The organism is Kitasatospora gansuensis, from assembly GCF_014203705.1.
GTDB classification, from domain to species: Bacteria; Actinomycetota; Actinomycetes; order Streptomycetales; family Streptomycetaceae; genus Kitasatospora; species Kitasatospora gansuensis.
Genome location: NZ_JACHJR010000001.1, coordinates 567276 through 623080 on the forward strand (window position 1 = coordinate 567276; position 55805 = coordinate 623080).

Genomic DNA, 55805 nt, shown 5'->3' on the forward strand with positions numbered 1-55805 from the left:
GGCGACCCCGTCGTCGCGCACTCGCTGCCCTGCCATCCGCGTGCCTCCCCGTCCGCTCCGGAGCCGCCCCGGCAGCGCACCCCAAAGCTACGTGTGCACACGGGAGTAATTGAAGGCACAATCATCCTTCGGCCGGGCTGTTGGTCCCGATGTTCTCCCTCGTTCACACGTCACGGCCGGAAACTGACCGCCGGAAACTGACCGGGCGTCAGGCCTGCAGCGAGGCCAGGGTGAGCACCGTGATGTCGGACGGGGCGCCGACCCGGACCGGCGGGCCCCAGGCCCCGGCGCCCCGGGTGACGTAGAGCTGGGTGTCGCCGTACCGCTCCAGACCGGCCACCGTCGGATTGGCCAGCTCGGCCAGGTAGTTGCCCGGCCAGAGCTGCCCGCCGTGGGTGTGCCCGGAGAGCTGGAGGTCGACGCCGTACCGGACGGCGTCGTGCACGGTCACCGGCTGGTGCGAGAGCAGCACCGCCGCCCGCAGCCGGTCCCGGTCGCCGAGCGCCTGCTCGAAGTCGGGCCCCTGGCCCTGCGCGGTGCCCGCGAGGTCGTTCACCCCGGCCAGGTCGAACCAGGGCAGCTCGATCCGGTCGTTCTCCAGCGGCCACACTCCCAGCGAGCGGACGAACTCCACCCACGGCTGGGCGCCGGAGAAGTACTCGTGGTTCCCGGTCACGAAGTACGCGCCGTCCCGGGCCCGCAGATCCGCCAACGGGACGGCGGCCGGGCCGAGTTCGGGCACGCTGCCGTCCACCAGGTCGCCGACGATGGCGATCAGGTCGGGCTGGGTGCCGTTGATGGTGTCGACGATCCGCCGGGTGTGCGAGCGGCCGAGGATCGGCCCGAGATGGATGTCGCTGACCACCGCGATCCGGTAACCGTGCGCTCGCCGGGGCAGCTTGGCCAGCGGGACGGTCACCCGCTTCAGACTCGGCCCGCGCAGCACCCCGTACGCACCGTTGCCCACCACCGCTACGGCCGCCCCGGCGGCGCCGATCGCCACCGTCCGGGCCACGAACAGCCGCCGTGACGGGTCGTCGGGAGCGCTCTGGGCCTCGGGGGCCTTGGCCGCGGTGACCCGCAGCCAGACCACCCGGACCAGCTCGCCCACCAGCACGGCCATGGTCAGGTACAGCAGCACCGCCAGCCACAGGTACCCCGGCCAGGCCAGCCACCGCTCGGCGGCCAACGGCAGCACCCGGCCGCCGACCACCGCGCCGACCGACAGCAGCGGCAGCAGCACCGCCAGCACCGTCCCGACCCGCCGGTACCACCCGCCGGGCGCGGAGACGTCGCGGACCAGCCGCCGCCAGAGATACCAGTGCACCAGCGCGAGCAGGGCGAGAACCGTCAGCAGGATCGGCACGATGATCACCGCCCCAGTATCGGAGACCCCTCGTCACACTTTCCCGCCGGGGTCCGTCGGTGCAGTAACGCGCCGAAGTAACGCGGACTCACCGACGGAAGGACACCACCATGCTGACGAACCTCATGTACGTGACGCTCCAGGTCACCGACCAGGATCGTGCGCTGAGCTTCTACGCGGACCAGCTCGGCCTGGAGAAGCGCATCGACCACCCGGGCCCGGACGGCCGCTTCCTCACCGTCGGCGTCCCCGGCAGTGCGGTCGAGATCATCCTCTGGCCGCAGGCCGCGGCCCCGGGCCGGCCCGCCGGGCAGCAGCCGAGCGGCACGCCCGGCCCGGTCTTCCTCGAGTCGGACGACCTGCGGGCGGACTTCAAGGTGCTGCGCGACCGGGGCGTCACCTTCGACCAGCCCGAACCGGAGGACTACCCCTTCGGCATCCGGATCGAAGCGATCGACCCGGACGGCAACCGGATCTCCCTGCGCCAGCGTGCGGCCTGGCAGAGCCGCAGCGACGGCTGACCGTCCGCAGTCCCCCCGCGAGACCGCCGCCCGCCGTCGCCGTCGCCGTCGCCGTCGCCTAACCGTCGCTGTCGCCGGCGCCACCTCCGCCGCCGCTGCCCCGGCCCAGGCCGCGGCGGCGGTCCCGCTGGGCGCGCCGCAGCAGCTCACCCACCCCGACGGTCACCCGCGCCACCATCCGCACCCAGCGGGGACCGCCGCGGTCGGCCCACACCACGCACCCGCACCCGCCGAGGGCCAGCACCACGACACCGAGCACCAGGAAAGTCATCGCCCCACCCTTGATTCGTTCGTACGAGACCCGCCGATCCTCGCAGAGCGCGGCCGTCTCCCCCTCATCCCCACCGGAACGAAGCGTTTTCCGGTGACCGGTCGGTCGCACTGCGCAGCCCGCCGCTCCGGTTCCTGTGAGCCCGCCCACAGCGGCCGCGGCACCTACTGCCGCCGATAGTTGATAAACGTGAGGTAAAGGCGCCCACCCCGCCCCGACGGCCCGCCCGGGTGTCGGACCGGGCCGGAACGGCGCTGGTCAGCACGCAAATGGCCGACGAGGGGTTTGGCCGGAGTGCGGGTGGGGTACTGCCTCCCGAAGCGTCCGGCCGAGGCCGGGCGCGCTGCCGTGTCTACTACCGGCAGTCGTATCAAGGCTCATTGCCACCGCCGGAGCCGTCTGCCAATGATGTCCAGGTCGTAAGGCAGCAACCGGTCCTGCAGAGCCGGCCCGCCCTCCCCCGCCAGCCCCGTCTCACCACGGGGCGTCCCGGCCGTCCGAGTCCACGGCACCCGGGCCTGTTCCCTCCGAACACGCTTCGCGGTACCCGTGTGCCCCGTCCCGGCCCCGCCCGACGGAAGAGGTTGTCCCTCCATGCAGTTCCAGCAGCTGAAGAACCGCCGCAACGCCATCATCACCGGTGTCACCACCCTGGCCGTGGCGGGTACCGCCACCCTCGCCCTGGCGCTGCCGCAGGACGCCCCCACCGCTCAGGCCGCTCCGCAGGCCGTGGCCGCCTCCGCCGCCGCCAGTGCCGCCGCCGAGGCGCAGCAGGCCGGCGAGGCGCAGGCCAAGGCCCTCGCCGACGCCGCGAAGGCCCAGGCGGACGCGGACGCCAAGGCTGCCGCCGACGCCGCCGCCAAGGCGCAGGCCGACGCGGACGCCAAGACCGCCGCCGACGCCCAGGCCGCCGCGAACGCGAAGGCCGCCGCCGACGCCAAGGCGAAGGCCGACGCGGACGCCGCTGCCACCAAGGCCAAGGCCGCCGCCGACGCGAAGGCCAAGGCGGACGCCAAGGCGAAGGCCGACGCCGAGGCCGCCTCCCGCAGCCAGCAGCGCCAGGCCCTGGCCGCGCCGACCGGCTCGCCGAAGGAGATCGCCGCGCAGCTCGTGCCGGCCGGTCAGCTCCAGTGCTTCAGCAACATCGTCGAGCACGAGAGCACCTGGAACGTCACCGCGACCAACCCCTCCTCGGGTGCGTACGGCCTGGTCCAGGCCCTGCCGGGCTCCAAGATGGCCTCGGCCGGCGCCGACTGGCAGACCAACGCCGCCACCCAGATCAAGTGGGGCCTGAACTACATGAACGAGCGCTACGGCAGCCCGTGCGGCGCCTGGAGCTTCTGGCAGTCCCACAACTGGTACTGAGCCAACCAGTAGCGAGCCTCGCCGAAGGGCGGTCACCCCAACCGGGTGTGACCGCCCTTCGGCGCGTTCCCGCAGGTGGTGTTCACGCAGGTGGTGGGCGTGCGGTGAAGGTATCGGGCACGATGCTCCGGTTCTGCCCACCGTTCTACCGGTCTGTCCGCTTTCGCGCCTTTGCCTGACCGTGTGCACGCCCTTAGCCTCCCGCCCATGCACAACCCGCTGATCTCCGTCGTACTCCCCGTCTACGACCGGCACCACCAGCTGACGGACTGTCTGGACTCGCTGCTCGCGCAGTCGCTCCCCGATGTCGAGGTGATCCTGGTCGTCGACCGCTCCCCGGAGTCCCCCGAGCGGGTCGCGGCGGCGTACGAGCTGCGCGACCCGCGCGTCCGGATGCTCCGGCTGAACGCCGCCGTCGGCATCGGCCGCAGCCGAAACGCGGGCGCGGCGCAGGCCACCGGCGAGTACCTGCTCTTCCTGGACAGCGACCACCTGCTCGACCCCGGCGCGCTGACCGCGATGGCCGACCGGCTGGCGGAGACCGGGCCGGTGGACGTACTGCTGTTCGGGCACAGCCGGGAGCACGGCGGCAAGGTCTGGCCCGGCGGCTCGGCGCAGCTGCTGGCGGGGGTCGGCGGCGGGGTGTTCGGCCCGCTCGACCACCCCGAACTGCTCGGCGCGCCGCCGCTGGTCTGGGACCGGCTGATCCGCCGCACCGGCACCCCGGCGTTCCCGGACGGCCGCTACGAGGAGGTCCCGGTGGTGCACCGGGCGATGCTGGCTGCTGAGCGGATCGCGGTGCTGGACCGCGACTGCGTCCGGATCCGCCGTCGGCACACCCTGCACCCCACCGGCTCGCCCGGCGCCAGCCACTTCGACCTGTTCGACCAGTACCGGAGCAGCTTCGAACTGCTGGACGCCCAGCGGGAGCTGGCGCCGCTCCGGCCGTACCTGTTCACCCGGATGGTGCGGCACCTGCTGTTCGTACTGGAACTGGCCGGGTGTGTGCCGCGCGCCGAGCGCCCCCAGTTCTTCCACCGCGCCGCCGAGTACTACCGCACCTTCCTGCCCGAGGGCTACCGCCGCCCGGACGGCCGGGAGGGCCTGAAGTTCTCGCTGCTGGCGAGCGGGGCTTACCCGGCGTTCGAGGTGGCCAAGCTGGGGCAGATCGCCCGCACCGCGGTGGCCGGACGGCGCTGACGGCCGGTCAGACCTGCGCGGTGCCGCCGCCCTCGGCCATCGCGGCGGCGATCACCTTGTTGCTCGCCTGCCAGTCCGCCGCCGACCGCGCCGGCAGCGTGTCGCCCCACAGCGGCATGTCGCTGCCGCGCAGCTGGAGCATCCCCTCCGGCCGGGCGAACAGCCACCAGTGCAGGTGCGCGGCGCCGTCGCCCCAGCGGCTGATGTGCACCCGAGCGATCCCGCCCAGCGCGAGCACCGCACGCTCCGCGCGCTGCAGCATCGGCCCCATCTCGGCGGCCCGCTCGGCGGGCAGGTCGGTCAGGTCGTGGTGCGCCCGCGACCAGAGCAGCACCGTGCCGGGCAGCCCGTTCGGCTCCTCCGTCGTGCTCAGCCGCCAGTGCTCGTCGGTCCACAGGTAGGTCTGGTCGGCCCGGCCGCAGATGTCGCAGCTCTCCGGCCCGTCCTCGCCGTGCCGCGGCGGCTCGGGCAGCACCGGCCGCTCCAGCGCACGCACCGTCATCTCCCCCGCGAACGGGAAGGTCTCCCACTCCACGCACTCCGGCAGCTTCAGCTCCTGACCGAACGGCAGTCCGGCAACGTACGGGCTCGGCTCGACGTGATCATCGCTCATGCCCCCAGAGGGTGCCATATGACATCGCGTCACCTCCCACCGGGGTGACCCCGGCACTGCGATGATCTCCCCATGCCGAGCAGCGAACTGGCCCGTGCCCTCCGCCGCGAACTCCGCGGCGACGTCCGCTTCGACACCGCCGAACGCGCCGTCTACGGCTACGACGCCTCCAACTACCGGCACCCGCCCCTCGGCGTGGTCAAGCCCGCCGACACCGACGACGTCCGCGCCGCCGTCCGGCTCTGCCGCGAGTATGGCGTCCCGCTGGTACCACGCGGCGCGGGCACCAGCATCGGCGGCCAGGCGATCGGCCCAGGCGCCGTGGTGCTGGACTTCCGACGGCACGTCAACCGGGTCCTCACGGTGGACCCGGACGCCCGCACCGCCACCGTCGAGCCCGGCGCCGTGCTCGACCACCTCCAGCGGGCCGCCGCCCCGTACGGGCTGCGCTTCGGGCCCGACCCCTCCACGCACAGCCGGTGCACGCTCGGCGGCATGATCGGCAACGACGCCTGCGGCTCGCACACGATCGCCTGGGGCCGCACCGCCGACAACCTGCGCGCGCTCGACCTGCTGCTCGCCGACGGCACCGAACTGACCGTCACCGGCCCGCGCTCCCCCGCCGAACGCGCCGCACTGCGCGAACTCCCCGGCCGCGAGGGCGAGTTGCACCGCGCCCTGCAGGACCTGACGGCCGCTCACCTGGGTACGCTCCGCCAGGGCATGCCCGACCTGCCCCGCCGCACCTCCGGCTACGACCTGGACGCGCTGCTGCCCGAGCGCGGCTACGACCTGGCCCGCGCGCTCACCGGCACCGAGGGCAGCTGCGCGGTCCTGCTCGGCGCCACCGTCCGGCTGGTCGAGGCCCCCGCCGCGACCGCCCTGGTGGTCGCGGGCTACCCCGACGAGACGGCCGCCGCCGACGCCGTCCCCGCCCTGCTGCCGCTGCGCCCGCTCACCGCCGAGGGGATGGCCGCCGACCTGATCGCCGCCCTGCTCGCGGCCGGCCGCCGGCCGCCCGCCCTCGACCGGCTGCCCGACGGCGCCTGCTGGCTCTTCCTGGAAACCGGCGGCGCCACCCCCGCCGAGGCTCTCGCCGCCGCCCGCGAACTGGCCGACGCCGTCCGCCGCGAGCCCCGCGCCACCGTCACCGTGGTCACCGACCCCGCCGAACAGCGCCAGCTCTGGGCCGTCCGCGAGGCGGGCGCGGGCATCGTCACCCGACTGCCCGGAGGTGGCGAGGCCTGGCCCGGCTGGGAGGACTCCGCCGTCCCGGTCGAACGCCTCGGCGACTACCTGCGCGAGCTCCGCGCCCTGCTCGGACGGCACCGGCTGCGCGGCATCCCGTACGGACACTTCGGCGAGGGCTGCATCCACCTGCGGCTGGACTTCCCGCTGACGGAGCCTCAACGGCTGCCGGAGTTCCGGGAGTTCATGAAGCAGGCGGCCGACCTGGTGGTGGCGCACGGCGGTTCGCTCTCCGGCGAGCACGGCGACGGGCAGGCCAGGGGCGAGCTGCTGAGCCGGATGTACCCGCCGGAGATCATCGACCTGTTCCGCCGGTTCAAACGGATCTGGGACCCGGCCGGCCTGCTCAACCCGGGCACCGTGGTCGACCCGCGCCCGCTCGACGCCGACCTGCGCTTCCCCGGCCGGGACCTGCTCCCGCTCGCCCTCCCGTACGAGCGCGACGGCGGCAGCCTGCTGACCGCCGTGCACCGCTGCGTCGGCGTCGGCAAGTGCGTCGACACCAGCAGCGGGGTGATGTGCCCGAGCTACCTGGTCACCGAGGAGGAGCGGCACTCCACCCGGGGCCGGGCCCGGCTGCTGGCCGAGATGCTCCGGGGCGAGCTGGTCACCGACGGCTGGCGCTCACCGGAGGTCCGCGAGGCCCTCGACCTCTGCCTGGGCTGCAAGGGCTGCGCGAGCGACTGCCCGGTACAGGTCGACATGGCGACGTACCGCAGCGAGTTCCTGCACCAGCACTACCGGCGGCGGCTGCGCCCCGCCTCGCACTACTCGATGGGCTGGCTGCCGCTCACCCTGCGGCTGGCCTTCCCCCGCCGCCTGCTCAACCGGCTGTTCCGCTCGCCCGCCGCCGCCCTCCTCAAGCGGATCGGCGGGATCGACCCCCGGCGCGAGCTGCCGCCGCTGGCCACCGAGACCTTCGAACGCTGGTTCCGCCACCGGACCGCCGCCCCCGGCGGCCGGGAGGTGCTGCTCTGGCCGGACACCTTCACCAACCACCTCGACCCGGCCCCGGCCCGCGCCGCCGTCGAACTCCTCGAACAGCTCGGCTACACCGTCCGGCTACCCGACGGCCCGGTCTGCTGCGGCCTCACCTGGCACTCCACCGGCCAACTCGACGTCGCCCGCAGGGTGTTGCTGCGCAGCCTGGCCGCCCTTCCCCCCGCCCTCCCGATCCTCGGCCTGGACCCGAGCTGCACCGCCACCCTGCGCGAGGAACTCCCCCGCCTGCTCGGCGAGGCAGCCGGCGACGTCCCCGGCCGGGTGCACACACTGGCCGAGTTCCTCGACCGCGAGGGCGTCGAACTCCCCCGGCTGGACGGCGTCCGGGCGATCACCCAGACCCACTGCCACCAGCACGCCGTCCTCGGCACCGCGGCCGACCGCCTGCTCGACCAGCGCACCGGCCTCGACAACCAGGTGCTCGCCCCCGGCTGCTGCGGCCTGGCCGGGAACTTCGGCTTCGAACGCGGCCACTTCGAGGTCTCCGCCGCCCTCGCCGAACGCGACCTGCTCCCCGCCATCCGGTCCGCCGACGAGACCACCGTCCTGCTCGCCGACGGCTTCAGCTGCCGCACCCAGATCAGCCAACTAGGCGGCGGCCGCAGGGCCGTCCACCTGGCCGAACTCCTCCGCGACGCACTGCGCGAGCAGCGCGGATGACAGCCGGGCCGGGCAAGCGGATCGTGGACCTGGGAGCTACCGTACGCCCCTGATCGGAGGCACCCAGGATGCCCACGCCCGCTGACCACGCCCCTGAAAAACCCTGGGCCGCCCGGCCGGGCGTCACCCGGGACGCGGTGAGTCCGGTGCTCGGGATCGACGTCCCCCCGGAAGTCCGCCGCCTGACCGTGCCGGTCCTGTCCGGGAACCGCAGCCCGGTGCTGGTCGAGGTCGACCTCACCCGCGACCCGGACACCGAGGTGACCCGCACCGCCCTGCTGAAGCTCTTCACGGTGACCTTCCCTCGACACCCGAAGCCGGTCCCGGTGGCCGCCAGCTATCTGCGCTGCCTGCTCAGCCCGGTCGACATCCAGCGCCTGCTGGACCTCGACCGCGCGGGCAAGGGCAAGCCGACCATCTTCCGGGTCTGGCCGGACTACACCCTGGACGCCCACATCGACCGCTCGGTCGCGACCATCAAGGCCGACGCGGTGTCCCGCGCCTATGCCGCCACCGGCCGCGGCATCGTGTGGGCGGTCCTGGACAGCGGCATCGACGAGCACCACCCGCACTTCGCGACCGGCACCCTGGAGGGCCGGGTCAAGCCACTGCACCGCGACTTCACCGACCTGGTCGCCCGGGACCAGTCGGCGGCACCGGCCGACTCACCGCTGACCGACCCCGTCGGACACGGTACCCACGTCGCGGGCATCATCGCCGGCGAGCTGCCCGACGACACGCAGCCGCTGATCGGCCGCACCGAGCGCCAGCCGGACGGTCTGCCCCATTGGACCACCCGCGAGCTGAACGAGGACCACACGCTGGCCGGAATCGCCCCGCGCGCACAGTTGGTCAGTCTCAAGGTGCTGGCCCTGGACGGCGAGAATCTGATCACCTCTTCCAGTGCCGTCATCAAGGCGCTCTACTACATCCGCGAGACGGTCAACACCGGCGGCCAGCTGCTGGTCATCCACGGCGCCAACCTGAGCTTCGGCTGCACCTGGGACGCCCGCGACTACGCCTGCGGCCAGAGCCCGCTCTGCCGGGAGGTCAACCTGCTCTCCGCAAGCGGGGTGGTGGTCGTGGTGAGCGCGGGCAACGACGGATTCAGCAACCGGACACCCAACGAGGGCGGCGCGGCGAACCGGGCCGTACTGGCCAGCATCAGTGACCCGGGCAACGCCGCCGACGCGATCACCGTCGGCTCCACCCACCGGGACCGCCCGCACGAGTACGGCGTCACCTACAGCTCCTCCAAGGGCCCGACCCTGGACGGCCGCCTCAAGCCCGACCTGCTGGCCCCCGGCGAGCGAATCGCCTCCTGCGCCACCGGCGAAATGCGAAAGGCAATGGCGCCCGTGTTCCCGGCGAAGGTCGATCCCAGCACCATTACGACCTACGTCGAGGAGAGCGGCACCTCGATGGCCGCCCCGCACGTCTCCGGCGCGATCGCCGCCTTCCTCTCCGTCCGGCAGGAGTTCGTCGGCCGCCCACGCGAGATCAAGGAGCTGTTCTGCGCCAACGCCACCTCCCTCGGCCGCGATCGCTATCTGGAGGGGCACGGCCTGCTCGACCTGATGCGTGTGATGTCCAACGTCTGACACTGAGGAGTGAGTTGACCATGGCTGACCCGATCGCGGGGCTCCCGTACTGGGAGGTCCGCTTCGACCAGGACGGGCATCTGCTGGACGACGGCGGCCTGGTGGCCGGTCTGCCCGGCACCGGAGTGCACGAGCTGTTCGTCTTCTCGCACGGCTGGAACAACTCGGACACCGGCGCGCGCAACCTCTACCACTACACCTTCGACGAACTCTCGCACCAGATCGACCAGTTCGCCCCCGCCTGGCAGGGCAAGGTCGGCGTGGTCGGCGTCTTCTGGCCCTCGCTGCTCTTCCCCGAGGACGCCCCCGACACGCCCTCCACCCCGTCCACCCCCGCCGAACTCGCCGCCGCTCTCGCCCCCGGCCTCGCCGCCCCGCAGCAGAACACGCTTGCCCGGATCACCGACCTGCTGGAGCAACAGCCGCAGGACCCCCAACAGTTGGCGAACTGTCACGAACTGCTGGCCGATCTGGTCACCTCCCCCGCGCTGGCCGACGAGGACAAGGGCCAGCAGACCGTACTGACCAAGCCCACCGAAGAGGTGTTCAGCACCCTGGCCGGACTCGCCAGCGAACAGGGCGACGCCCAGGGCCTCCCCAATCCGTTCAAGCTGCTCTGGCGCGGCGCCCGCGAGGCGCTCCGCACCGCCAGCTACTACGAGATGAAGAACCGGGCCGGCGTGATCGGCCGGAACGGCCTCGGCCCGCTGCTCGGCAAGGTCGCGGGCAACGGCCTGCGGGTGCACCTGATGGGCCACAGCTTCGGCGCCCGACTGGTCTCCTTCGCCCTCCCCGGTCTGCCCGAGGGCATCGGCAGCCCGGTCGCCTCCCTGTTCCTGATCCAGGGCGCCTTCTCACACTTCAGCTTCGCCGCCCCGATCCCGATCGACCACGGCCATCAGGGCTTCCTGGCACCGTACTTCGACCGGGTGGCCGGCCCGCTCCAGTCCACCTTCTCGCTCGGCGACCGCGCGGTCGGCTGGTGGTACCCGGCCGCCTCGATGCTCAGCAACGAGGACGACCAGGCCGCCTCCGACCTCACCTACCGCTGGGGCGGCATGGGCCACGACGGCTTCCAGCAGGACGGCGCCGAACAGTTCGACCTCCGCCCAGCAGGCACCGCGTACCCCCTGCAGGCCAGCCAGTTCTACCGGCTGCGCGGCGACGAGATCATCTCCAAGGACCAGTCCCCGTTCTCCGGCGCCCACAGCGACATCAAGCACCCCGAGGTGGTCTGGTCCGCCCTGGCCGGCGCCACCACCGGCGTACAACTCGCCGCCTGACCCGCCCCGCTTGCTGGCGCCCGGCCCAACTCGGGCGCCACAATGGCCCGGTGACTCTCACCCCCGCCGAGGCGGACAAGATCCTGGCCGACAACTTCGCCCCCTGGGTCCAGGCCCTCGGTCTCTCGGTGACCGAGACCGGCGACCGCCACGCCGTCCTCCGGCTCCCCTGGTCCGACCAGCTCGCCCGCGAAGGCGGCGCCCTCTCCGGCCAGGCCCTGATGGCCGCCGCCGACACCGCGAGCGTCATCGCCGTCTCCGCCGCCCTCGGCGCCTTCGGCCCGATGACCACCGTCCAGCAGTCCATCACCTTCCAACGCGCGGTCCTCGGCGCCGACGTCCTCATCGACGCCCGCCTCACCAAACTCGGCCGCCGCCTGGCCTTCCTCGACATCACCCTCACCACCGACGGCACCGAATCCCCCGCCGCCCACGCCACCACCGTCTACGCCTTCCCCGGCTGAACCCTGCCCTCCGGGCATCAGCCACCAGGGGCTCGGGGAACTGCGACGCCAACCTCGTAAAAGGTGATCCGTGCGTAGCTGGTCAGGAACTTTCGCCTTTTGCCCCGCACACCAGATCTCGTCGCCGTTCCCCGAGCCCCTGGACCGTAGCCCCGAAGCGCCTGCCGATCGTTCTACTCCGCGCAGATCGTCGTCACGAACTCCGCCACCCGCTCCTGCGGCAGCCCCCGCGCGATGTCCGCCTCACTGATCATCCCGACCAGCTTGTGGTCCGGGTGGTTGATCACCGGAAGCCGTCGCACCAGATGCTGCTCCATCACCCGCAGCACCTGCTCGACATCCTCGTCCGCCTCGACCACCATCGGCCTGCCCTGGGCGAGTTCACCCGCCGACACGGTGCTCGGGTCCAGGCCCTCGGCCACGCACTTGAGCACGATGTCGCGGTCGGTGAGGATCCCCAGCAGCTTCTGGTTCTCCCCGCAGATCGGCAGTGCGCCGACGTCGCGTTCCTTCATGATCCGGGCCGCGTCGGCCAGCGTCTGCTGCTCCGTGACGCACTCGGCTCCGGTGTGCATGATGTCACCCGCAGTGGTCATCGTCCCGCCTCCTACCCTCGGTTGCGCGCTATCCCCTTCACCCTGCACCGCCACCCGGGGACCCGCCACCCAGCAGCGGGTGGGCCAGCACCTCGTCCAGGTCCGGGAGTTCGAGCTGCTCGACCCCCCGTTCGACCCGAGGCGTCGGCTCCGCCGCAGCCGCCTCCACGTGCTGCTGCGTGGCACTGTCCAGGAACCGCAGCAGCTCCACCGGGAACGGCAGCACCAGGGTGGAGTTCTTCTCCGCCGCCACCTCCACCACGGTCTGCAGCAGCCGCAGTTGGAGCGCGGCCGGAGCCCGGCTCATGATGGTGGCCGCCTCCGCGAGCCGGGCGGACGCCTGGAACTCGCCGTCGGCGGTGATGATCCGGGCCCGCCGCTCCCGGTCCGCCTCGGCCTGCCGGGCCATCGAACGCTTCATCGAGTCGGGCAGTGCGACGTCCTTGATCTCCACCCGGTCGATCTGGATGCCCCAGCCCAGCGCCGGGCTGTCCAGCATGAGTTCGAGCCCCTGGTTGATCGGCTCCCGGTTGGCCAGCAGGTCGTCCAGCTCGCTCTTGCCGATGATCGAACGCAGTGAGGTCTGCGCCACCTGCGAGATGGCGAACTCGTAGTCCTGCACGTTCACCGTGGCCCGGACGGGGTCGACCACCTTGAAGTAGACGACCGCGTCGACCCGCACCGTCACGTTGTCCCGGGTGATGCCCTCCTGCGCGGGGATCGGCATCGTGATGATCTGGACGTTCACCTTCTTCATCCGGTCCATGACCGGCATCAGCAACGCCAGCCCCGGCTGCCGGATCTCCTCCCGCACCCGGCCGAACCGGAACACCACCCCGCGCTGGTACTGCTGCACCACCCGCACGCCGAGCCCGCCCAGCACCGCCGCCAGCAGGAACACCGCCAACACAGCGTCAAGAACGATCATCGCCGCCACCTCGGGAACCCTGACCGGACGGACCCGCAATCCACGCTACTCCGGCGCCACCATCCCGCCGCCCTCCCGCCACCGTCCCTAGGATCGACGCCATGCACCCCGCGCAGGCCCACCTCCTCCCCGACCTCGCCACCCTGGACCGGGAGGTCACCGAGTGCCGGGCCTGCCCGCGCCTGGTCGCCTGGCGCGAGGAGGCCGCCCGGGTCAAGCGCCGCGCGTACCGGGACTGGGACTACTGGGCCCGCCCGATCCCGGGCTTCGGCCCGCCGGACGCCGCGCTGCTGCTGGTCGGCCTGGCCCCCGCCGCGCACGGCGCCAACCGGACCGGGCGGATCTTCACCGGCGACCCGTCCGGCGACCTGCTGTACGCCACGCTGTACGAACTCGGGCTGGCCAGCCGGCCGACCTCGGTGGTGCACGGCGACGGCCTCGAACTGTACGGCGTCCGGATCACCGACCCGGTGCGCTGCGCGCCGCCCGACAACAAGCCGAGCACCGAGGAGCGGGACACCTGCCGCCCTTGGATCGCCCGGGAGTTGACGTTCCTTCGGCCCACCGTCCGCACCGTGGTGGCGCTTGGCGGCTTCGCCTGGCAGGCCGTCCTCCCCGCGCTGGCCGCGGCCGGCTGGGAGCTCCCCCGCCCCCGCCCGGCCTTCGGCCACGGCGCCCGGGTCACCCTCCCCGCCACCGACGGCGGCACCCCGCTCGAACTGTTCGGCTGCTACCACGTCAGCCCGCGCAACACCCACACCGGCCGCCTCACCACCCCGATACTCCGTGACCTGCTCGCCGAAGCGGCCCGCTCGGCCGGTCTTTAGGCCTCACCCCGCCCGCAGCAACTCCTCCAGCCGCTCCGGAGTGCAGCCGGCCGCCAACTGCCGCGCGTACAGCACCCCGTACTCGAACGGGTGCCCGGTCCGCGCCAGCTCCCGCAGCGCCTGCCGGGCGACCACCGCGTCCTGGTGCGCCCCCAGCACGTCCTGCACCGCCTTCATCCGCTCCACCAAGCCCACCGCCCCCGCCAGCCCCGCCGCCCCCGCCGTCTCGCCGAGGTAGCGCGCCCGCTTGGCGGCCTTCCTGGCCCGGTGCAGCGCCGCGTCCCGCTCCTCGCCGCCCAGACCCCGGGCCGCGCCGAGCCGGCGGGCCACCCGGTGCTCGGCCCGCCGCGCCAGCTTCCGGTAGGGCGGCAGCCCCGTACCGTCCGGCGGCCGGACCGACAGCTCGCCGAGCTCACCCAGCAGGGCCCGGTACCGGGGGCTGTCCAGCGCCGCCAGCACCTCGGGGCGGGCCGCTGCCGCCCGCCGCCGGGCCCACTCGTCCAGTTCGGCGGCGATCAGCTCGGGCCCGCACTCCGCGGGCAGCGTCCGCGCCTCGGCCACCAGCGCCGCCCCGAGCACCTCGGCGTCCCTGGCCGCCCCGAGCGCCAGCCCGAGCCTGCGCAGCTCGCCCGCCACCGGCTGGTCGGGGCCGCCGTACTCCCGCAGGGCGCTCCGCAGCCGTCGGCAGGCGACCCGCATCCGGTGCACCGCGTCCGGCGCGTCGGCCCGGACCAGTGGCTCCAGGCCGGCCAGTGCTGCGGTCTGCCCGGCGATCCGGGCGGCCAGCAGGTCACCGGTCGACGGCCGTCTCTTCGGCATCCCGTTCACCTCCGCACGGCTTCCAGGCTATGCCTGGCACCCCGACGCGGCCGGAAACGCCGACGCCGGGCCCGTCCGCAGGTGGGTACGGGCCCGGCTTCGAAAGGTCAGCCCAGCGACTTGCCGAAGCAGAGGCTCTCCGGGGAGTCCTTGTAGTAGCCGAACTTGGTGATCGGCAGGTACCCCTCGGAGCCGTACAGCGCGATCGCCTCCGGCTGCTCGGTGCCGGTCTCCAGGATCAGCCGGGTCAGCCCCGCCTCGGCGGCGGCCTGCTCCAGGTGCCGCAGTACGGTCCTGGCCAGGCCCCGGCCCCGGGCGCTCTCGGAGACGTACATCCGCTTCAGCTCGGCGTCACCGTCCCGGACGTCGTCCGGCCCGGCCTGCTTGACCCGCCAGCCGCCACAGGCCACCGGTACGTCGTCCAGGTAGCCGACCACGAACAGGCCGGCGGGCGGCTCGAAGTGATCCGGGTGCATCACCGTCAGATCGGCCTCGCCGTACCGCTGGACGTACTCCTGCTGGACCTCGGCCGCGAGCTTCTCCGCGTCGGGGTGACCGTAACCGGTGGTGCGTATCTCCATGGTCACCAAGCCTAAGGGCCCAGCTCAGACCTGTTCGAACCGGGCCACCAGGTCGTCCTTGCCGAACATCCGGGCCGTCTCGATCGCGGTCGGCGCACCGGCCCGCGGGTCGGCGGCGCCCTCCAGCAGGGCGGTGATCACCTCGGCCTCGCCCTTGAAGACGGCGCCGGCCAGTGGGGTCTGGCCCCGGTCGTTCACCCGGTCCGGGTCGGCGCCGCGGGCCAGCAGGACCCGGACCGTCTCGGCGTGGCCGTGGTACGCCGCCAGCATGACCAGGGTGTCGCCCCGGTCGTTGGCGAGGTCGGCCGGTGCCCCGGCGTCCAGGTAGGCCGTGAGCAGCGCGGCGTCGCCGGTGCGGGCCGCGTCGAAGAGCTTGCCGGCGAGTGCGATGACCTCGGCGTCCGGGGTCTGGGGTGCGGAGTCGGCCATGACTGGGCCCTCTCGGATCGGGTCGGTAGTGCCGTACCGCACCGTAGCGGACGACACGCGGTGGGGTGGGCCGAGCGGCCGTTCGGGCGAACTTTGCCGCTCGTACACGCCCCAGGCAGGCGGTTCGGTGAGATCCACCCGTTTGCCACGTTCCATCATCTATTACTTTTTGTCACGATTAGGGCACTTTCGGTTACGCCTTTTTCCTTTTTATGCGTCCCCGCCGTCCCCAGATCGAGGAGCAGTCGCGTGATTCTCTCCATCTCCGGCATCGTCCTGTTCGGCACCATCGCCTTCCTGTTCTTCCGGCGGGACGGCCTCAAGATCTCGCATGCGCTGGTGTGCGCGCTGCTCGGGTTCTACATCGCGGGGTCCTCGATCGCACCCAGCATCCAGGCGGGCGGCGCGAGCCTGGCCAGCCTGCTCGGCGGCCTGAAGTTCTGACGGCGGCTCAGTTTCCACCACGGCCCGGGTGCGGATCCCAACCGCCCCGGGCCGCACGCAACCCCCAACCCGTCCCGAGCTGCCCGGGGAGAAGTCCCGAATGTCCCTGACCCGCCATCTCAGCCGCGGCCGCGACCTGGCCCGGACCGCAGGCGACCACGCCTCCGACATGTTCGCCCCGCTCACCGTGATCGGCCGCGGCCTGCGGCACCACTCCGACTGGGTGAAGGCCCGCTGGGCCGCCACCCCGAAGGAGAAGCGCGGCCCGACCATCTTCCTGACCGCCGCCGGCGTCCTCGGCGTCTTCCTGCTCCCGCACGGCCCGCTGCTCGCCCTGGTCGCCCTGATGGCCAGCGCCGCCTGGGTCGGCCGCTCCCCCAAGGCCCCGCCCGCCGCGCCCGAACCGGACGCCGCCGACCTCAAGCTGACCGCGCTGTACGCCGCCCTGACGCCCTATCTGGCCGCGCCGGAGGAGCTCAGCCCGATGTACGGCCCGGACGGCCGCTACCAGGACGTGTTCAGCGGCTGGGAGTTCGACGATCAGGGCCGGCTGGCCGGTCTCGACCTCGGCTATCCGGCGTACTTCACCGACACCGAGCCCGCCGCCCGGGCCCGGGTCGAGCAGGTGATCCAGGGCAAGGCGGGCCGGTCCAGGGAGTACCGCTTCGACTGGGACGAGGAGTCCAACCGGCTCCGGGTCACCGCGCTCGCGCCGCTGGCCACCGACATCGCCGCCCAGCCCTTCGTCACCACGCCCGGCGAGATCGTGCTCGGCTTCACCGACGACCACGGCAGCCGCCGCACCATCCCGGTCACCCAGGACGGCGGCACCGTCCAGCAGCCGCCGGTGGTCTGGCGCACCGGCGCCCGCTCCTCCGAGCCGCACCTGCTGGCGCTCGGCTCGGCGGGTTCCGGCACCTCCACCCTGATCCGCTCGATCGCCCTGCAGGCGCTGCGGCACGGCGACCTGATGGTGATCGACGGGGCCGGTACGGGCGAGCACGCCTGCCTGGTCAACCGGCCCGGCGTGCACACCGTGGAGACCAGCCTGCACGGCGCGCTGGCCGCGCTGGAGTGGGCCGCCCAGGAGACCGAACGGCGGCTCACCGCACTGAACGCCGCCCGCCACCACGGCGTCGCCGCTCCCGAGGACGTCACCCGCCCGCTCTGGCTGCTGCTCGACCACCCCACCGAGCTGACCGAGCTGGCGCACGCCGAGGGCCGCCCGGATCCGCAGGAGCTGCTGGAGCTGCCGCTGCGGCACGGCCGGGCGGCACGCGTGACGGTGGTGGTCGCCGACGACCTGACCGCCTACGACCGGATCTCGCCGACCGTCCGGGCCACCACCCGGGCCCGGGTGGTGCTCGGCCCGACCTCCCCGGGCACCGCCGAAGCCGTCCTGGCCGCACCCCTGGACATCACCCCGGCCACCCAGACCCCGCCCGGCCGCGGCTACGCCCGGATCGGCGCGAGCGCCCCGGTCCGCCTCCAGGTGCCGGTCACCGTGGACCCGCTGGACGACGAGGCACCGGCCGCCCACCGGGAGGCGGTGATCACCCTGCTGCCGCACCGGGACACCAGGACCGAGGCGTCGGCCGTCGACCTCAAGGCCGACTCCGGGGTCCCCTCCGGCACCCCTGAAATGCCGAAAGAGCCCCCAGCGGTCCGCCCGCGTCCGGTGTGGTGACCCAGCAGCGGTAAGCTGGCGCGCCACCCGTATCCAGGGTCGCTCTCCGCACATTAAGTGACACACTGGGTGATAAATGCGTTCAGATGTGACAAATCGGGCGACGATGGGTACAAACAGTGGCGGTACGACAGGCGACGCATGTCCCGGGACGGGAATCTTCGTCGACGGCCGAGCGTTGACCGAACGACGATGACAGCGACCACTAGTCCTGTGGGCCATAAGCCCTGGAGGCACGATTCATGAGCGAGCGAGCTCTCCGCGGCACGCGACTCGGGGCCACTAGCTACGAGACCGACCGTGGAATTGATCTGGCTCCCCGCCAGACCGTTGAGTACGCATGTCAGAACGGACACCGATTCGAGGTTCCTTTCTCCGTTGAGGCGGAGATTCCCTCGGCTTGGGAATGCCGGTTCTGTGGCCAGGAGGCCATGCTGCTGGACGGCGATGTGCCGGAGGAGAAGAAGACCAAGCCGACGCGCACCCATTGGGACATGCTGATGGAGCGTCGGACGAGGGAGGAGTTGGAGGAGGTCCTGGCAGAGCGCCTGGCCGTACTCCGCTCCGGCGGGATGAACCTCGCGGTTCACCCTCGCGACACCCGCAAGAGCGCCTGACCCGAGGCCGCCCACCGGCGGCGACCGAACCCGAAGGGGCCCGAGCTTCTCCCGAAGCCCGGGCCCCTCGGCTTTTCCCGTCCTGACCGCTACAGCCTCAGCCGTTGATCGGCGGCCGGTAGTCGGTGTTCGGCCCGGACGGCTGCGCCGGGTCCACCACCTCGCCCTGGATCACCTTGCCGTCGGGCCGGTGGATCCGGATCTGCTCCTGCAACCGCACCGCGTCCGCCAGCGGGTCGGCGCCCACCGGCGCGGTCGAGCGCAGCGCGGTGGTGGCGAAGCGGCGGCCCAGGGCCCGCCAGAGCGCCCTGGTCGGCGGGAAGATCAGCGACAGGCCGAGCACGTCCGACAGGAAGCCGGGCAGCATCAGCAGCAGGCCCGCCAGCACGGTCATGCTGGTGCCGGTCTGCGGCTGCTGGGACTGCGGCTGCCTGCTCTGCTCGATCGCCGCCGAGATGGCCTTCAGCCCGGCCCGCTTGATCAGCCAGCCGCCCAGCAGCAACCCGCCGAGCAACAGCAGCAGGACGGCGAACCAGCTGGTCGCCTCGGCGACCACGGTCAGCAGCCAGATCTCCAGCACCAGCCAGGCGGCGATCAACAACGGCAGGACCCGCCGCACCCGGCCGCGCGGTGCCGAGGGGGCCGGGGGAACTTGCTGGCTCACGGTACGAATCCACTCCATCGTGGTGCCCCGATCCACCGCCCGACCGGCTGATCCGGCCCGGCTACTGGGCACCACCTGGCATAACGACTAGGACTCGGCCGGTGTTCCGACGCCCCGGCGACGGCGGAACGCGTCCAGCGCCACCAGACCGCAGGCCAGCAGCCCGGCCATCGCGAGCACCCACTCCGGGCCGGCGCCGACCCGGTCGGCCAGCGTCCTGCCGTCCCGCAGCGGGACGACGGCGCTCAGCTGAGCCGCCGTCAGCTCCTCGGTGTGCTCGGTCACCGTGCCGTCCGGCGCCACGATCGCGCTGATCCCACTGGTGGCGGCGATCAGCACGGCCCGGCCGTGCTCGACCGCGCGCAGCCGGGACATCGCCAGCTGCTGGTCGGGCTGGCCGCTCTTGGCGTACGTGGCGTTGTTGGTCTGCACGACCAGCACCCGGCCGCCCTGGTTGACGGTGTCCCGGACGATCTCGTCGTACGCGACCTCGAAGCAGATCACGTCGCCGATCCGGGCCGGGCCGAGCTGGAGCACGCCGCTGCTGGTCCCGGGGAAGAAGTCCCGGGCGACCTGCTGGAGCCGGGTGATCACCTTGGACAGCTGGTCCCGGAACGGCACGTACTCGCCGAACGGCACCGGGTGCTGCTTGGTGTACGAGGCGCCGGGGCCGGTCCGCGGGTCCCAGACGATGCCCTGGTTGAGCACGTGCTGCTCGTCGGGGCCGTTCACCAGCGCGCCGACCAGGACCGGGACCCCGATCGCCTTCACGGCGGCGTCGATCCGGCCGTACGCCTCGGCGTTGGTGAACGGGTCGAAGTCGGAGGAGTTCTCCGGCCAGATCACCACGTCCGGCCGCTCGGCCCGGCCGGCCGCGACGTCGGCGGCGAGCTGCTCGGTGGCCTTGGCGTGGTTCTTCAGCACGGTCATCGGGGTGCCGAGGAAGTGCATGCCCGGGTTGGGCACGTTGCCCTGGATCACCGCGACCTTGACGGTCTCGGCGGCGGCCGTCGGGACGGGCACCAGGTACCCGGCCAGCAGGACCGCCACCGCCCCGCCAGCGGCCAGCGCGGCGGTCAGCGGGGCCCGGCCCGGCCCCCGGCGCAGGCGCAGCGCGCCCCAGGCCAGCAAGGTGCCGCAGAGCGCGACCGCGAAGGTCACCAGCGGCGCCCCGCCGAGGGCGGCCAGCGGGGTGAAGGGGGTGGCGGTGTTGGCGAACGCCAGCCGGCCCCAGGGGAAGCCGCCCAGCGGCAGCCGGTCCCTGGCCCACTCCTGGGTGACCCAGAGGCAGGCCGCCCAGACCGGCCAGCCGGGCAGCCGGGAGGTGGCGGCCAGACCGGCACCCAGGGCCGCCAGGAACAGCGCCTCGATCACCGACAGGCCGATGGTCGCGTCCAGACCGATCACCCGCAGCCACCAGAGCAGCAGCAGGAAGAACGGCAGCCCGAACGCGAAGCCCGTCCACGCCCCCTGCCGCGCCGTCCGCCCCCGGGTCAGCAACGAGAGCCCGGCCACCCCGACCAGCGAGAGCGGCCAGAGGTCGTACGGCGGGAAGGCCAGCGCCAGCAGCAGACCGCAGAGCACCGCCAGCCCCGTCCGGGGCAGCCCGGCGACCAGCCGGACGGGCCGCCCCGCACGGGGGGCGGCGGGCTCCGGGTCGGGTGCCGTCACGGGGTGCTCCTGCTCGACGGGCAGTGCCATCTGCGCACCACCTCTCTGTCTGTGCAGGTCCATCCTGGTCGCAAGACAGTACCCCGGACCGTCGACACCCCCGTCGCCCAGGGTCCGGGGAACTCTGCCTCAGCCCACGCTGTCCGGGGCGAACCACTCCTGGCTGCCCGCCATCGCGACCAGCTCGGCCTCGGTGAGCAGCGGCGGGTCGGTGACCTGGACCGGGCTGTCCAGCGCGGTGATGGCGCTCAGCACGACCACCCGGTGGTCCGGGTAGACGATCGTGACGTCGAGGGAGGGGCCGTCCCACGGGGGGCCGCCCTGCTCCTGCTGGCTCTGCGAGCGCGCCGTGCTCACCTTGAGCACCGAGCGGTCCGGGCGGACGGCCGACCGGCAGGTGAAGCCGGGAAGTTCGGGTGTGGGGCACTTCGGGTTGGTGTAGAAGCCCGGAGTGCTCGGGTCCCGGGCCGGGTCGTGGGTGATCACCAGGAGGTAGCCCGGTCGGCCGTTGCGCTCCAGGGAGTAGTAAGTCCCTCGGGTGGCGCTTTGCGACGGGCCGGGCTCCGGCTCGTGCGACGGGCCCGACCGGACCGCGACCCGCAGGCCTGCGACGTCCCGGGGCAGCAGCGTGCCCACCGGGTAGAACCGGTCCTCCCTCGCCGACGGCACCTTGGCGGGCGCCGCGCCCCGGTCGTGGTGCAGCACCGGCAGGCTGCCCAGCGCTCCGACCAGCAGGGCGACGCCCGCCACTACGCCGACCGCCCGGCGGGTCCGGCGCCTGCGGCGGCCCACGTCGACCTGGGTCCGGATCGCGGCGGTCACGTCCCCGGCGGGGAACTGCACGTCGTCGAGCGCCCGGTCCAGCAAGTCGTGGAGGGAGTTGAGGTCGTTCATCCGATCCCCCATCAGGAAACCGCCCCGATCTTCTGCAGTAGGTCCTCGTCCGCCATGGCCCCGCCCAGGGTCGCCCGCAGTGATGCCAGCGCTCGGGCCGTGTGGCTCTTCACGGTGCCCTGGCCGATGCCCAGGACCTGCGCGGTCTCCGCCACGCCCAGGTCCTCCCAGAACCGGAGCACCAGCACCGCCCGCTGCTTGGTGGGCAGCCGGCGGAGCGCGGTGCGGACCACCACACCGAGCTCGAGGTCGCCGGGGCCGGCCAGGGCCTGCTCGGGCAGCTCGCCGTGCGGCTGCTCGCGGCGCCAGCGGCGTCGGCGGGAGCTGATGAAGGTGCTGTAGAGCGTCCGCCGGGTGTAGGCGTCCAGGCTGTCGATGCGGTCGATCCGGCGCCGGGCCAGGATCACCTTCACCAGCGTCGACTGCACCAGGTCGTCCGCCTCGTGCGCGTCCCCGCACAGCAGGTAGGCGCTGCGCAGCAGCCGTTGGTGCCGGCTGGCGACGTACTCGTCCAGTTCCTCTGGATCGGGTGCCACGGATCCCCCTCTTCGGGTCCCGCTGTCGAGACCTCACCCCTCTAGAGACCGAGCCACCGCCCCGGGTTGTCCCGGTCCGGGGACGAGTCTGCCCGCCGCCCCGGAGGACGGCGGGCAGACGGCGCGTACGGGCTCAGGCGGCGTGCACCGTCCGGCCCCGGACGACGGTGCGGAGGCAGGTGGGCAGCGGCTCGCCCGGGGTGAGGTCGGGGAGGCCGGGGGTGCCGGAGCGGGGGTCGGTGGACCAGCCGGCCACCCGGGAGTCGGGGGTCTGGACGATCAGGTCGGCGGCGGCCCAGATCGCGAAGCTGGCCACCGCGCCGGGGACCAGTACGCCGTCCTGGTCCCGGCCGATCGCCCGCCAGCCGCCCCGGGTGTGGGCGGTGAAGGCGGCCCGGACCGAGATCCGGTGCTCGGGGGTCCGGTGGAACGCGGCGGCCCGGACGGTGCCCCAGGGATCGAGCGGGGTGACGGGGGCGTCCGAGCCGAAGGCCAGCGGGACGCCGGTCCGCAGCAGCGCGGCGAAGGGGTTCAGCCCGGCGGCCCGCTCGGTGCCCAGGCGCTGGGCGTACATGCCGTCGGGGCCGCCCCAGGCCGCGTCGAAGGCGGGCTGGACGGAGGCGGTCAGGCCGAGCTCGGCGAAGGCGGCGACGGCCTTCTCGTCCAGTGCCTCGGCGTGCTCGATCCGGTGCCGCCGGGCGCGGACCCGGTCCAGACCGACCCGGTCGGCGGCGGCCCGGACGCCGTCCAGGACGGCGGTCAGCGCGGCGTCGCCGATGGCGTGGAAGCCGGCCTGCAGGCCCGCCTCGGTGCAGGCGACCACGTGGTCGGCGACCTGCCGGGCCGTCAGGTAGGCGGCACCGGTGTGGTCGGCGTCGGTGTAGGGGGCGTGCAGGCAGGCGGTGTGCGAGCCGAGCGCGCCGTCGACGAAGAGGTCCCCGGCCGCGCCCAGGGCGCCGAGGCGGCGGGCGGTCTCGACGCCGGCGGGGGCGAGTTCGCCCCAGTAGCCGAAGACCTCGGGGCCGGTGCCCTCGGCGGCCAGCGCGAGCAGTTCGGCGAAGTCCTGCTCGGAGGAGATGTCGGGGCCCGCGCACTCGTGCAGGGCGCCGATGCCCAGCGCGGCGGCCCGGGCCAGGGCGGCCCGCTGGGCGGCCCGGCGCTGATCCGCTGTCAGGTGGGCGAGGGCCGCGCGCCGGACGGCGTGGTGGGCGTCCCGGCTGAGCGGGCCTTCGGGGTGGTACCCGGCGCGGTCGGCCAGATCCTCCGTCAGCTCCCGCAGCGCGCTGGAGGCGAGGGCGGAGTGCACGTCGGTGCGGGACAGGTAGAGGGCGGCGCCACCGGCGGCGGCGTCCAGCTCGGCGAGCGTCGGCGGGCGGCCCTCGGGCCACTTGGTCTCGTCCCAGCCGTGCCCGATCAGCACGCCTTCGCCGGCGGCGGCGAAGGCCGCCACGGCGGCCAGCGCCTCGGCCAGCGAGGGGCAGCCGGTCAGATCCAGGCCGGTCAGCGCGAGGCCGGCCGAGGTGGCGTGCACGTGCGCGTCGACGAACGCCGGGGTGACCAGCGCGCCGTCCAGCTCGACCACCTCGTCGGCGGTCGCCGCGTACGGTTCGGCGGCGCCGTCGCTGCCGACCCAGGCGATGTGTTCCCCCTCGACCAGCATCGCGGTGGCGAACGGGTCGGCGGGGCTGTAGACGGAACCGCCGCGCAGCAGCACGGTCCGGTGGGTGGTGGATGCGCTCATGGGGCACAAGTCTGCACCCGTACGGGCCGGGCTCCGGCCGCAGGGTCTAGAGCTTGGGCGGCCGCGCCTCGTACGGGGTCGAGAGCACCACCGTGGTCCTGGTCGAGACCCCGGCCGCGCTGCGGATTCGGGCGAGCAGGTCCTCCAGGTCGCCCGGGGCGCCGACCCGGACCTTGAGGATGTAGTTCTCGTCGCCCGCGACGCTGTGGCAGGCCTCGATCTCCGGCAGCCCGGACAGCCGGTCCGGGGTGTCGTCCGGGGAGCTGGGGTCGAAGGGTTTGACGGAGATGAAGGCGGTGAGCGCCAGATCGACCGCGTCCGGGTCGATGATCGCCGTGTAGCCGCGGATCACCCCGCGCTGTTCGAGGCGGCGCACGCGCTGGTGCACCGCCGAGGTGGACAGGCCGGTGGCCTTGCCCAGGTCCGTGTAGCTCATCCGGCCGTCCTCGAGGAGCAGCTGAACGATGCGTTGGTCGAGATCCTCCACAGTGCGCAAACCTACTGCCCCGCGACCCCGGTCGGTGACAGCAGGGGGGCGGTCCGGCCCGCCACGGGTCGGGGGGCGCACGCTCCGGCACATGCCGCGCGAATGTGGCGAGCGCCACATGACGTGCATCACACTGCGTCCGGACGCAGGATTATGAGGCCCCGTCAGCGGGAAATGGTGCTCTTGGCCAGGGCCGACGTCGGCCGGGCCCGATCCGAGGGGGATCACATGCCTGCTGCCGAACAGCCCTCCCGCACCGTTGCGGAGGACGACGAACGCTTCGACCTCGACGACTTCCCGGGGGTGGACCCGGGCGAGCTGGAGACCTGGGACATCTTCCGGGTGCACTGCCCGGAGTGCGACCGTCCGATCGCCCTGCTCGGCGACGAGGACCGGCTGCCGCAGCACGCGGTGCTGCCGACCGCCTGGCACCCCTTCTCCCCCGCGCTGTGCGCCGGCACCGGCGCCCCCACCGACGACCTGACGGAGTGCGACTCGATCGAGCACGCCGCCGTCGAGAGTCTGGCGCTGGGCAGCTCCCCCGCCGAGTTCGACTGGCGCACCCACCCGTTCTCGCACGCGAGCGCCCCGGGCTCGGGCCCGCTGGAGCGCCGCTCGCGGGTCCCCGCCCAGCGCTCGCGGGCCGGCCTGGTCCGGCACTGACACCACCCCGGTCCGGCGCCCGCCGTCGGGCGGGCGCCGGACCGCCGGTCAGCGGCCGGTCAGGTGACGGCCGATCACCAGGCGCTGGATCTGGTTGGTGCCCTCGACGATCTGCAGCACCTTCGCCTCCCGCATGTACCGCTCGGCCGCGTAGTCCTGGGTGTAGCCGTACCCGCCGAGCACCTGGACGGCGTCGGTGGTGACCGCCATCGCGGCGTCGGTGCAGAACAGCTTGGCCATCGCGGCCTCCTTGGAGAACGCCATCCCGGCGTCCCGGCGGCGGGCCGCCGCGAGGTAGAGCGCGCGCCCGGCCTCGACCTTGGTGGCCATGTCGGCCAGCATGAAGGACAGGCCCTGGAACTCGGCGATCGGGCGGCCGAACTGCTGCCGGGTCCCCGCGTACTCCACCGCGAGGTCGAGCGCGGCCTGGGCCACGCCGATCGCGCAGGCGGCGATGCCGAGCCGGCCCGAGTCCAGCGCGGAGAGCGCGATCTGGAAGCCCTGTCCCTCCTCGCCGATCAGGCGGTCGCGGTCCACCCGGACGCCGTCGAAGTGGATCTGGGCGGTGGGCGAGCTGCGCATGCCCATCTTGTGCTCCGGCGGGGCGGCCGACAGGCCGGTGCTGTCGCCGGGCACCAGCAGGCAGCTGATCCCGCGTGCTCCGTCCACGCCGGTGCGGGCCATCGTGCTGTAGAAGTCGGCGTGCCCGCCGTGGGTGATCCAGGCCTTGGTGCCGTTCACCACGTACTGCTCGCCGTCCAGGTCGGCCCGGGTGCGCAGCGCGGCGGCGTCCGACCCCGACTGCGGCTCGGAGAGGCAGTACGCGCCGAGCTGCTCGCCGCCGAGCATGCCGGGCAGCCAGCGCTCGCGCTGGGCGTCGGTGCCGAAGGTGGCGAGCGCGTGGCAGGACAGCGTGTGCACGCTGACGCCGAGCCCGACGGCCAGCCAGCCGGCCGCCAGCTCCTCCAGCACCTGGAGGTAGACCTCGTACGGCTGCCCGCCGCCGCCGTGCTGCTCCTCGTACGGCAGCGAGAGCAGCCCGGCCTCGCCGAGGGTGCCGAACACCTCGCGCGGGAACCGGCCGGCCGCCTCGTCCTCGGCGGCGCGCGGCTCCACCTCGTTGCGCACCAGGTCCCGGGTCAGGGCGAGCAGCTCCCTGGCCTCCTCGCTGGGAAGCTGACGGTCCACGGGCTTGGCAGCGGCGGGGGTCATGACGGTACGTCGCCTCCTCGGTCGGGCGCCGGTCCCTGGGGGTCGGGGACGGCACGGCAGGTCGGCCAGGGGCGGCACCGGGTCGCGGTGAACGCCCGTTCACTGGGCTTGGCGATGTGAGTATGCCCGATACCGGGCGCGCCGTCACCGTCCGATTCGGCGCATCACCCGAACACCGGTGCCATCATGTCCGGCCGGGTCCGACCGTAAAGTGGGGCGATGACCCGATCCGAGCTGATTTCGCTGGCCACCGAGCTGCGCGCGCTGCCGCCGTCCTGCGGTCCGGTGCGGCTGGTCGCGGTGGACGGGCACGCCGGGTCGGGGAAGACCACCTTCGCCGCCCGGCTGGCGGTGGCGCTCGGCGGGGCACCGGTGGTGCACCTGGACGACCTGGCCACCCACACCGAGCCGTTCGGCTGGCCGGAGCGGCTGCGGACCCAGCTGCTCGACCCGCTGAGCCGGGGCGAGGACGCCGAGCACCGGGTCTACGACTGGGTGGCGCACCGCTTCGCGGGCAGCCGCCGGGTGCCCGCCGAGCCCGTGGTGCTGATCGAGGGGGTCGGCGCCGGGAGGCGCGAACTCCGGCCCCTGCTGGCCCGGTTGATCTGGCTGGAGCTGGACCAGCCGGCCGCCAGGGCCCGCGGCGAGCGGCGGGACGGACCGGAACTGGCCGAGTTCTGGGAGGGCTGGAGCCGGGCCGAGCTGGCCCACTTCGCCGCCGACCCGAGCCGTCCGTACGCCGACATGCTGGTGCACGGAGTCACCGGGCGGATCGTCCGGAGCACCCACGGTGAGCCTGTGCGATGCCCTTGACCTGGGCAGTCGTCAGGACTTAGGTTCTCCTCAGCGCGAAAGTAGTTGATCGCGCAACATTAGACGCGGCACCTCCGGCTTGTTCCCCCGTGAGCCGGAGGTGCCGTTCTTCGTGCCCCAACCACCGCCCGCCCGGCCGGATTTGACTCCGCGCGGCACCCTTCCGGATCAGCCCGGCGCCGGTACGATTCCTGGCAGGGGGTGCCTTCGGTGCACACGGCGGGGGGCTGAGTGACAGTGGACAGTTCCGGTACTGCGGGACCCGAGCGGCTGGCCGACCGCGCCTGGCTGCGCGGCATGGACGCCTATGCCGCCGGGTCGTACGCCCGCGCGGAGGAGGAGTTCCGCACCGCGGTCGAACTCGACCCGGGGATGGCCGACGCCTGGCTCGGCCTGCACGCGCTGCGCTGCGACACCGCGGGCGCGCTGCTCGCCATGCACCGCCACCAGAAACGATTCGGCGAGCAGCGGGCCAGGCACCGACGGCCGCTCAGTTCCTGGTTCTGGCTGGGCTGGTGGGTGCAGCCCGTGCTGGAGGACGGCCGCGACCTCGCGCTGGCGCACGCCTCGCACTGGCTGGACGGCCGGCACCTGGCCGAGCTGGACACCGCGCTGGCCGGCTGCCCGGAGCCGGAGCAGGACCCCTCGGTCCGCTTCCTGCACGCCTGCCGCTCCTACCTGCTCAAGGACTGGGAGCAACTCATCAGGGACACCGACCAGTTGCTCGACGACCAGCTGCTCGGCATCGAGGCCGGACTGTTCGCCGGGATGGCCCGGGTCCGGCTCGACATGTGCGCCCAGGCCCAGCACCCGCTGGCCGCCTCGCTGGCCCGCTGCCGGTCCGAACAGCCGCAGCGCAAGGAGCTGCGCTACTGGCTGGCCCGCGCCTACGAGGGCTCCGGGCGCAGCGCCGCCGCACTCCCGCTCTACCGCGCGGTGCACCGGGCCGACCCCGGCTTCATGGACACCGCCGCCCGGCTGGCCGCCATCGCCACCGAGGACGGGGTGCTCGACACCCTGGTCCCGGTGGACGACAGCGGCGGCGAACTCCCGATGCCCGACGAGGACTTCGTCCCGTTCTTCGAGCTCGACGAGACCCCGGCCGTCGCTCCCCCGGCCGCCGCCCCCGAGCCCACCCCGCTGCCGGTCCGGGCCGAGGCCCCCGTCGCGGCCGGGCCGGCCGACCGGACCGCGCACCGGTGGCACGGCCCGCAGAGCCTGGACGCGGCGCTCGCCGAACTGGAGCAGATGGTCGGCCTCGAACCGGTCAAGCGCCAAGTCCGGGCGCTCTCCGCGCAGTTACGGATGTCCCGGCTGCGGGCCGACCAGGAGCTGCCGGTGCAGCCGCCGAAGCGGCACTTCGTCTTCTCCGGCCCCTCCGGCACCGGCAAGACCACGGTGGCCCGGATCCTCGGCCAGGTCTTCCACGCCCTCGGCCTGCTCTCCGGCGACCACCTGGTGGAGGCCCAACGAGCCGACCTGGTCGGTGAGTTCCTCGGCCAGACGGCGGTCAAGGCGAACGAGCTGATCGACTCCGCGCTGGACGGGGTGCTCTTCATCGACGAGGCGTACAGCCTCTCCAACTCCGGCTACAGCAAGGGCGACGCGTACGGCGACGAGGCGCTCCAGGTGTTGCTGAAGCGCGCCGAGGACAACCGCGACCGGCTGGTGGTGATCCTGGCCGGCTACCCCGAGGGCATGAACCGGCTGCTGGCCACCAACCCCGGCCTCAACTCCCGCTTCACCACCCGGGTCGACTTCCCCAGCTACCGCCCCACCGAGCTGACCGCGATCGGCCGCACCCTGGCCTCCGGCGGCGGCGACGACTGGGACCGGGACGCCACCGAGGAGCTGGCCAGCATCTGCGCCCACGTGGTCCGCGAGGGCTGGATCGACAACCTCGGCAACGGACGCTTCATCAGGACCCTGTACGAGAAGTCCTGCGCCTACCGCGACCTGCGCCTCTCCGCCCTCCCCGGCACCCCGTCCCGCGAGGACCTGGCCACCCTCCGCCTCCCCGACCTGGTCCAGGCGTACGGCGAACTGATCGACGGCCGGAGCTGAGCAGAGGGGCCTCCCGGCACCGGCCGGGAAGCCCCTCACTCACGGCACCGCTAGGCGACCGCGCCCTTGGCGGGCTTGGGTGCGGCGACCTTCATCGGGGGCTTCATCAGCGCCACGACGGCCTTCATCGGCGGCTTCCCGACCACGGGAGCCGCGGTCTTGGCGCCCGGCTTCTTCGCCGCGACCACCGCCTTCATCGGCGGCTTCGGGAGCTCGTGGCCCGCCACCGCGGGAGCGGGCGCGGCCACGGCGGCCGGCAGCAGGCCCGCCGCCAGCGCGCCGCCCGCGAGGGCCAGCCTGGCTCGGTTGCGCCGCTTCGGCGCGGTGTTCCCGGTGGTGCTGTCGTCGTGCTCCTGGCGCGGTGTCATACCGGTCCCTCCCCATGGCCCGCAGCGGCGGGCCGACCTGCCGGAGCCCGGCGGGCTCCCTGCCCGAAGGCTAGGGGCCACGCCGGGCTCCGACAAGCAAATCCGTTGCGTGCCAAGCAGGTTGGCAAGAACAGAGCGGACTACACCGTCCGGTGGTCCGGGTCGTGCATCTCGCCGACCAGCTCCTCCAGGACGTCCTCCAGTGCGACCAGGCCCAGCGGCTTGCCGTCCTGGTCCACCACGGCCGCCAGGTGGGAGGCGGCCCGGCGCATCGCGCCCAGCGCGTCGTCCAGCGGCAGCTTGCCCGGCAGCACCGTCACCGGGCGCCAGAGCCGGGCCGGCATCGGGGCGTCCCGGTCCTCGACGTCCAGCACGTCCTTGACGTGCAGGTAGCCGAGCACGGCGCCCTCCGTGTCGACCAGCGGGAAGCGGGAGAACCCGGTCCGCACCGCGAGCTCCTCGATCTCGGCGGCGGTCACCGTGCTGCCGACCGTGACCAGCTGGTCGGCGGGCAGCAGCACGTCGGTGACCGGGCGGCCGCCCAGCTCCAGCGCGTCCTCCAGCCGCTCCTGGCGGCCCTCGTCGAGCAGGCCCGCCTCCTTGGAGTCGGTCAGCAGGTAGAGCAACTGCTCGGTGGTGAAGACCGACTCGACCTCGTCCTTGGCCTCCACCTTGACCAGCCGCAGCAGGCCGTTGGCGAAGGCGTTCAGGAACCGGATCACCGGGCCGAGCCAGCGGGCCAGCCGGTCCAGCGGCGGGCCGAGCCAGAGCGCGGCCTTCTCGGGACCGGCCAGCGCGATGTTCTTCGGGACCATCTCGCCGACCACCATGTGCAGGAAGACCACCAGGGCCAGCGCCAGCACGTAGCCGATCGGGTGGATCAGCTGCTCCGGCACGCCGAAGGCCTCGAACGGGCCCTCCAGCAGGTGCGCGATGGTCGGCTCGGCCAGCGCGCCGAGCAGCAGCGAGCAGACCGTGATGCCGAGTTGGGCCGCCGCCAGCATGGCGGACACGTTGGACAGCGCGTGCAGCACCGTGCGGGCCCGCTTGTTGCCCGCCTCCGCCAGTGGCTCGATCTGGCTGCGCCGGACCGAGATCACCGCGAACTCGGCGCCGACGAAGAAGCCGTTGCCGAGCAGCAGCAACAGCGAGGCGGCCAGTTGGAGCGCGGTCATCGGTCCTCGTCCTCGGTGTGGGTGTGCCGGTCGACCCGCTCGACCAGCACCCGGCTGGTCCGGTGGCGTTCGACGCCGAGCACGGTGAATCGCCAGCCCGGAAGTGCCGCCTGCTCGCCCGGCGCCGGCAGCTTGCCGAGCAGGTCGGAGAGCAGGCCGCCGAGCGTCTCGTACGGCCCCTCGGGGGCGTACAGGCCGATCGCCTCCAGCTGGTCGGTCCTGGCCCGGCCGTCGGCCTCCCAGACCGGCAGACCGTCCTTCGGCGGCAGCTGCCGCAGTTCGGGGGTGTCGGCCCGGTCGTGCTCGTCCTGCACCTCGCCGACGATCTCCTCGACGATGTCCTCGATGGTCACCACGCCGGCCGTGCCGCCGTACTCGTCGACCACGATCGCCATCGGCTGTTCGCGGCGGAGCTGGTCCAGCAGCAGTTCGGCGGGCAGCGTCTCGGGCACCAGCAGGGCGGCGGTGGCGAGTTGGGCGACCCTGGTGTGCGAGCGGCGCTCGGCCGGCACCGCCAGGGCGTCCTTCAGGGTGACCGTGCCGGTGACCTCGTCCAGGTTGTCGGCGTAGACCGGGAACCTGGAGAAGCCGGTGGCCCGGGTCAGGTTGAGCACGTCCGAGGCGGTGGCGTCCCGCTGCAGGGCGGTCACGTCGACCCGGGGGGTCATCACGCTCTCGGCGGTCAGGTCGGCCAGGCTGAGGGTCTTCACGAAGAGGGTCGCGGACTGTTCGTCTATCGCGCCCTCCTTCGCGGAGTGCCGGGCCAGCGAGACCAGTTCGGCCGGGGTACGGGCGTGGCCGAGCTCCTCCTGCGGCTCGATGCCGAGGGCCCGCACCATCCGGTCGGCCGAGCCGTTCAGGAAGCTGATCAGCGGGCGGCAGGCGGCGGAGAACAGCCGCTGCGGACCGACCACCGCGTACGCGACCTGGATCGGGCGGGCGATCGCCCAGTTCTTCGGCACCAGTTCGCCGACCACCATCTGGAAGACGGTGGCCAGCAGCATGCCGACCGTGACCGACACGCCGTGCGCGGCCGCGTCCGGCACCCCGACGGCGATGAAGACCGGGCTGAGCAGCACGGAGAGAGCCGGCGAGGCCAGCATGCCGACCACCAGGGAGGTGACGGTGATGCCGAGCTGGGCGCCGGAGAGCTGGAAGGAGAGCTGGCGGAGCGCCTTCAGGGTGCTCTCGGCCTTGCGGTCGCCGGTGGCGGCGGCGCGTTCGACGGCTCCACGGTCCACCGTGACGAGGGCGAACTCGGCGGCCACGAAGAGGCCGTTGGCGAGGATGAGCAGCACGGCCGCGAGCAACAGCAGCCAGGCGGTGATCACAGTGCCGCCTGCCTTCCGATGATCGGAAGCGAGGCGGCGCGGGTACTACCGGACGGATCGTCCATCGAGGTGGGGAGTCACTCCTCTGGTCGTGGGTGGACAGGATGGGGCTTTGCCCCGGCTTTACCAGCGTAAACGATATCCGTACGAGGATAAGGAACCTGTTCGGCCCCTCAGTTCCGCGCCACGCCGTGGTCCTCGACCAGGTCGCGCAGCGCCCGGGCGGCCCGGACGGCCTGCTCCCGACCGCCCGCGGGCTGGATGCCGACGGCGGCCAGCGAGGTGCCGTCGGCGAGGTCGAGCATCACCCAGGGGTCGCCCTGACGGAAGTTCACCCGGACGATCTGCGGCCAGCTCAGCCGGTGCCGCCGGACGAAGTTGACCACCGTGACGCCCTCGGCGTCGGCGCTCACCCGGGGGCGGGCCAGCATCAGGCCGACCGCCGAGAACAGCAGCCCGCTGACGAAGATCGCCACCCGGTCGTTGAACTGCCAGTTCGACGGCAGCGCGAAGGCCAGCGTGCTGAACAGCACCATCAGCAGGGCGCAGATCCCGGCCAGCACGGCACGGTTGCGGCGCGGCGCCCAGGTGACGGGCAGTTCGACGGGGCTGGACACGGGGCTCTCCGGAGGGCGTCGGGACACACGAAAGCAGGGCGGAGCCGGCGTCAGCCGACCCCGCCCCGAAGACTCGTCAGAGCCGGCAGGCGTGGATGTTGGTGACCAGGATGGCCCGGGCACCGATGCTCCAGAGGTCGTCCATGATCCGCTGGGCCTCCTTGCGGAGCACCATCGAGCGGACCGCGACCCAGCCCTCGGTGTGCAGCGGGGAGACGGTCGGCGACTCCAGGCCGGGCGTCAGGGCGACGGCCGCGGAGACGTGCTCGGCGCGGATGTCGTAGTCCATCAGCACGTACCGGCGGGCCACCAGCACGCCCTGCAGGCGACGCAGGAACTGCTCGACCCCGGCGTCCTCGCCGGCGCCCTTGGGCCGGATCACCACGGCGTCCGAGACCAGGATCGGCTCGCCGAAGATCTCCAGGCCCGCGTTGCGCAGACTCGTGCCGGTCTCCACCACGTCGGCGATCACGTCGGCGACGCCGAGCTGGACCGCGGTCTCGACCGCGCCGTCCAGCTTGGTGACGGTGGCCTTCACGCCCTGCTCGGCCAGGTGCTGCTCGACCAGGCCGGTGTAGGAGGTGGCGATCCGCAGCCCCTCCAGGCCCGCGACGTCCTCGACCTCGAAGCCGACCGGCCGGGCGAACCGGAAGGTCGAGCCGCCGAAGCCGAGCGCGAGCACCTCCTCGGCGTTGGACGCCGAGTCGAGCAGCAGGTCGCGGCCGGTGATGCCGATGTCGAGCCGGCCGGAGCCGACGTACACCGCGATGTCACGCGGGCGCAGGAAGAAGAACTCGACCTGGTTCTCCGGGTCGACCAGCACCAGTTCCTTGGGGTCCTTGCGCTGCCGGTACCCGGCCTCATGGAGCATCTCCGCCGCGGGACCCGAGAGCGAACCCTTGTTGGGAACGGCGATGCGCAGCATGAGAGGTGAATCCTTCGCTGTGGTGGTGAAAGGGGAGAGCGGGAGGGTGGTGTTCAGAGGTACTTGTAGACGTCGTCGAGCGTCAGCCCGCGAGCGACCATCATCACCTGAAGGTGGTAGAGGAGCTGGGAGATCTCCTCGGCCGTCTCCTCCTCCGACTGGTACTCGGCGGCCATCCAGACCTCGGCGGCCTCCTCGACGACCTTCTTGCCGATGGCATGCACGCCCTGCTGGACGAGCTGCGCGGTACGGGAGGACGAGGGGTCGCCGGTGGCGGCCTTCTGCTGGAGCTCGGTGAACAGCTCCTCGAATGTCTTCGAAGCCATGATGGGCTCACCTTACGGCTTGCGGGCTGACGGACGGTAAACAGTCCCGGACCGTGGACAGTCGTTTGGACGCCACGGCCCTCGGGACCGACCGGACCTACCGCCAGGGCTCGGAGACCGAGCGCAGCGCGGCGGCGGTGGCGACGGCGGCGGTGACCGCCTCGTGGCCCTTGTCCTCGGCCGAGCCGGGCAGGCCCGCGCGGTCCAGCGCCTGCTGCTCGTTGTCGCAGGTCAGCACGCCGAAGCCGACCGGCACGCCGGTGTCCACGCTGACCTGGGTGAGGCCGAGGGTGGCGCCCTGGCAGACATAGTCGAAGTGCGGGGTGCCGCCGCGGATCACCACGCCGAGTGCCACCACCGCGTCGTAGCCGCGGTCGGCGAGCTGCTTGGCGGCCACCGGCAGCTCGAAGGTGCCGGGCACCCGGACGATGGTGGGCTCCTCGATGCCGAGCTCCTTGAGGGCGCGGTGCGCGCCGTCCAGCAGGCCGTCCATCACCTGCTGGTGCCACTGGGCGGCGATCACCGCGACCCGCAGGTCGGCGCAGTTCTTGAGGGTCAGCTCGGGGGCTCCGTGGCCGCTCACGTGGTTCTTCCTGTCTCTCGGAACACTCGGAAAGGTACGTCTGGAAAGGGTGTCAGGAGTTCTGGTCGAGCCACGGGAGCTGGTGGCCCATCCGGTCGCGCTTGGTGCGCAGGTAGGCCGCGTTGTGCTCGCCGGGCTCGATCTCGACCGGCCGACGGTCCGTCACCTTGAGGCCGTGCTCGGTCAGCGCCGCGATCTTGTCGGGGTTGTTGGTGAGCAGGGTGAGGGTGTGCACGCCGAGGTCGGTCAGCATGTGGGCGCCGATGCTGTAGTCCCGGGCGTCGGCGGGCAGACCGAGTTCGAGGTTGGCGTCCACGGTGTCCCGGCCCTGCTCCTGCAGCTCGTACGCACGCAGCTTGTGGGTCAGGCCGATGCCCCGGCCCTCGTGGCCGCGCAGGTAGAGCACCACGCCCCGGCCGGCCGCGGCGACCTGGGCCAGCGCGGTCTGCAGCTGCGGGCCGCAGTCGCAGCGCAGCGAGCCGAACACGTCGCCGGTCAGGCACTCGGAGTGCAGCCGGACCAGCACGTCCTCGCCGGCCGGCAGCTTGCCGTCCGCGCCGAGGCCGCCCGCGACCAGCGCGATGTGCTCCACCCCGTCCAGCGTGCCCTTGTAGCCGATGGCGGTGAACTCGCCGTGCACGGTGGGCAGTTGGGTGACGGCGGCGCGGGTCACGTGCAGCTCGGTGCGGCGCCGGTAGGCGATCAGGTCCTCGATCGAGATGATCGCCAGCTGGTGCTCGCGGGCGAACGCGACCAGCTCGGGCAGCCGGGCCATGCTGCCGTCGTCGTTGACCACCTCGGCGATCGCGCCGGCCGGGGGCAGCCCGGCGAGCCGGGCCAGGTCGACGGCCGCCTCGGTGTGGCCGGGACGGACCAGCACCCCGCCCTCCACCGCGCGCAGCGGGAAGACGTGGCCGGGGCGGGTCAGCTCACCGGGCTCGGTGGCGGCGGTGGCCAGCAGCTTGACGGTACGGGCCCGGTCGGCGGCCGAGATGCCGGTGTCCACGCCGTCTCTGGCGTCCACCGAGACGGCGTACGCGGTGCCCTTGCGGTCCTCGTTGACGGCGGTCATCGGGGGCAGCTTGAGCCGGTCCAGCTCCTCGCCGGTCATCGGCACGCAGATCACGCCGGAGGTGTAGCGGATGGTGAAGGCCATCAGCTCCGGGGTGGCGGCCGAGGCGGCGAAGATGATGTCGCCCTCGTTCTCGCGGTCCTCGTCGTCCACCACGATGACCGGGCGGCCGAGCGCGATGTCGGCGATGGCCCGCTCGACCGGGTCGAGCGCGAAGGCGTCGTCGATGAGCTGACGGATGTCGGACTCGGGCTGGGTGGTCATGCCGAAACTCCCTGCAGGACGGCCGCGTTGGCGGGACGAGGGGTGCGGGTACGCAGCCACCAGGCCCGCAGGCCGAGCAGCACCAGCACGAAGTAGATGGCGTAGGTGATACCGGAGAAGGTGTAGCCGCTGGAGAAGGCGAGCGGGACGCCGACCAGGTCCACGGCGATCCAGGCGAACCAGAACTCGACCCAGCCCCTGGCCTGGGCCACCATCGCCGCCAGCGTGCCGACGAAGATGTAGGCGTCCGCCCACGGGCTCCAGGAGAGTGAGGGGTAGGCGAGGAAGATCCCGGCCACCGCGACGGTGGCCAGTGCGGTGCCGCCGATCAGCGCGAGCCGCTCCCGGGCGGTGGCGAACCTGACCTCGATCTCACCGGTGGAGCGGCGGCCGCGCTGCCACTGGGTCCAGCCCCAGACGGCGGCGACGATCACGATGCCCTGCTTGCCGATCAGCCCGGTCAGGTGGGCCGACAGGTAGGCGCCGATCAGCACCACGGCGGAGAGCAGCTGGACCGGCCAGCTCCACACCGAGCGGCGCCAGCCGAGCGCGAGCGCGGCCAGGCCGAGCAGGTTGCCCACCATGTCGGTCCACTTGACGGACTGGCCGAATATCGAGAACGCGGTTTCGTTGAGCCAGTTCACGAGGCGTCCTTGGCGATGGTGTCGGGCAGGGTGCGGGTGTCGAGCAGCCGCTCGACGTACTTCGCGAGCACGTCCACCTCGAGGTTGACCGGGTCGCCGATGGCCTTGGTGCCGAGGGTGGTGAGGGCCAGGGTGGCCGGGATCAGGCTGACGCTGAAGCTGTCGATCGCGGCGTCCACCACCGTGAGGCTGACGCCGTCCACGGTGATCGAGCCCTTCTCCACCAGGTAGCGGGTGATGGACTGCGGGAGCGAGAAGCGCAGCACCTCCCAGCGCGGCAGGCCCTCGGCGTCCAGGTCGCCCGGTTCGCGGGAGAGCAGGGTGCCGGTGGCGTCCACGTGGCCCTGGACCAGGTGGCCGCCGAGCCGGGCGCCGAGCGCCATCGCCCGCTCCAGGTTGACCCGGGAGCCGGGGGCGAGTGCGCCCAGGCTGGACCGGTGCAGCGTCTCGGCCATCACGTCGGCGCTGAACTCGCCGGTGGCGGACGCCAGTTGATCAGGGGTGTCGACGACGGTCAGGCAGACGCCGTTGACCGCGATGGAGTCGCCGTGGCCGGCGTCGGAACAGACCACGGGGCCACGCAGGCGGATCCGCGACGAGTCGCCGATCTCCTCGATGGAGACGACCTCGCCGAGCTCTTCGATGATGCCGGTGAACACCCGGGTTCTCCTCGCGCTGAGAGCGCGGACTCCGGGGCGGCACTGGGAGATGACACGACGAACGGCGACCACCGGGTACGCAGGAGGGTGCTCCCGGAAAAGAGAGCTCTCGCCTGACGCACGGCTCTTTGGGGAGAGCCGTGGCACCGCTGGTTACCACTCGCCCGCGCACGCCTCCCATCCGGACTTTAACCGTCGGTCCAGGAATTTCACCTGATCAACCGGCCGCTGGCTGCGGACGGGTCGCGGACTGTAACCGCCGGTTCGGATTTTCACCGACCCCGGAGTGCGCTGAACGTCACTGCTTCTACTGCCGTCATTCTGCCACGGCCCGCAAGGGGGCCGGGAGGGGGCGGCTCTGTGTCCTGCTTCACTACGTCAGGTCGATGCCCCGGGGAATACCGCAAGGGTGGTAGGCAGACCGGGCACGGGCAGCCGGGTGGCGTGCAACTGCCCCCCGTGGCGGGAGAACTGACCGTCCGCCGTCGGCTTCCGGGCGGTGGTCACGTACAGCGTGCGCAGGTCCGGGCCGCCGAACGCGCAACTGGTCGGGTGCGAGACGCCGACCGGCAGCACCGTGTCCAGCTCGCCGTCGGCCGTGTAGCGGTGCAGCACGCCGCTGCCCCAGCGGGCCACCCAGACCGCGCCCTCGGCGTCCACCGTCAGCCCGTCCGGCAGCTCGGTGACGGCGAACGGGCGCCGGTCGCGGATGCTGCCGTCGGCCGGGTCGAAGTCGAACACGTCGATCCGGCCGGTCGGGGTGTCGGCCCAGTACATCCGCCGCCCGTCGGGGCTCCAGCCGAGGCCGTTGGAGATCGAGACGCCGCTCACCTGCTCGGCGGCGGTGTCGCCGTCGATCCTGAACAGGCTTCCCCGGCGGGAGAGTTCGCCCCCGGCCATGGTCCCGACCCAGATCCGTCCGGCCGGGTCGGTCTTGGCGTCGTTGCACCGGTCGGCCGCGCCGAGCGGCACCGGGACGGTGTGGCCGTCCTGCTCCACCCGGTCCTGCCGGACGGTCGCCCAGCCGGTCGCGGTGGGCAGCACGGCGGTCACCGGCGCGGTCAGCTGCTGCGAGCTGCCGTCGGAGCTGTGCACCACCCCGCCGGGGATGTCCACCCAGCGCAGGGTGCCGGTCCGGGGGTCCCAGGCCGGGCCCTCGCCCAGTTCACTGACCCGGTCGTCGATCGGCTTCATGGCCCGCCCCGTTTCGTTTTTCCGGGAAACTATCAGGGCCACCCCCTGCCCTCAAGATCCTTGCTCGGCTAGCGTGGGGGTACGTGACCACACCAACGGCCTTCGAGGCCCTGCAGACCGGCGCGCTGACCGACCTCACCCAGCTCCGTGAGCTGTACGAGCACCCGGGCGAGCACGCCCGGCGCAAGCAGGTCGACCACCTGCACGACGCCGCCCGCCGCCTGATCGGCTGCTCCTCGCTGGTGCTGATGGCCAGTACCGGCGCGGACGGCAGCTGCGACGTCACCCCGCGCGGCGGGCCGCCCGGCTTCGTCTCGGTGCTCGACGACCACACCCTGGCCATCCCCGACGCCACCGGCAACAAGCGGCTGGACAGCCTGCACAACATCGTCGCCACCGGACAGGTCGGCCTGCTCTTCGTGATCCCCGGCCGGGACACCACCCTGCGGGTCAACGGCCGCGCCTGCGTCTCGGCCGACCCCCAGCTGCTGACCCAGCTCACCGCCATCGGCAAGCCGCCGCGCAGCGCGGTGATCGTCGGTGTCGAGGAGGTCTACGGCCACTGCCCGAAGGCGTTCCTGCGCGGCGCGGCCTGGAAGCCCGAGCAGTGGCTCGCGCCGGACGCGGCCCCCAGCTCCGCCGAGGTGACCCTCTCGCACCTGCGCGACCCCTCGCTGACCATCGAGATGATCGAGCAGAACGAGCGCGAGGCGCTGCTCTACCGCTACGAGTGAGCCCCTAGACGGAGGCGTGCTCCTGCTCCTCCTCGTACAGCCGGGCCGCGATCGACTCGATCGCGCGGTCCAGGCTGGCCCGGTCCTCGGGGTCGGTGACGTCCCAGTCGTCCAGGTGGTGGCCGAGCCAGCGGCGCCAGGCCTCGGAGAGCCGGTCCACTTCGGTCCGGCCGGCCGGGGTGAGGCCGAACCGGCCGTCCTCGGCGGTGGCGTAGCCGCTCCGGACCACCTGGTCGAAGGCCGGCTCCAGGACCTCGCCCGGCAGGTGGTGGGCGAGGGCGATCGACTCCACGTCCGCGCCGCCCGCGAACCGGCCGCGCCAGTAGATCTGGCCGAGTGCCCAGGCCGAGGCGGGCGGCAGGGTGCTGCCGGAGTCGGCCAGGATCTGCTTGCCGACCCCGGGGCGGCCCTTGGCCTTGCGCAGCAGGTTCGCCAGCGCCCGTTCCAGCTGCTTGTCCGCGTCGGCGGTGTCCGGTGCGCCGAAGCCCTCGCCGAGGTCGGAGGCGGCCGCCCTGGCGCTGTCGCGCAGCGGGACCTCCTTGAGGAACCAGGCCACCAGGAAGCCGACCACGGCGACCGGGACCACCCACTGGAACACGTAGTTGACGGTGTCGGCGTACGCCGCGATGAACGGCGCCGCCTGCTCGGGCGTCAGCGCGTCCAGCCCGGCCGGGCTGGCGGCGGCCCCGGGCGGTACGCCGGGCTGCGCGGCCGCCGCGTCGGCCAGACTGGGCGTCAGCCGGCTGGTGAACAGGGTGCCGAACACGGCGGTGCCGAACGAGCTGCCCAGCGTCCGGAAGAACGTCACGCCCGAGGTGGCGGTGCCCAGTTCGTGGTACGGCACGGTGTTCTGCACCGCGATGGTGAGCACCTGCATGGCCAGCCCGATGCCCAGGCCGAAGACGAACATGTACAGCGACTCCAGCCAGACCCCGGTGTCCGGGCCCATGGTGGACATCAGCCAGAGGCCGACCGCCATCACCCCGGTGCCCAGGATCGGGAAGATCCGGTACCGGCCGGTCCGGCTGACCACGATGCCGGAGAGCATCGAGGTGCCGAGCAGCCCGACCACCATCGGCAGCGTCCGGACGCCCGACACGGTGGCCGAGACCCCGTCCACGAACTGCAGGTAGGTGGGCAGGTAGGTCATCGCGCCGAGCATCGCGAAGCCGACGATGAAGCTGAGCACCGAGCAGACCGTGAAGACCGAGTTGCGGAACAGGTGCATCGGCAGCATCGGCTCCTTCGCCCGGAGCTCCACCAGCACGAAGCCCACCAGCAGCAGCACCGAGCCGACGAACAGCCCGATGATCACCGCCGAGTCCCAGGCATACTCGTTGCCGCCCCACTCCAGGCCGAGCACCAGCCCGGAGGCACCGAGCGCGACCAGCACGATGCCCGCGTAGTCGATCACCGGCCGGACCGCCGCCTTGACCGACGGGATGGTCGAGGCCGCCATCGCCACCATCACGATCGCGATCGGCACGTTGACGTAGAAGCACCAGCGCCAGGACGCGTGGTCGGTGAACAGCCCGCCCAGGGTCGGGCCGACCACGGTGGTGACACCGAAGACCGCGCCCAGCGCGCCCTGGTACTTGCCGCGCTCGCGGAGCGGGATCACGTCCGCGATCAGGGCCATCGCGGTGACCATCAGCCCGCCGCCGCCGATGCCCTGCACCGCGCGGCCGATGATCAGCAGCATCATCCCGTTCGCCGCGCCCGAGACGATCGAGCCGACGACGAAGACCACCGCGCTCACCTGGAAGACGATCTTCCGGCCGAACAGGTCGCCGAACTTGCCGACCAGCACGGTGGCCACCGTCTCGGCCAGCAGATAGGCCGTCACCACCCAGGCCATGTGCCCGCCGCCGCCCAGGTCGGCGACGATGGTCGGCAGGGCGGTGGAGACGATCGTCTGGTCCAGCGCGGCCATCAGCATGCCGAGCACGATGGTGGCGAAGACCACGTTGGTCTGACGGCGGCTCAGCGCGGGTGGCGCCTTGGGTGTGTCGGCTACTGCGGTGGCGGACAAGCTCCCGGGCCTCCCGAGTCGGCGTACAGGTACCCCAACCCTTGGCCGCGCCGGGAGCCGGCGCCACCGCAGACGGCAGGACGGGTGACGGGGTCTCAGGCGACGGGGTCTCAGGCGGACGCCTGCTCCGCCATCGCCGCCTCGTCCATCCAGACGTACTCCCACTGGTGGCCGTCCAGGTCCTGGAAGCTGCGGCTGTACATGAAGCCCAGGTCCATCGGGTCGATGGCGGGCCGGCCGCCGGCGGCCATCGCCTTGTCGACCCGCTCGTCCACCTCGGCCCGGCTGTCCGCGCTCAGCGCGGTGATCACCTCGGTGACGGCGTTCGCGTCGGCGATCGGCTTCCTGGTGAAGTCCTTGAAGCGGGCCTCGGTGACCAGCATCGCGAAGACGGTGTCGCTGATCACCAGACAGGAGGCGGTCTCGTCGGTGAACTGCGGGTTGAACGAGTACCCCATCGCCTCGAAGAACGCGATCGACTTGTCGAGGTTCTTGACCGGGAGGTTGACGAAGATCATCGTGGGCATCGGAACGGCTCTCTTCGGTACGGTGCTGACGGTCGCTCAGCCGGCCGGCCGGGCAGTACCGAGCCTGGCACCGCGCACCGTCGGCGTCTCCTGGAGCTACTGCGGTCAGGCGAGCTGGGCCTCGAGAGTGGTCTGCAGCCAGTGGTGGGTGGCGCCCATGGTCGGCTCCGGCGAACCGGTGACTTCGGCGGTGAGCTTCCAGTAACGGACCATCACCGGGTCGGCGCTCTGCGCCAGTACGCCGCTGAGTTGCCGCCGGAAGTCGGGGGTGTCGCGCAGTCCGCGCGAGTCGGCGTGGGCGGCGACGAAGCAGTCCAGCGCCTCGGCACCCGGCGGCCGGTACGCCAGCAGGTCCGTCCTGGCCAGCGCGTACGCCTCGCCGAGACCTTGGTAGAACACGGCCGGGCGGTAGCCCTCCTCCTGCTGCGGCACCGGGCGGCAGTCGTTCCGGCAGAAGGCGTCGGCCATTGCGTGCAGCCGGGCGAAGGCCAGCACCTGACCCGGGGTCGGATCGACCGGGGGCTGCGGCACCGCCTCGTCCAGGATCGAGGAGAGCAGCCCGGCCGGCAGCCGGAGCGGCAGCAGTCGGCGCCAGAACCGGGCCAGCACCTCGGTGTTCGGCGGGGTGCTGATCGCGCCGATCAGCCGCAGCCGGTCGGCCCGCTCCTCGCCGGTGCAGTCCCGGAGCAGCTGGAGCGCGGACTCCCGCCAGCGCAGCGCGGTCAGCTGCGAGCCGAGCTCGCGGAGCTGCCCAGCGATCACGTCCTCCAGCACCTCCTCCCGCTCCAGCACCCGGCCGACCTCGGCGACCGGCAGGTCGAGGGTCCGCAGCGAGCGGATATAGGCGAGCCGGTCCAGCGCCTCGGGCCCGTACCTGCGGTGGCCGCCCGAGCTCCGGGCGGCCTCCGGCAGCAGGCCCTGGTCCGAGTAGTAGCGAACGGTCTTGACGGTGGCCCCCGCGCGCTCGGCGAGTTCTCCGATGCTCCACATGCCCCCAGGATGCCATCTCTCTTGAATCTCCCTCAGGGGGAGCTCCTACCTTACGGACCACCGCCCGGGCAGCCGGGCGGGCAACAGGAGGAGAGAATCATGACCGCGTTCGTGCTGGTGTCGGAGAGCTTCACCGGGGGCTGGGTGTGGCAGGACGTGACCGAACGGCTGCTGGCCGCGGGTGCCGAGGTGTACCCGGTGACCCTCACCGGCCTGGGTGGCCAGGACCAGGCCGGGCCCGGCACCGACCTGGAGACGCACGTCGCGGACCTGGTCCGGCTGATCGACGGGGTGGCCGCGCCCGAGCTGGTGCTGGTCGGCCACGGCTACGGCATCCACCCGGTGCTGGGCGCCGCCGACCGCCGGGCGGAGCGGATCACCCGGATCGTCTACCTGGACGCGGGCCTGCCGCAGGACGGCGACGCGGCCCTCGCCCTGATCGCGGACCCGGCGGTCCGGGAGGAGTTGCTGCACCCGACCGACAGCGGCTGGGCGATCGCCCCGCCGGCCGCCGACGGGTGGCAGCACTGGGGCAGCGTCGAGGGCCTCTCCCCGGAGGCGCTGGCCCGGCTGACCAAGCTGGCCGCGCCGCAGCCCCGGGGCACCCTGACCCGGCCGCTCGAACTGACCGGCGCGGTCGCCGCCGTGCCGACCACCGGGATCATCTGCACCGCGAGCGGGCTGAGCATCGCGGTGATCGAGCAGCTGGTGGCCGCCGGGCCGCCGCAGTTCCGGGTGCTGGCCGATCCCGAGGTGGGCTTCTTCGAACTGGCCACCGGGCACTGGCCGATGCTCTCCGTCCCGGCCGAGCTGGCCGAGACCCTGCTCAAGGCCGCCGCCGGTGAGGGGCACCGGATCGCCCCGCCGACCGATGAACTGCCGGTGTTCCTGCGCCCGTTCCTGCTGGACCTGCCCGAGCGGCCGCGCGAGCGGCTGGACCGGGTGGACCTCTACCTGCCCGAGGGCGAGGGACCCCACCCGGCGATCGTCTTCGTGCACGGCGGCCCGATCACGGCCGACCTGCGGCCCACCCCGCGCGACTGGCCGGCGTTCGTCGGCTACGGCCGGTACGCCGCGAGCCAGGGCGTGGTCGGGGTGACGGTGGATCACCGCCTGTACGGGCTGGCCGACTACCACCGGGCCGCCGAGGACGTCGCGGCCGCGGTCGAGCTGGTCCGGGCCGACCCCCGGGTGGACGCCGACCGGGTCGCGGTGTGGTTCTTCTCCGGCGGCAGCCTGCTCAGCACCGACTGGCTGGCCGCGCCGCCGTCCTGGCTGCGCTGCCTGGCCGCCAGCTACCCGGTGCTCGCACCGCTGCCGAGCTGGGGCATCGTGGACCCGCACTTCACCCCGACGGCCGCCGTCGGCGGCGCGGAGCGACTGCCGGTCGTGCTGACCCGGGCGGGCCTGGAGTCGCCCGAGATCGCGGCCACCGTCAAGGAGTTCCTGATCACCGCCGAGGACGCCGGAGTCGAGGTCGAGGTGGTCGACGTGCCGAACGGCCACCACGGCTTCGACGTGCTCGACCACACCCCCGAGTCGGTGCAGGCGCTGGAGCTGGCGATGAACGCCGTACTGACGCACCTGCGGCGCTAGGGCTTCTCCTTCGGGTATAGCTGGACACCGTCCGTCGGAGTCGAGGAGAGGTTGCCGCCCATGCCGCTGCTGGAGCCGGACCCGGAGGCCCTGCGGCCGACCACCCTCGCGCCGCCCGCCCACGACCGGGTGGACGCGGGCCGGGCGGGCGGCACCCCGGCGGGGCTGCGGGACGGTCTGACGGCCCTGCTCGGCCCGGGCAAGGTGCTGAGCAAGGTCTCCGACCTGGTGAAGTACGCCTCGGACGCCAGCCCGTACCGGTTCGTGCCGCAGGTGGTGGTCGTCGCCGAGTCGGTGGCGGACGTGTCGGCGGTGTTCGGGTACGCGCACCGGCACGGGCGGCACGTGGTGCTCCGGGCGGCGGGTACCAGCCTCAACGGGCAGGCGCAGGGCGAGGACATCCTGGTGGACGTCCGGCGGCACTGGGCGGGCATCGAGGTCGAGGGCGACCGGGCCAGGATCAGGCCGGGCACCACGGTGGCCCGGGCGAACGCCACGCTGGCCCGGCACGGGCGGGTGCTCGGCCCCGACCCGGCCAGCGCGATCGCCTGCACGCTGGGCGGGGTGGTGGCGAACAACTCCTCCGGGATGACCGCCGGGACCACCCGGAACTCCTACCGCACGCTCGCCTCGCTCACCGTCGTGCTGCCCTCCGGCACCGTCGTGGACACCGCCGCCCCGGACGCCGACCGGCTGCTGGCCGAACGTGAACCCGCGCTCTGCGCCGGGCTGTTGGCGCTGAAGGCGGAGATCGAGGCGGACCCCGCGCTGGTGCGGCGGATCCGGGCCAAGTACGAGATCAAGAACACCAACGGCTACCGGCTGGACGCTTTTCTGGACGCCTCGACCCCGGCCGCGATCCTGCGCGGGCTGATGGTGGGTTCGGAGGGGACCTTCGGCTTCATCGCCGAGACGGTCTTCGACACCCTCCCGCTGCACCGGCTGGTCTCGGCCGCGCTGCTGTTCTTCCCCTCGCTCCGCGCGGCGGCCGCCGCCGTCCCGCGGTTCAACGAAGCGGGCGCGCCGGCCGTGGAGTTGATGGACGGCAACACCCTGCGGGCCTCGGCCGCCGTGCCGGGCGTACCGGACGACTGGGCCGGACTGCCGAAGGAGACCGCCGCGCTGCTGGTGGAGTTCCGGGCCCCGGACGAGGGGGCGTTGGCGGCGGCTGAGCAGGTGGCCGCCGGGCTGGTCGAGGGGCTGCCGCTGATCGCGCCGGTCGCCTCGGCGACCAACGCCTTCACCCGCGACCCGGCCACCGTCGGCGGGTACTGGAAGGCCCGGAAGGCTTTCGTCACCGCGATCGGCTCGGCCCGCCCGCCGGGCACCACCCTGATCACCGAGGACTTCGCCGTCCCGCCGTCCCAACTCGCCGACGCCTGCGAGGCCTTGCTCGCGCTCCAGGCCGAGCACGGCTTCGACGCCGCCGTGGCCGGGCACGCCGCGCACGGCAACCTGCACTTCCTGCTCGCCTTCGACCCGGCCGACCCGAGCGACCTGGACCGGTACGCCGCCTTCATGGCCGCGTTCTGCGAGCTGACGGTGCGCCGGTTCGACGGCTCGCTCAAGGCCGAACACGCCACCGGCCGCAACGTCGCGCCGTTCCTGGAGCTCGAATGGGGACCGCAGGCCACCGAGTTGATGTGGCGGACCAAGCAACTGATCGACCCTCAGGGCATCCTGGCGCCGCAGGTGGTGCTGGACCGCGACCCGGGAGCCCATCTGCGCGGACTGAAGACCATCCCCCGGGTGGAGCCGATCGCCGACCCGTGCATCGAGTGCGGCTTCTGCGAACCGACCTGCCCGAGCGGTGACCTGACCACCACCCCGCGCCAACGGATCGTGCTGCGCCGCGAGTTGATGCGCCAGCCGGCCGACTCCCCGGTCGGCGCCGAGCTGCTGGCCGCGTACGGCTACGACGCCGTGGACACCTGCGCGGGCGACTCCACCTGCCGGCTGGCCTGTCCGGTGGGCATCGACACCGGCGCGCTGATGCGGGAGTTCCGGCACCGACGGCACTCGCCGCGCGAGGAGCGCGCCGCCGCGCTGGCCGCCGAGCACTTCGCCGCGGTGGAGCGCTCCGCCCGGCTCGCCGTCGGCGCGGCCGGGCGGATCGGCGACCGGCTGCTGGAGACGGTGACCGGCGCCGCCCGACGGGCCGTCCGGCCCGATCTGGTACCGGCCTGGCTGCCCGGGCTCCCGGGCGCGGCCGAGCGCGCCATGCCGCCGACCACCCGTCAGGGCGCCGCCGCCGTCTACTTCCCCGCCTGCGTGAACCGGATCTTCGGCGAGCCGACGGGCCATCAGGGCCCGACCCTGCCCGAGGCGCTGGTCGCGGTCTCGGCCCGGGCCGGAAAGCCGGTCTGGATCCCGTCCGACCTGGCCGGCAGGTGCTGCGCCACCATCTGGCACTCCAAGGGCTACGACCGGGGCAACGCCGTGATGGCCGAGCGGATCGTCGAGGCGGCCTGGGGCTGGACCGGCGGCGGCCGATTGCCGCTGGTGGTGGACGCCTCCTCCTGCACGCTCGGCATCGCGCACGAGGTGGTCCCGTACCTGACCCCGCACAACCGCGAACTGCACGCCGCGCTCACGGTGCTGGACTCGGTCGTCTGGGCAGCGGGCCTGCTGCCCGACCTGACGGTGCTGCGCACGGTCGAGTCGGCCGTACTGCACCCGACCTGCTCGATGCGGCACCTCGGTGACGAGGAGCAGCTGCGCGCGGTCGCGGCGGCCTGCGCGGACGAGGTGGTCACCCCGGACGACGCGGGCTGCTGCGCGTTCGCGGGCGACCGGGGTCTGCTGCACCGGGAGCTGACCGAGTCGGCCACCGCGCGCGAGGCCGCCGAGGTGACGGGCCGTGAGTTCACGGCCCATCTCTCGGCGAACCGGATGTGCGAGGTCGGCATGGAGCACGCCACCGGCCGCCCGTACCACTCCGTGCTGCTGGAACTGGAGCGGGCCACCCGGCCGTAGCACGTTCGTGGATATGGCCTGTCTACCTGCGGGCCTGACCGGGCGTCTGAGGACGGATCACCCCGAGGAACTCGGCCTGCTCGGTGATCCGCGCCGCCACCGCCGCCCCGAGCCCCGCCACCAGCAGCAGGCCGATGCCGTTGAAGGGGTGGCGGTCCGCCGTCCCCAGCACCGCCGGGAGCGCCAGCGGCAGCAGCGCGACCGCCCCCGCGAGGACCGCGCCGGACAGCGCGATCCGTAGCTGCAGGTAGGCGAGGTAGTCCGCCGTGTTCGGGCCCGGCCTGATGCCCGGGACGAACTGTCCCTGCCGCGTCAGGCGGTCGGCCGCCGCCACCACGTCGAGCCCGGCGATCGACGCGGCGAAGGTGAAGCAGGTCACCAGGACCAGACACCCTGTCAGATACCAGGGGCTGCCGGGCCGCAGCGCGGCGGCCAGCGCCTGCAGCCACCCCGCACCCGGCCAGCTCCTGGCCGCCAGTGCGGGCAGCACGAACAGCGCCGGCGCGAGCCAGACCGCCGGGCCGAGCCCGATCCGGTCGAAGGCGATCGGCAGGTACGTGGACGCGGCACCGCCCGGACTGCGGCCGACCATCCGCTTGGCCCGCTGCACCGGGACCCGGCGCTCGGCCCTGCGGGTCAGCACCGTCGCCGCCGCCACGATCGCCCCGACCGCCAGCACCAGGGCGAGCACCCCGGCGAAGGCCGGCCCGCCGAAGGACGCCCGGAGGCTCCCGAGCTGACCGGGGAGGACCGCGAAGGCCTGGGTGAGGAACAGCACCGACGGCCCGCTGCCGACTCCGTGAGTGGTGATCAGCTCGCCCAGCCTCATCACCAGCACGGTGCCGCCGGTCAGGCAGACCGTCAGGGCGAGCAGCGTGAGCCCGCTCCGGTCGCGCAGCACTCCCGCGCCCGGGCCGACGTGCCCGCCCGCCGCCGCCAGCACCAGCAGCGCGCCCAGCAGGCCGCCCACCCCGGCGGTCAGCACCCGGGTGAGCCGCTCGAGCCGGACGGCCCCGGCCCGCCCCTCCCCGCCGAGCGCCGCCAGCCGCGGGCCGGCCCAGACGAGCAGCAGCAGGACCACCTCGGCGAGCTGCCCCGGCACCACGCCGAGCGCGAGGACCGACATCCGCTCCAGCCCACCGCCGGTGAACAGCGCGGCCAGGCCGTGCAGTTGGTCACTCCGCCCGGCCTCGGCCGCGGCGAGCGCGGCCACGTCCACCCCGGGCAGCGGCAGGCTCTGCCCGAACCGGAACACCAGCACCGCGCCGAGCGTGACCAGCAACCGCCGCCCGAGCACCCGGGCCGGGGCGCTCACTTCTCGCGCTCCCGTCCCGCCCGCTCCAGCCGCTCGCGGGCGGTGGCGCCGCGCCGTTCGATCGGCAGCACGCCGGTGGCGGCGGCCAGCCCGTACGGCGGCATGTCCCCGTAGATCGTCTCGTAGGAGCCGGGCGGCACGATGTAGGTCTCGTGCCAGATCCCCACGTGCTGACCGGACTTCTGCTCGACGCGGTTGATCATCGCCCAGGCCCTGCGGTGCCGCCGGTCGGGCGCGGCGGCGTACGCCAGCAGCTTCTCCTTGGACTCCCAGTACTGGACCAGGTAGTAGGTCCGCGGTGAACCGCTGAGCATCTGACAGCCCAACAGGCCGCTCTCCTTGTCCCGAGAGAGCTCGCGCAGCATCCCGGGCATCGAGACGGCGACGGGCAGCCAGCGGTGCACCGCCCAGAAGTGGTTGATCCGCATACCGAGCAGGAAGAGGACGACATCTCCCTCGGCTGCGGCGGTGGTACGACCGGGATTCGGCTTGGCGAACACGGCACCCCCCTGGTGACCGGGGCGGCACTGTCGCGGCCACCCATGGTTGGATAGTCTGACTATTCAACAGACGGGATAGTGACACTATTCAATGAAGGGCACAAGAGGATGCGGCTTGCCGATCTGAGCGAGCAGAGCCAGGTCTCGATCGCCACGATCAAGTACTACCTGCGCGAGGGCCTGCTGACGCCGGGTCACCTGGTGCACACCACCCAGGCCGAGTACGACGAGTCGCACCTGCGCCGACTGCGGCTGGTCCGCGCGATGATCCAGGTCGGACGGATCCCGGTGGCCACCGTCCGCGAGGTGCTGGCCCAGGTCGACGACGACTCGCTGAGCCGCACCATCCGCCTCGGCGCCGCCCTCTGGGCCCTCCCCCGGGCCGCCGAACCGGAGCCGGACGACCCGGCGGTGATCGCCGCCACCCGGGAGGTCAACCGGATGCTCACCCGGCTCGGCTGGACCGACGCGGCCGAGCTCGGCCAGCTCTCACCCGTCTACCGCGAGCTGATCACCTCGGTGGCCTCGCTCAACCGGCTCGGCTACCCGCTGGACGCGGACGACCTGGCCCCGTACGCCGAGCAGATGGAGCGGACCGCCGTCCACGACCTCGACCGGATGGAGCGGCACGACACCCCGGTCGAGCAGGTCGAGTCCGCCGTCGTCTCGGCGGTCCTGTTCGAACCGGTCCTGCTCAGCCTGCGCCGCCTGGCCCAGGAGCAGGAGGCCACCCGCCGCTTCGGCCTCTGACACCAGCCCTGAGACTCGGCAAAAAAAGATCGGCCGCCGATGTCGAGAACCCGCGATCGCCTCCGACGTAGGGGTGACGGCGCGCCGACGGGGTGCGCGGGCAGAGAACGGGACACCACCATGGGCAAGCTGATCCACTTCGTGCACCAGTCGCTGGACGGCTTCATCGAGGGGCCGCAGGGCGAGTTCGACTGGCCGCTGATGGGCCCGGAGCTCTCCGCCTACTCGCACGAGCTGACCGGTGGCGACAAGGTGTTCCTGTACGGGCGGGTGGTCTGGGACATGATGGCGGGCTTCTGGCCGGAGGCCGAGAAGTACTCGACCCACGAGCACGACCTCGCCTTCGCCCCGATCTGGCGGGCGGCGCCCAAGGTGGTGGTCTCCCGCACCCTGGAGAAGGCGGACTGGAACACCCGGGTGATCGGCGAGAACGTGGTCGAGGAGCTGACCGCGCTCAAGGAGTCCGGCGTCACGCTGCTGCTGTTCGGCGGCTCGAACCTCGCCGCCCACCTCACCGAGCACGGGGTGATCGACGAGTACCGGGTCTTCGTCCACCCGGTACTGCTCGGCGGCGGCAAGCCGGTCTTCCAGCCGCAGCAGCAGCGGATCGGCCTGGAACTGGTCGAGTCGCGCGTCCTCGACGAGCAGGTGGTCATGCTCCGGCACCGGCGCACCGCCGGCTGACGGTCCGTCGACATCCCGCGGGGTCGGTGCGAGGCTGGTGGACGTGTTCCGTCACTCCGAGCGTCTCCGGCGGCTGGCCGACCGGGACGGCGTCACCGTCCACACCGCCGACCGCACCGGCCCGCCGGATGAGTGGACGGTGCGGCTGACGGCGCCGACCGGCCGGACCACCGCTGCCTGGGCCTTCCGGGCGCCCGGCGACGAACCGCCCCGGGTCGGCGACGTCCTGGAACAGTGGCTGAGCATCGCGACCCGGCACCACCCGATGCTTGCGGTACCCGAACCCGTCCGGTCCGCGCTCGCGGCCGACCTGGGGGCACTGCTCGGCGACCGCCTCCCGGAGTACCTGGCCGGCCTCGGCCGAGCCGAAAGATCAAGCTAGGTTGGGCCCTGACGGTGTATCCGAAAGGGAGGGTGACCATGCTCGACGGTCTGGCAGACCACTGCGCCGAGGCGCTCCGCGCACACGGGTGCCCCTCGGTCTCGGTCGCGGTGGCCTCGCACGGTGAGGTGGTCCTCGCCGAGGCGTACGGCCTGGCGGACGTCGCCGCCGGGGTCCCGGCCACGCCCGGCACGGCGTACGGGCTGGCCTCCGCCACCAAGCCGGTCACCGCCACCGCCGTCTGCCTGGCCGCCGACGACGGGCTGCTGGACCTGGACGCCCCGGTCCCCGGCAGCCACCGGTGGCCCGCCCCGACGGTGCGTCAGCTGCTGCAGCACCGGGGCGGCTTCGCGGCCCACTACGACTTCCACTACGGCGAGGGCGCGGGCCCGATCGACGCGGACCACTACGCCGTGCTGTTCCGGGAGCCGGGCTCCGGGTTCGAGTACGCCAACCTCGGCTACCAGGCGCTCGGCCGGCTGCTGGAGGAGGTCACCGGCCGATCGCTCGCGGAGTTCGTCCGGGAGCGGGTGACCGAGCCGCTCGGGCTGACCGGCTGGCACCTCGGGCCGTCCTGGCCGGGCCCCACCCCGGCGGCGGTCCGGTACACGCCCGACGGCCGCGCCTACCCCGGGCGCTGCGCCACCAGCCACCCCGGGGCCACCGAGGGCTGGGCGACCGCGACCGACCTGGCGCGCTTCGGCCAGGACTACGAGCGCCTGCTGAAGCCGGAGACGCTGGCGGCCGTACGGGCCGGCCTCCCGCTCAACCCCCACCTCGGGTACGGGCTGGGCTGGTGCGTGTCCTCCGGCGACGGGCCGGTGGTGCAGAGCCACGGCGGCGGCATGGGCGGCGTGGCGGCGATGCTCGCCACGGTGCCGGAGCAGCGGCTCTCGGTGGCCGTGCTGACCAACAGCACCGACAAGGCGGCCCGCGACTCGATCGTCAGGTACGTGCTGACCGCCCTGGTCCCGGGGTACACGGACGAGCGGATCGCCCCGGTGACCGAGGACCCGGCCCGCCCGATGGACCTGCCGCCGGGCCGCTGGACGGGCACCGTCGGCACGCCGGAGGGCGAACTCCCGCTGACCGTGGAGATATTGCCGGACCGTACGGTACAACTCCGGCTGAGCGACGGTCAGCAGGCCACCGCCCCGGCCACCGCCTCCCGGGCGTACGACCTGCGGGCGCACTTCCCGCTGCAGCTGCCGACCGCCGACGCCCGGATCGGCAGCCCGCAGCTTGGTCTCGAACTCCGTCTCGACCAGGGCCGGTTGACCGGCGCGGCCCGTACGTTCAAGAACGGCGACGGCGAGGGCCTGCTCGGGAACTTCCTCAGCCACCCCTGCGAGCTGAGGCCATAGCTACCGCACTCCGCGCGGCGTCCGGCACCACCAGGGTCCCGGTGGGGTCGGCGCCGAAGGAGCGCAGCAGGCTGTGCCGGACCCGGCCGTCCAGGACCCGGGCGGTGGCCACGCCCGCTCGGACCGCCCGCAGGCAGCCCTCCATCTTCGGCACCATGCCGGTGGTCAACTCCGGCAGCAGGGCGTCGAGTTCACTGGTAGTCAGCCGGGTGATCAGCGAGCCGGGGTCGGGCCAGTCGGCGTACAGGCCCGCCACGTCGGTGAGCATCAGCAGGCGGGTGGCGCCGAGCGCGATCGCCAGTGCGGCCGCGGCGGTGTCGGCGTTCACGTTGTAGACGTGGCCGTCGGCGCCCCGGGCGATCGAGGAGATCACCGGGATCCGACCGTCCGCGAGCAGCGCCCGCAGGGCGCCCGCCTCGACCTGGACCACGTCGCCGACCAGCCCGATGTCCACCGGCTCGCCGTCCACCACGGCGTACCGCTTCACGGCCGTCATGGTGTGCGCGTCCTCGCCGGTCATGCCGACCGCGAACGGGCCGTACGCGTTGACCAGCCCGACCAGCTCGCGCTGGACCTGACCTGCCAGCACCATCCGCACCACGTCCATGGTCTCGGGCGTGGTGACCCGCAGACCGGCCGTGAACGAGGACTCCAGGCCGAGCCGCCCGAGCTGGGCGCTGATCTGCGGGCCGCCGCCGTGCACCACCACCGGGTACAGACCGGCCTGCCGGAGCAGCACCACGTCGGCCGCGAAGGCGGCCTTCAACTCCTGGTCCACCATGGCATTTCCGCCGAACTTGACCACCACGATGCTGCCGCGGAACCGCTCCAGCGACGGCAGCGCCTCCAGCAGACCGACGCGACTGCTCAAAGCTCCCCCAAGGCAGACATGGACCGACCGAAGCCGGTCAGGTAAGGCTTACCTTAGCTGCTGTCGGCGTGAGTCGTCACACCGTCGGTTCCATCCAACGCGCCGCGAGCGGCCCGAGGATGGCCGACAGAAGAACACCGGCGGGACACCGGCCTGCTGTTCACCTTGACCAGGCCGTAACCGGTTTGCCCCCGGCCGGGCGAATCGCGATGATCGAGCCGAGCTACGACCGTCGGACGAGCGTTCCAGCGCCACCTGAGTCGTGACCACCGACCACCCGGGAGATGTCTGTGAACACCGAACTGTCCGAAGCCTGGAGCCTGTTCGACTCCGGCGACCCGCAGGGCGCGATGCGGGCCCTGCGCGCCGCGGCCGACGGGCTGCCGTCCGCCGAGCTTGCGCCGCTGGCCGGGCGGCTGGCCGCCGCGGCCGGCTACGACGACCTGGTCGAGGCGGCGGCCGCGCTGGCCGGCCGTCCGGACGGGGCCGCGCAGCTCTACGACTTCGGCTACGCCTGCATCGAGCGCGGGGTCTCCCAGCTCGCCGTCCCCGCCCTCCGGCAGGCGCTGACGGTGAGCCTGAGCCGGCCGCCCCGTCGGCGCCTGTTCGGCCGCGGCCGGCCCAGCCCCCGGCAGGTGCTGCTGGAGCTGGCCGTCGCGCTGGAGGACGGGCAGCGGCACGCGGAGGCGGTCACCCTGCTCCAGGAGCACGACCGGCTGACGGCGGACTGGCCGGACCGCTACCTGCTGGTCCACAACGCCCTGATGGACGGTCGGCTCGACCTGGCCCGCCAGGTCTTCGGCTCGCTCGGCGCACCGGACGAGGACTGGGACGAGCCCGCCGACCGGATCCGCCGCACGCTGGCCCGGGCCACCGACGCCACCCCCGCCGACCGGCAGGACCTGCGCGGCTGGCACTACACCCTGACCGGCGGCCTGCTCACCACCCTCTCGCCGTACGGCTTCCAGGCCGGGATGACCGGCCGCTGGGCCTACCTGCGCGACAGCTTCGAGTCCTGCCGCCACGGCCTGGACCGGCTGCGCGCGGTGCTGGCCGCCACCGGCCGTACGCCCGCCTCGGTCGCCCTGCTGCCGGACCGCGGCAGCCACGCCCTCGGCCTGGCGGCCGCCCGGCTGCTCGGCCTGCCCGCCGCGCCGTACCGGCCCGGGACGCCGGGCGCGCTGGTGGTGGCGTACGACCTGAACAACTGTGACCCGGAGCTGGTCGCGGAGCTGTTCGAGCGCGCGCCCGACGAGATCCTCTACGAGCACGCCACCTGCTGGACCGACTCGCCCGCCGTCTCGGCCGACATCTCCACCCTGCTGGCCCAGGTGGCGATCGCCCCCTGGGAGTCCGGCATGGCGTTCACCGAGGACGGCGAGCCCAAGGACGACCCCGCGGACGAGCGCTCGCCTGAGCAGCTCGCGGACGCGATCCTGGCCGACGCGGCCGAGCCGGACGAGGGCGACGGCGAGACCCCGGCCGACCCGGAGCAGGCTCTCACCGCCTTCGCTGCCCGGGTGAACGGCAGCTGGCTCACCGGCTCCCGGGACCGGATCCGCTCCGCCGGGCCGGTCCGCAGCTCCAGCTTCGGCTGACCCCGACGGGCCTCAGCTCGCCAACCGGCCGAGCAGCGACGCGAGTTGGGCCCGTTCGCCGTCGGTGAGCGGGGCCAGCACGTCCGCCTCCACCGCCGCCAGCTCCTCGGCCAGCTCGGCCAGCAGGGCGCGGCCCGCCGGGGTCGCCGAGACGTTGATCCGGCGCCGGTCCGTGGCTGACCGGGTGCAGGCCAGGTAGCCCTGGCTGCCCAGGTCGTCGACCACCTTGACGATGTCGCTGGGGTTGATGTCCAGCCGGGTGGCGAGTTCACCCTTGGAGAGCGAGCCCGCCGCCACCAGCGCCTCCAGCACGGCCACGTGCCACAGCCGCAGCCCGCGCCGCGCGACGCTGGCCGTCAGGCTGGCCCGCGCGGTCCGGCCGGTGCTGGACATCAGATAGGTCGTCAGACCGAGCAGCCGGGTCATCCGGGCCGCCTCAGGCGCAACGCGGGCCTGCCGGCCGACAGTTCGACATTCATGGTTAGGCAAGGCTAACCTGACCATGGAACCACGTCAACGCCCGCCCCGCTCCCTGATGATCCGTCACGAGGACCGGCCCGGTGCCCTCGGCACCCTTGCCGGCAGCCCGACCACCCGCGCCGCCATCCGCCCCATCACAGACGCCCTGCCGTCGTCGGTCCGGACGCTCGCCGTCCTGGCGCCCGGGGGCACAGCCCTGTGCGTCTCGGTGCTCGCCCTCCCCGGCCGACGGGACGGGATTTACCTGAGTGGTGGGTGAGTTCGAACCGGTCAAGGCGATCCGCCACATCATCAAGGAGCAAGGACTCGCCCGCCGCGACTGCCCTGTCAAGGGCTAAGGGCTAAGGGCTAAGGGCTACTGGCGCCGGTAGCGAACCGGCTGCTGCAGGCGCTGCAACTCACCTTCCCGGCCTCGTCCATCACCGCCATGCGAGGGGTGTCACTCCCACCCGCCGAGCCGGAAGCCTTCTAACCTCAGGCGGTAAGTATTCAAACCAATCGCCGAGGTGACACTATGGCACCGGATGACCCCACCGCCAATTGGTCGGAGCCGGAGCGCAGGCTCCATGCCGACGTCCTCG

58 protein-coding genes and 1 riboswitch (2 of these 59 cut by a window edge) are annotated in these 55805 nt (G+C 72.9%); of the genes, 24 read left to right on the forward strand and 34 right to left on the reverse strand.

The annotated features are described in order from the left end of the window. Together F4556_RS02625 and F4556_RS02630 are read right to left on the reverse strand one after the other, a co-directional pair. Positions 1-36: the beginning of a YegP family protein gene (locus F4556_RS02625; protein ID WP_184911324.1), read on the reverse strand. It extends 366 nt beyond the left edge of the window; the window shows 36 of its 402 coding nt (coding positions 1-36); it begins with the start codon at positions 34-36; the stop codon falls past the left edge of the window. 172 nt (positions 37-208) lie between these two features. Beyond that, positions 209-1375 (reverse strand): metallophosphoesterase, encoded by a 1167-nt coding sequence (locus F4556_RS02630; protein ID WP_184911327.1) that lies wholly within the window; start codon positions 1373-1375, stop codon positions 209-211. Positions 1376-1476: 101 nt separating this feature from the next. Here F4556_RS02630 and F4556_RS02635 point away from each other — a divergent pair, with 101 nt between their 5' ends. Next, on the forward strand, positions 1477-1887 hold the full coding sequence (locus tag F4556_RS02635; RefSeq protein WP_184911329.1) for a VOC family protein: 411 nt from the start codon (positions 1477-1479) through the stop codon (positions 1885-1887). A 58-nt stretch (positions 1888-1945) separates the two neighbouring features. Here the strand turns inward: F4556_RS02635 and F4556_RS02640 are convergent, their stop codons facing one another. Next, positions 1946-2158 carry a hypothetical protein gene (locus F4556_RS02640; RefSeq protein ID WP_184911331.1) on the reverse strand — a complete coding sequence of 71 codons (213 nt, stop codon included), beginning with the start codon at positions 2156-2158 and terminating at the stop codon, positions 1946-1948. A 594-nt stretch (positions 2159-2752) separates the two neighbouring features. On the opposite strand from F4556_RS02640, the gene F4556_RS02645 reads away from it, so the two are divergent. Both F4556_RS02645 and F4556_RS02650 read left to right on the forward strand, forming a co-directional pair. Continuing rightward, positions 2753-3523, forward strand: a complete 771-nt coding sequence (locus F4556_RS02645) for an aggregation-promoting factor C-terminal-like domain-containing protein (RefSeq protein ID WP_184911333.1) — start codon at positions 2753-2755, stop codon at positions 3521-3523. 207 nt (positions 3524-3730) lie between these two features. Beyond that, positions 3731-4723, forward strand: a complete 993-nt coding sequence (locus F4556_RS02650; protein WP_184911335.1) for a glycosyltransferase family 2 protein — start codon at positions 3731-3733, stop codon at positions 4721-4723. 7 nt (positions 4724-4730) lie between these two features. Here F4556_RS02650 and F4556_RS02655 read toward each other — a convergent pair whose 3' ends face one another. Next, positions 4731-5336, reverse strand: a complete 606-nt coding sequence (locus tag F4556_RS02655; RefSeq protein WP_184911337.1) for an HIT family protein — start codon at positions 5334-5336, stop codon at positions 4731-4733. 72 nt (positions 5337-5408) lie between these two features. On the opposite strand from F4556_RS02655, the gene F4556_RS02660 reads away from it, so the two are divergent. The 4 genes from F4556_RS02660 to F4556_RS02675 all read left to right on the forward strand — a co-directional run bounded on the left by F4556_RS02660 (position 5409) and on the right by F4556_RS02675 (position 11594). Continuing rightward, the gene (locus tag F4556_RS02660) at positions 5409-8246 is read left to right on the forward strand and encodes an FAD-binding and (Fe-S)-binding domain-containing protein (protein WP_184911339.1); all 2838 of its coding nucleotides are present in this window, start codon (positions 5409-5411) and stop codon (positions 8244-8246) included. A 68-nt stretch (positions 8247-8314) separates the two neighbouring features. Further along, complete coding sequence (locus F4556_RS02665) at positions 8315-9847, forward strand: S8 family peptidase (RefSeq protein ID WP_184911341.1); 1533 nt, start codon at positions 8315-8317, stop codon at positions 9845-9847. Positions 9848-9867: 20 nt separating this feature from the next. Then, positions 9868-11130 (forward strand): serine/threonine protein kinase, encoded by a 1263-nt coding sequence (locus F4556_RS02670; RefSeq protein WP_184911343.1) that lies wholly within the window; start codon positions 9868-9870, stop codon positions 11128-11130. 50 nt (positions 11131-11180) lie between these two features. Next, positions 11181-11594: a PaaI family thioesterase gene (locus tag F4556_RS02675; RefSeq protein ID WP_184911344.1), complete on the forward strand. Its 414-nt coding sequence runs from the start codon at positions 11181-11183 to the stop codon at positions 11592-11594. Positions 11595-11767: 173 nt separating this feature from the next. On the opposite strand, the gene F4556_RS02680 is transcribed toward F4556_RS02675, so the two are convergent. Together F4556_RS02680 and F4556_RS02685 are read right to left on the reverse strand one after the other, a co-directional pair. After that, entirely contained in the window at positions 11768-12190 is a 423-nt protein-coding gene (locus F4556_RS02680; protein WP_184911346.1) for a CBS domain-containing protein, read from the reverse strand. Positions 12191-12227: 37 nt separating this feature from the next. Then, the gene (locus tag F4556_RS02685) at positions 12228-13118 is read right to left on the reverse strand and encodes a slipin family protein (protein ID WP_184911348.1); all 891 of its coding nucleotides are present in this window, start codon (positions 13116-13118) and stop codon (positions 12228-12230) included. Between the two features lie 101 nt (positions 13119-13219). On the opposite strand from F4556_RS02685, the gene F4556_RS02690 reads away from it, so the two are divergent. Then, positions 13220-13945, forward strand: a complete 726-nt coding sequence (locus F4556_RS02690; RefSeq protein WP_184911349.1) for a uracil-DNA glycosylase — start codon at positions 13220-13222, stop codon at positions 13943-13945. Between the two features lie 3 nt (positions 13946-13948). On the opposite strand, the gene F4556_RS02695 is transcribed toward F4556_RS02690, so the two are convergent. The 3 genes from F4556_RS02695 to F4556_RS02705 all read right to left on the reverse strand — a co-directional run bounded on the left by F4556_RS02695 (position 13949) and on the right by F4556_RS02705 (position 15774). Then, positions 13949-14764 (reverse strand): CHAD domain-containing protein, encoded by an 816-nt coding sequence (locus F4556_RS02695; protein WP_184911351.1) that lies wholly within the window; start codon positions 14762-14764, stop codon positions 13949-13951. Positions 14765-14871: 107 nt separating this feature from the next. Further along, positions 14872-15345 (reverse strand): GNAT family N-acetyltransferase, encoded by a 474-nt coding sequence (locus F4556_RS02700; protein ID WP_184911353.1) that lies wholly within the window; start codon positions 15343-15345, stop codon positions 14872-14874. 24 nt (positions 15346-15369) lie between these two features. Further along, positions 15370-15774, reverse strand: a complete 405-nt coding sequence (locus F4556_RS02705; RefSeq protein WP_184911355.1) for an ankyrin repeat domain-containing protein — start codon at positions 15772-15774, stop codon at positions 15370-15372. Between the two features lie 249 nt (positions 15775-16023). Between F4556_RS02705 and F4556_RS02710 the strand changes: the two genes are divergently transcribed. The 3 genes from F4556_RS02710 to F4556_RS02720 all read left to right on the forward strand — a co-directional run bounded on the left by F4556_RS02710 (position 16024) and on the right by F4556_RS02720 (position 18522). Continuing rightward, positions 16024-16218, forward strand: coding sequence for a hypothetical protein (locus F4556_RS02710; RefSeq protein ID WP_057238163.1), 195 nt, complete (start codon positions 16024-16026; stop codon positions 16216-16218). A 100-nt stretch (positions 16219-16318) separates the two neighbouring features. Further along, entirely contained in the window at positions 16319-17905 is a 1587-nt protein-coding gene (locus tag F4556_RS02715) for an FtsK/SpoIIIE domain-containing protein (RefSeq protein WP_184911356.1), read from the forward strand. Between the two features lie 242 nt (positions 17906-18147). Continuing rightward, positions 18148-18522, forward strand: a complete 375-nt coding sequence (locus tag F4556_RS02720) for an RNA polymerase-binding protein RbpA (protein WP_057238166.1) — start codon at positions 18148-18150, stop codon at positions 18520-18522. Positions 18523-18619: 97 nt separating this feature from the next. Here F4556_RS02720 and fxsA read toward each other — a convergent pair whose 3' ends face one another. The 6 genes from fxsA to F4556_RS02750 form a co-directional block, all read right to left on the reverse strand. Next, on the reverse strand, positions 18620-19186 hold the full coding sequence (gene fxsA, locus F4556_RS02725) for an FxsA family membrane protein (protein WP_313068118.1): 567 nt from the start codon (positions 19184-19186) through the stop codon (positions 18620-18622). An 87-nt stretch (positions 19187-19273) separates the two neighbouring features. After that, positions 19274-20887, reverse strand: a complete 1614-nt coding sequence (gene lnt / locus F4556_RS02730; protein WP_246510952.1) for an apolipoprotein N-acyltransferase — start codon at positions 20885-20887, stop codon at positions 19274-19276. A gap of 99 nt (positions 20888-20986) precedes the next feature. Then, positions 20987-21751: a hypothetical protein gene (locus tag F4556_RS02735; RefSeq protein WP_184911359.1), complete on the reverse strand. Its 765-nt coding sequence runs from the start codon at positions 21749-21751 to the stop codon at positions 20987-20989. An 11-nt stretch (positions 21752-21762) separates the two neighbouring features. After that, positions 21763-22287, reverse strand: a complete 525-nt coding sequence (locus tag F4556_RS02740) for a SigE family RNA polymerase sigma factor (RefSeq protein ID WP_184911360.1) — start codon at positions 22285-22287, stop codon at positions 21763-21765. Between the two features lie 133 nt (positions 22288-22420). Then, entirely contained in the window at positions 22421-24028 is a 1608-nt protein-coding gene (locus F4556_RS02745; protein ID WP_184911361.1) for an amidohydrolase, read from the reverse strand. A 46-nt stretch (positions 24029-24074) separates the two neighbouring features. Continuing rightward, the gene (locus F4556_RS02750; RefSeq protein ID WP_184911362.1) at positions 24075-24515 is read right to left on the reverse strand and encodes an Lrp/AsnC family transcriptional regulator; all 441 of its coding nucleotides are present in this window, start codon (positions 24513-24515) and stop codon (positions 24075-24077) included. Positions 24516-24743: 228 nt separating this feature from the next. Between F4556_RS02750 and F4556_RS02755 the strand changes: the two genes are divergently transcribed. Beyond that, positions 24744-25178 carry a hypothetical protein gene (locus tag F4556_RS02755; protein ID WP_184911363.1) on the forward strand — a complete coding sequence of 145 codons (435 nt, stop codon included), beginning with the start codon at positions 24744-24746 and terminating at the stop codon, positions 25176-25178. A 48-nt stretch (positions 25179-25226) separates the two neighbouring features. Here the strand turns inward: F4556_RS02755 and F4556_RS02760 are convergent, their stop codons facing one another. After that, positions 25227-26390, reverse strand: coding sequence for an acyl-CoA dehydrogenase family protein (locus F4556_RS02760; protein ID WP_184911364.1), 1164 nt, complete (start codon positions 26388-26390; stop codon positions 25227-25229). 219 nt (positions 26391-26609) lie between these two features. Between F4556_RS02760 and F4556_RS02765 the strand changes: the two genes are divergently transcribed. Together F4556_RS02765 and F4556_RS02770 are read left to right on the forward strand one after the other, a co-directional pair. Then, the gene (locus F4556_RS02765; protein WP_184911365.1) at positions 26610-27203 is read left to right on the forward strand and encodes a uridine kinase family protein; all 594 of its coding nucleotides are present in this window, start codon (positions 26610-26612) and stop codon (positions 27201-27203) included. A gap of 297 nt (positions 27204-27500) precedes the next feature. After that, positions 27501-29267: an AAA family ATPase gene (locus tag F4556_RS02770; RefSeq protein WP_184924211.1), complete on the forward strand. Its 1767-nt coding sequence runs from the start codon at positions 27501-27503 to the stop codon at positions 29265-29267. Between the two features lie 50 nt (positions 29268-29317). Here F4556_RS02770 and F4556_RS02775 read toward each other — a convergent pair whose 3' ends face one another. The 11 genes from F4556_RS02775 to F4556_RS02825 all read right to left on the reverse strand — a co-directional run bounded on the left by F4556_RS02775 (position 29318) and on the right by F4556_RS02825 (position 38425). Then, positions 29318-29635: a hypothetical protein gene (locus F4556_RS02775; protein WP_184911366.1), complete on the reverse strand. Its 318-nt coding sequence runs from the start codon at positions 29633-29635 to the stop codon at positions 29318-29320. Between the two features lie 140 nt (positions 29636-29775). Continuing rightward, on the reverse strand, positions 29776-30810 hold the full coding sequence (locus F4556_RS02780) for a hemolysin family protein (protein ID WP_184911367.1): 1035 nt from the start codon (positions 30808-30810) through the stop codon (positions 29776-29778). Further along, complete coding sequence (locus F4556_RS02785) at positions 30807-32141, reverse strand: hemolysin family protein (RefSeq protein ID WP_184911368.1); 1335 nt, start codon at positions 32139-32141, stop codon at positions 30807-30809. Before F4556_RS02785 ends, F4556_RS02780 begins: the two co-directional genes overlap by 4 nt. A gap of 173 nt (positions 32142-32314) precedes the next feature. Further along, a complete protein-coding gene (locus F4556_RS02790; protein WP_313068119.1) occupies positions 32315-32758 on the reverse strand; it encodes a PH domain-containing protein in 444 nt (147 codons plus the stop codon). A gap of 76 nt (positions 32759-32834) precedes the next feature. Next, positions 32835-33683 carry an ATP phosphoribosyltransferase gene (gene hisG, locus F4556_RS02795; protein WP_184911369.1) on the reverse strand — a complete coding sequence of 283 codons (849 nt, stop codon included), beginning with the start codon at positions 33681-33683 and terminating at the stop codon, positions 32835-32837. 53 nt (positions 33684-33736) lie between these two features. Beyond that, positions 33737-34009: a phosphoribosyl-ATP diphosphatase gene (locus F4556_RS02800; RefSeq protein ID WP_057238187.1), complete on the reverse strand. Its 273-nt coding sequence runs from the start codon at positions 34007-34009 to the stop codon at positions 33737-33739. 97 nt (positions 34010-34106) lie between these two features. Continuing rightward, positions 34107-34592 (reverse strand): 6,7-dimethyl-8-ribityllumazine synthase, encoded by a 486-nt coding sequence (gene ribH / locus F4556_RS02805; protein WP_057238189.1) that lies wholly within the window; start codon positions 34590-34592, stop codon positions 34107-34109. 52 nt (positions 34593-34644) lie between these two features. After that, a complete protein-coding gene (locus tag F4556_RS02810; protein ID WP_184911370.1) occupies positions 34645-35928 on the reverse strand; it encodes a bifunctional 3,4-dihydroxy-2-butanone-4-phosphate synthase/GTP cyclohydrolase II in 1284 nt (427 codons plus the stop codon). Then, complete coding sequence (locus F4556_RS02815) at positions 35925-36572, reverse strand: nicotinamide mononucleotide transporter family protein (protein WP_313068120.1); 648 nt, start codon at positions 36570-36572, stop codon at positions 35925-35927. Before F4556_RS02815 ends, F4556_RS02810 begins: the two co-directional genes overlap by 4 nt. After that, positions 36569-37231, reverse strand: a complete 663-nt coding sequence (locus tag F4556_RS02820) for a riboflavin synthase (RefSeq protein WP_184911371.1) — start codon at positions 37229-37231, stop codon at positions 36569-36571. Before F4556_RS02820 ends, F4556_RS02815 begins: the two co-directional genes overlap by 4 nt. Before the next feature lie 165 nt (positions 37232-37396). Beyond that, a riboswitch (FMN riboswitch) is annotated at positions 37397-37524 on the reverse strand. Between the two features lie 85 nt (positions 37525-37609). Further along, entirely contained in the window at positions 37610-38425 is an 816-nt protein-coding gene (locus F4556_RS02825) for an SMP-30/gluconolactonase/LRE family protein (RefSeq protein WP_184911372.1), read from the reverse strand. An 83-nt stretch (positions 38426-38508) separates the two neighbouring features. Here F4556_RS02825 and F4556_RS02830 point away from each other — a divergent pair, with 83 nt between their 5' ends. Further along, a complete protein-coding gene (locus F4556_RS02830; protein WP_184911373.1) occupies positions 38509-39159 on the forward strand; it encodes an MSMEG_1061 family FMN-dependent PPOX-type flavoprotein in 651 nt (216 codons plus the stop codon). A gap of 4 nt (positions 39160-39163) precedes the next feature. Here F4556_RS02830 and F4556_RS02835 read toward each other — a convergent pair whose 3' ends face one another. The 3 genes from F4556_RS02835 to F4556_RS02845 form a co-directional block, all read right to left on the reverse strand. Then, on the reverse strand, positions 39164-41191 hold the full coding sequence (locus tag F4556_RS02835; RefSeq protein WP_281403629.1) for an MDR family MFS transporter: 2028 nt from the start codon (positions 41189-41191) through the stop codon (positions 39164-39166). Between the two features lie 110 nt (positions 41192-41301). Then, positions 41302-41718: a VOC family protein gene (locus tag F4556_RS02840; RefSeq protein ID WP_184911374.1), complete on the reverse strand. Its 417-nt coding sequence runs from the start codon at positions 41716-41718 to the stop codon at positions 41302-41304. Positions 41719-41823: 105 nt separating this feature from the next. Continuing rightward, on the reverse strand, positions 41824-42708 hold the full coding sequence (locus tag F4556_RS02845) for a MerR family transcriptional regulator (RefSeq protein WP_184911375.1): 885 nt from the start codon (positions 42706-42708) through the stop codon (positions 41824-41826). Positions 42709-42807: 99 nt separating this feature from the next. On the opposite strand from F4556_RS02845, the gene F4556_RS02850 reads away from it, so the two are divergent. Continuing rightward, the gene (locus F4556_RS02850) at positions 42808-44304 is read left to right on the forward strand and encodes an alpha/beta hydrolase (protein ID WP_184911376.1); all 1497 of its coding nucleotides are present in this window, start codon (positions 42808-42810) and stop codon (positions 44302-44304) included. A 60-nt stretch (positions 44305-44364) separates the two neighbouring features. Then, positions 44365-47280: an FAD-binding and (Fe-S)-binding domain-containing protein gene (locus F4556_RS02855; RefSeq protein WP_184911377.1), complete on the forward strand. Its 2916-nt coding sequence runs from the start codon at positions 44365-44367 to the stop codon at positions 47278-47280. Positions 47281-47302: 22 nt separating this feature from the next. Here F4556_RS02855 and F4556_RS02860 read toward each other — a convergent pair whose 3' ends face one another. Both F4556_RS02860 and F4556_RS02865 read right to left on the reverse strand, forming a co-directional pair. Then, positions 47303-48595: a preprotein translocase subunit SecY gene (locus F4556_RS02860; protein ID WP_184911378.1), complete on the reverse strand. Its 1293-nt coding sequence runs from the start codon at positions 48593-48595 to the stop codon at positions 47303-47305. Continuing rightward, on the reverse strand, positions 48592-49095 hold the full coding sequence (locus F4556_RS02865) for a DUF4188 domain-containing protein (RefSeq protein ID WP_184911379.1): 504 nt from the start codon (positions 49093-49095) through the stop codon (positions 48592-48594). The genes F4556_RS02860 and F4556_RS02865 overlap by 4 nt, the downstream gene beginning before the upstream one ends. A 108-nt stretch (positions 49096-49203) precedes the next feature. On the opposite strand from F4556_RS02865, the gene F4556_RS02870 reads away from it, so the two are divergent. The 4 genes from F4556_RS02870 (at position 49204) to F4556_RS02885 (ending at position 52275) form a co-directional block, all read left to right on the forward strand. Further along, on the forward strand, positions 49204-49845 hold the full coding sequence (locus tag F4556_RS02870; protein WP_184911380.1) for a MerR family transcriptional regulator: 642 nt from the start codon (positions 49204-49206) through the stop codon (positions 49843-49845). Positions 49846-49965: 120 nt separating this feature from the next. Beyond that, on the forward strand, positions 49966-50529 hold the full coding sequence (locus F4556_RS02875) for a dihydrofolate reductase family protein (protein WP_184911381.1): 564 nt from the start codon (positions 49966-49968) through the stop codon (positions 50527-50529). Positions 50530-50572: 43 nt separating this feature from the next. Then, complete coding sequence (locus tag F4556_RS02880) at positions 50573-50911, forward strand: hypothetical protein (protein WP_184911382.1); 339 nt, start codon at positions 50573-50575, stop codon at positions 50909-50911. A 38-nt stretch (positions 50912-50949) separates the two neighbouring features. Further along, positions 50950-52275: a serine hydrolase domain-containing protein gene (locus tag F4556_RS02885; protein ID WP_184911383.1), complete on the forward strand. Its 1326-nt coding sequence runs from the start codon at positions 50950-50952 to the stop codon at positions 52273-52275. Here the strand turns inward: F4556_RS02885 and argB are convergent. Then, positions 52247-53146: an acetylglutamate kinase gene (gene argB / locus F4556_RS02890; RefSeq protein ID WP_246510954.1), complete on the reverse strand. Its 900-nt coding sequence runs from the start codon at positions 53144-53146 to the stop codon at positions 52247-52249. The two genes, F4556_RS02885 and argB, sit on opposite strands and share 29 nt — an antisense overlap. 284 nt (positions 53147-53430) lie before the next feature. Here argB and F4556_RS02895 point away from each other — a divergent pair, with 284 nt between their 5' ends. Continuing rightward, entirely contained in the window at positions 53431-54744 is a 1314-nt protein-coding gene (locus F4556_RS02895; RefSeq protein ID WP_184911384.1) for a tetratricopeptide repeat protein, read from the forward strand. A gap of 12 nt (positions 54745-54756) precedes the next feature. On the opposite strand, the gene F4556_RS02900 is transcribed toward F4556_RS02895, so the two are convergent. After that, positions 54757-55170, reverse strand: coding sequence for a MarR family winged helix-turn-helix transcriptional regulator (locus F4556_RS02900; protein WP_184911385.1), 414 nt, complete (start codon positions 55168-55170; stop codon positions 54757-54759). A gap of 76 nt (positions 55171-55246) precedes the next feature. Between F4556_RS02900 and F4556_RS02905 the strand changes: the two genes are divergently transcribed. Further along, complete coding sequence (locus F4556_RS02905; RefSeq protein ID WP_184911386.1) at positions 55247-55483, forward strand: hypothetical protein; 237 nt, start codon at positions 55247-55249, stop codon at positions 55481-55483. A gap of 255 nt (positions 55484-55738) precedes the next feature. Continuing rightward, a protein-coding gene (locus tag F4556_RS02910; protein ID WP_184911387.1) for a hypothetical protein crosses the window boundary here: on the forward strand, positions 55739-55805 show its 5' end (the start). The gene runs 2219 nt beyond the window's last position; 67 of the gene's 2286 nt are visible here — the first part of the coding sequence; it begins with the start codon at positions 55739-55741; the stop codon falls past the right edge of the window.

Bases quoted from the DNA above. Each gene is read 5' to 3' on its own strand.
- F4556_RS02875 (WP_184911381.1), top strand. From the start codon at position 49,966: ATGGGCAAGCTGATCCACTTCGTGCACCAGTCGCTGGACGGCTTCATC.
- F4556_RS02870 (WP_184911380.1), top strand. From the start codon at position 49,204: ATGCGGCTTGCCGATCTGAGCGAGCAGAGCCAGGTCTCGATCGCCACG.
- F4556_RS02810 (WP_184911370.1), bottom strand. From the start codon at position 35,928: ATGACCACCCAGCCCGAGTCCGACATCCGTCAGCTCATCGACGACGCC.
- F4556_RS02720 (WP_057238166.1), top strand. From the start codon at position 18,148: ATGAGCGAGCGAGCTCTCCGCGGCACGCGACTCGGGGCCACTAGCTAC.
- F4556_RS02905 (WP_184911386.1), top strand. From the start codon at position 55,247: ATGGAACCACGTCAACGCCCGCCCCGCTCCCTGATGATCCGTCACGAG.
- F4556_RS02660 (WP_184911339.1), top strand. From the start codon at position 5,409: ATGCCGAGCAGCGAACTGGCCCGTGCCCTCCGCCGCGAACTCCGCGGC.
- F4556_RS02765 (WP_184911365.1), top strand. From the start codon at position 26,610: ATGACCCGATCCGAGCTGATTTCGCTGGCCACCGAGCTGCGCGCGCTG.
- F4556_RS02840 (WP_184911374.1), bottom strand. From the start codon at position 41,718: ATGCCCACGATGATCTTCGTCAACCTCCCGGTCAAGAACCTCGACAAG.
- F4556_RS02895 (WP_184911384.1), top strand. From the start codon at position 53,431: ATGTCTGTGAACACCGAACTGTCCGAAGCCTGGAGCCTGTTCGACTCC.
- F4556_RS02665 (WP_184911341.1), top strand. From the start codon at position 8,315: ATGCCCACGCCCGCTGACCACGCCCCTGAAAAACCCTGGGCCGCCCGG.
- F4556_RS02755 (WP_184911363.1), top strand. From the start codon at position 24,744: ATGCCTGCTGCCGAACAGCCCTCCCGCACCGTTGCGGAGGACGACGAA.
- F4556_RS02680 (WP_184911346.1), bottom strand. From the start codon at position 12,190: ATGACCACTGCGGGTGACATCATGCACACCGGAGCCGAGTGCGTCACG.
- F4556_RS02695 (WP_184911351.1), bottom strand. From the start codon at position 14,764: ATGCCGAAGAGACGGCCGTCGACCGGTGACCTGCTGGCCGCCCGGATC.
- F4556_RS02635 (WP_184911329.1), top strand. From the start codon at position 1,477: ATGCTGACGAACCTCATGTACGTGACGCTCCAGGTCACCGACCAGGAT.
- F4556_RS02825 (WP_184911372.1), bottom strand. From the start codon at position 38,425: ATGAAGCCGATCGACGACCGGGTCAGTGAACTGGGCGAGGGCCCGGCC.
- F4556_RS02770 (WP_184924211.1), top strand. From the start codon at position 27,501: ATGGACGCCTATGCCGCCGGGTCGTACGCCCGCGCGGAGGAGGAGTTC.
- F4556_RS02775 (WP_184911366.1), bottom strand. From the start codon at position 29,635: ATGACACCGCGCCAGGAGCACGACGACAGCACCACCGGGAACACCGCG.
- F4556_RS02705 (WP_184911355.1), bottom strand. From the start codon at position 15,774: ATGGCCGACTCCGCACCCCAGACCCCGGACGCCGAGGTCATCGCACTC.
- F4556_RS02855 (WP_184911377.1), top strand. From the start codon at position 44,365: ATGCCGCTGCTGGAGCCGGACCCGGAGGCCCTGCGGCCGACCACCCTC.
- F4556_RS02760 (WP_184911364.1), bottom strand. From the start codon at position 26,390: ATGACCCCCGCCGCTGCCAAGCCCGTGGACCGTCAGCTTCCCAGCGAG.
- F4556_RS02685 (WP_184911348.1), bottom strand. From the start codon at position 13,118: ATGATCGTTCTTGACGCTGTGTTGGCGGTGTTCCTGCTGGCGGCGGTG.
- F4556_RS02655 (WP_184911337.1), bottom strand. From the start codon at position 5,336: ATGAGCGATGATCACGTCGAGCCGAGCCCGTACGTTGCCGGACTGCCG.
- F4556_RS02845 (WP_184911375.1), bottom strand. From the start codon at position 42,708: ATGTGGAGCATCGGAGAACTCGCCGAGCGCGCGGGGGCCACCGTCAAG.
- hisG (WP_184911369.1), bottom strand. From the start codon at position 33,683: ATGCTGCGCATCGCCGTTCCCAACAAGGGTTCGCTCTCGGGTCCCGCG.
- F4556_RS02640 (WP_184911331.1), bottom strand. From the start codon at position 2,158: ATGACTTTCCTGGTGCTCGGTGTCGTGGTGCTGGCCCTCGGCGGGTGC.
- F4556_RS02745 (WP_184911361.1), bottom strand. From the start codon at position 24,028: ATGAGCGCATCCACCACCCACCGGACCGTGCTGCTGCGCGGCGGTTCC.
- F4556_RS02885 (WP_184911383.1), top strand. From the start codon at position 50,950: ATGCTCGACGGTCTGGCAGACCACTGCGCCGAGGCGCTCCGCGCACAC.
- F4556_RS02780 (WP_184911367.1), bottom strand. From the start codon at position 30,810: ATGACCGCGCTCCAACTGGCCGCCTCGCTGTTGCTGCTGCTCGGCAAC.
- F4556_RS02700 (WP_184911353.1), bottom strand. From the start codon at position 15,345: ATGGAGATACGCACCACCGGTTACGGTCACCCCGACGCGGAGAAGCTC.
- F4556_RS02670 (WP_184911343.1), top strand. From the start codon at position 9,868: ATGGCTGACCCGATCGCGGGGCTCCCGTACTGGGAGGTCCGCTTCGAC.
- F4556_RS02900 (WP_184911385.1), bottom strand. From the start codon at position 55,170: ATGACCCGGCTGCTCGGTCTGACGACCTATCTGATGTCCAGCACCGGC.
- F4556_RS02735 (WP_184911359.1), bottom strand. From the start codon at position 21,751: ATGAACGACCTCAACTCCCTCCACGACTTGCTGGACCGGGCGCTCGAC.
- F4556_RS02645 (WP_184911333.1), top strand. From the start codon at position 2,753: ATGCAGTTCCAGCAGCTGAAGAACCGCCGCAACGCCATCATCACCGGT.
- F4556_RS02690 (WP_184911349.1), top strand. From the start codon at position 13,220: ATGCACCCCGCGCAGGCCCACCTCCTCCCCGACCTCGCCACCCTGGAC.
- lnt (WP_246510952.1), bottom strand. From the start codon at position 20,887: ATGGCACTGCCCGTCGAGCAGGAGCACCCCGTGACGGCACCCGACCCG.
- F4556_RS02650 (WP_184911335.1), top strand. From the start codon at position 3,731: ATGCACAACCCGCTGATCTCCGTCGTACTCCCCGTCTACGACCGGCAC.
- F4556_RS02715 (WP_184911356.1), top strand. From the start codon at position 16,319: ATGTCCCTGACCCGCCATCTCAGCCGCGGCCGCGACCTGGCCCGGACC.
- F4556_RS02850 (WP_184911376.1), top strand. From the start codon at position 42,808: ATGACCGCGTTCGTGCTGGTGTCGGAGAGCTTCACCGGGGGCTGGGTG.
- F4556_RS02800 (WP_057238187.1), bottom strand. From the start codon at position 34,009: ATGGCTTCGAAGACATTCGAGGAGCTGTTCACCGAGCTCCAGCAGAAG.